The following is a 57,671-nucleotide window of genomic DNA, read 5'->3' on the forward strand; positions in this document are numbered from 1 at the left end:
AGAAAGAAGCTACTAATTTAGGTTATAATATTATTACATGTATTTCTAACGAATCTTTAGAAAAGGAAAAGGAGAGTTTGATGTTGCTTGCAAATGGTAGTGTAGATGGATTTATATTATCGGTAGCAGAAGAAACTCAAATTAAGAACGAAATAGATCATTTTAAGAAAACTATTAGCAGAGGTTTGCCTATTGTTATGTTTGATAGAGTGGCTCATGATGTGTTATGTGATAAAGTTATTGTAGATGATTTTGATGCCACTTATAATGCTACTAAAGATTTGCTTCTTGAAAACCGTAAAAATATAGCCTTTGTTAGTAATATTAATGATTTAAGCGTTGGTAAACTAAGAGAAAGAGGGTATGCTAAAGCGATATTAGAAGATAATAGTCAAGCCCCTTTAATTTTAAATATAAAAAAGAAAGATGATCATCAGAAAAAAATAAAATCTTTCCTCAAGAAGAATAAGATGGTTGATGCTATAATTGCTGCAGATAGTTCTTCGGGTATTATCGCTATCAATACAGCTGTTAACTTAGGGTTTAAAGTACCAAAAGACATGTCTGTAATTGGCTTTGCTAGTAAAGCAGATTCAAACCATTCTACACCAAGATTAACAACTATAAGACAACATGCCAAAGTTATTGGTGCTAATGCGGCTCAGATGCTTATAGATAGATTGCAGAAAATGCATTTAAATGAAGATGTAAAGACTAAAATAGTAAGAACAAGTTTTATAAAAAGTAAATCCACGCTTAAATAGTTTTTAACAAGTTATCAACATTTTTTTATTGCAAAATGCATTTTAACGATAAAATAATACATTTTGTCGAATATATTAGATTTAGAAATACAGTTTAACCTACTTTTACAGTGTCTTACAGAACGCCCCATAAACTCCCTTAGTTTTTGTCAAGACAATTAGTTCATTTTTTCCCTCTCATAAAATATTTTATAGAATCGCTTTACGGTATCTCGTATTCGATTTTAAGTTAATAGTCCATTTTTTCCCTCTAATTAAGATTTTTTAATCTAACAAACCTTTTTGTTTAAAAAAACAAAGAAAAAAAATAGTAATAACCTTAAAATTGAAATATTATGAAAGCCCTAAAAATTACATTATTTGTAGCAGTATTATTCGCAACATTAGTATCATGTACTAAACAAGACTTAAATGAAGATGATGTGTTGTTAAAAGCAAATAATACAGATATGCAAATTCCTTACACTGGAGGTGCTGTTAGTGAAGGAGATTGATAAATTATTACTAATTTATAAATTATTAATTGCCCTTTACTTATATATTACGTAGAGGGTAATTTTATTTATGCAAATTAAAAAATTATAGATACATTTGAAGGAATCCTTTAATTATTCCTTGAATTAGTTGAAATTAAAAGTATTATACATATTAGCTGTTGTTTGTTTAAATTTATCTTTTTCACAAACAGATGATAAAATTATTCTAGATTCTATTGATGTTTATAATCAGTTCTCAATTAGAAATAATGATTTTTCGATAGAAGAAAGATTAAAGTATGCAAATCGCGCTCGTCAACTTTCTATAGATTTAGAAAATGAATTAGTCATTCTAAAATCTAATAAAAACCTCTCTGAAATTTATTGGGATTATAAAAAATACAATTTGTATAAAAATGTGAATAAGAAAAATTTAGTTTTATCATTAAAGCTAAATGATTCGTTATCGTTTGCAGATGCTAACTCCAATCTTGGACGTTTTTATAGAATTAATCAAGTAACAGATAGTGCATACTATTATTATTTTAAAGCAGAAAAGTTATATAGGGAATTAAATGATAAATATAAAACAGCAATAACTCTTTTAAGAATTGCATTAATTCAAAGAGATGAAAAAGATTTTACAGGAAGTGAACTTACATCTATAGAAGCTATTTCTTTATTGGAAACATTGGAAAAAACAGATGATGTAAAGAAAAATAAATCATATATCTATAATAATTTAGGATTGGTTTTTGACCAATTGGAACAATTTGAAGAATCTATTGTATATCATGAAAAAGCTTTGCGTATAAAAAAAGGCTTGAAAGGAAATAATAAGACAACAATAGATAATTCTAAAAATAATTTAGCACTGTCTTATAAAAATTCAGGTTTAATAAATAAAAATGTAAAAGAATATAACAAGGCTCTAAAGTATTATATTGAAATTTTATCGAATAAAAATTTAATCAATGAACGCCCAGATTTTTATGCTTTAGTTTTAGATAATTATGCGCATACATTGTATTTGTCTAATAATCATAAACAGCTACCTGAACTGTATTTTAAAGCCTTAAAGATTACAGGTAGTGTTAATCCAGGAGGGTATAACTCGATTATTATTAACCAACATTTAGCAGAATATTATAATGATAAAAACAATAAAGACTCTGCAAAGTTTTATGCCTATAGAGCAAAAGAGATCTCAGAACAATATCATAATGATGATTTGTTAAAATCTCTTTTATTACTGTCAGAAGTTGAAGAAGGTAATTTGTCAGCAAAATATTTAAGAGAATATGTGAAAATTAACGATAGCTTGCAAAAGAATGAGCGTTCTATAAGAAATAAGTTTGCCAGAATTCGTTTTGAAACCAAGCAAATAGAACAAGAAAATGCTCAAATTGCGAAAGAGCGTATGTGGCTTTTAATAATTTCTGTAGTATTAATAATTTCGTCTTTTCTATTATATCTTGTAATCTCACAAATAAATAGAAATAAAGAATTAAAATTTATACAAAAGCAACAGGAAACGAATGAAGAGATTTACAACCTGATGTTGTCACAAAATGAAAGTATTGAAGAGGCAAGGACTTTAGAGAAAAAGCGTATTTCAGAAGAGTTGCATGATGGTGTTTTAGGGCGTTTATTTGGTACACGATTGAGCCTAGATAGTTTAAATATGAGTAATAGTGTAGAAGCGATAAAAACCAGAGAGCAATATATAGGAGAACTTAAAACAATTGAACAAGATATAAGAAAAGTATCCCATGAGTTAAATACCGATTTTGTTTCAGGTTCAGGGTTTATAGATATAATAAAAACACTGTTACAAACACAAACATTAGCTTACGAGCTTGATTATAAATTAGATCATGATGATACGATAAATTGGGACGGGGCATCTAATAAAAATAAAATTCACATATATAGAATTATTCAAGAATCACTCCATAATATATATAAACATGCAAATGCAACACGAGTAAATATTAGTTTTAAATTAAAAAATAATGTAATTTGCTTGATAATGAATGATGATGGTACTGGATTTGACGTTAACAAAGCGAAGTCTGGTATAGGATTAAAGAACATGAAATCAAGAGTAAGTGAAATAAACGGAAGTATAAAAATAACCTCAGAAATAGATGTCGGAACTACAGTAATTATTGAAGCCCCAAATTACCTAAAACAAAATTTATTATGAATGAAAAAATAAAAATATTAATGATTGATGACCACCCAATGATTATTGAGGGGTATCAAAACACGTTACTTTTTACTAAAAAAGAAAATCAAGAACTCGAAATTGATATTGCCAATAATTGTGATGAGGCTATCGCTTATATGGATAAATCAATTCAAAAAGAGCTCCCTTATGATGTGTTATTTGTTGATATTAGTTTACCACCTTCTGAAGATGGATTAATGAATTCTGGTGAAGACCTAGCGGAATATGCACGTCGGATTTTACCAAACACCAAAATTATTATATTGACTATGTTTAATGAATCATTTAGAATTCATAACATTATCAAAACCATAGATCCAGAAGGGTTTTTAATCAAAAGTGATCTAACTTCAAGTGAACTTGCTAGTGCATTTCAAGCTGTAATTAATAATCCGCCATTTTATAGTGGTACCGTAAATAGTCATATTAGAAAGACTATTACAAGTGATATTGTTGTTGACGATAAAAATAGAAAGATACTTCATTTATTATCTCAAGGTGTGAAAACTAAAAATTTAGCATCTCATTTAGATATTTCTTTAAGTGCGATAGAAAAAAGAAAAAAGCAGCTTAGAGATATTTTTGAAGTAAACGACGGACAAGATGAAACGTTATTAAACGAAGCAAGAAAAAAAGGTTTTGTTTAATATAGTTATTCATGTTAGTTTATTTTTTTTTGAAAAAAACTCGTTTTTTTTGTTTTTCAAATAATTGATTTTCAGTTAATTACGCTTTATCCGTAACGCGATTACGGGTTTCCCGCAGTTCAAAGACAATACTTATAATTATATTTACGTAATCAACACATCTAAAATTAATTAATCCCTCAATTTTTTTTGTTGATAATAGCAATTTACAGACCCTATGGAGGTGAGAGACCCATAGGGTTTCTTCTTTTTAAATTGTATGTAGCCTGAGTCTTTGAATCTAGTAATCTTTTGGTTTTTTAATATGACATTACATTAATGTTGTATTTAACTATCAATAAGGAATCCTATAAAAAAGCCTAAGTAAACAATAGCCGCAATAAATTTTATAAATGTAGATGCTATAAAACCAATAAAAGCTCCAAAAGCAGCCTTAGTAGCAGTTTTGGAATCACTTTTGCTTAAAAGTTCTCCTATTAATGCCCCAAAAAAGGGACCTATAATAATACCACCAGGAATAGGACTTAAAAGTCCCACTATAAGACCTATGGTAGTGCCTATCATGCCATATTTAGTACCCCCAAATCGTTTGGTGCCAATAGCAGGAATAATATAATCCAACACCCAAATAAGGATGGCAATTATTAATGTAATAATTATAAATGATTTACTTATCAAGATGGTATCTGTGAAATAAAGTATTAATAATCCAACCCAACTAGTTAATGGTCCTGGTAATACTGGTAAAAAGCTGCCTATGATACCTAAAACCATAAATAAAGCAGCAATAATAATTAAAATAATATCCATAAAAGTATTTGTATTCTAATAATTAGACGCGTACAAAGGATTAATGTTACATTTTTTGAACTAAAAAGTTAGTTTAAACTAACTTTTTAGTTATATTTGTTTAACTAAGCCTTTAGTTGAAAGAGGTGTAGGTTCTAATTATTATAAATAAGATACTATAAAATGAAACAACTTACAAAAGCAGAAGAGGACATTATGCAAATACTTTGGGAATTAAAAAAAGCCAATGTTAAAGCTATTATAGAACAGTTTTCTGAGCCAAAACCAGCTTATAATACAGTGTCGACTATAGTTAGGATTTTGGAAAATAAAGGGTTTGTAGATTACGAAAAAGAAGGAAAAGGGCATGTCTATTTTCCATTAGTAGCAAAACAAGATTACAGCAATCAGTCTATAAATAAATTAGTTGATGGCTATTTTCAAGGATCTTTTAAAAGTATGGTATCTTTTTTTGTAAAGAAAAATGATATGAATATTGAAGATTTAGAATCTGTTTTAAAGGAAATTAATAAGAAAGACTTGTAGTATGGTACATTATATTATTAATACGATAGCATTTCAATTATTCTTTCTAATCATTTATGATTTGTTTTTAAAGAAAGAAACTTTTTTTAATTGGAATCGCACTTATCTTCTTGTAACATCGATATTATCATTAATAATCCCTTTTATTAAAATAAACCGTTTTAAAGAGATACTTCCTCAGGAGTTTATAATAATGCCAGAAGTTATTATAGGCACTAATATTCCACAAACAGATGTTAATATGTTGCAATTAGACCCTGTTATAATCACTTCAGAATCGACATGGTCTTGGGAACTGCTTTTATATGCAGGCATGATATTAGCAACATTTTTATTTCTATTTAAGATAACTAAATTGATTATGTTATTCTTAAAAAACCCCAAAAGCAGAATGGGTAACTTGCTTGTAGTTAGATTGCTAAAAAGTTGTGCTGCTTTTTCATGTTTCCATTATATTTTTTTAGGAGAACAAATAAATAAAAAAGATAGAGTATCTATTTTAAAACACGAAATGGTGCATGTTAAGCAAAGGCATACGTTAGATTTATTATTTTTTGAAGTACTACGAATTCTATTTTGGTTTAATCCATTAATATATATGTATCAAAATAGAATCATGCAACTTCATGAATTTATAGCAGATAATAAAGCTTTGAAACACCAAAGCAAAAAAGACTATTATGAAAACTTACTATCACAGGTTTTTCAAACTGAAAATATATCATTCATCAATCCATTTTTCAAACAATCATTAATCAAAAAACGAATCGTTATGTTACAAAAATCAAAATCAAAACAAATTAGTTTAATAAAGTATGCTTTGTTAATTCCAGTGGTTTTAACAATGCTAATTTACACATCCTCTGAAGCTCATAATAAAGCTATGATTTCAAGTTCTATATGGGAAAATCAAGATTTAAACGATAAAGAATTAAAAGAAAAGTTATATAAAGAAATCTTAGAGATAGAAAAAGAAGGCACCTCTGCTTATGACATATTACAATATAATAAACTTGATCTTGAGAAATACATTGTTTCCAGAGTTGATTATTATAAAGATCAAATGACTAAAAAATATATGTTAGATAAAGGGGAAAAGCCTACCAAAGATTTAACAAAAGAACTGAATAGAACTTATAAAGAATATTTAGAGTTTAAAAAAACATATGAAGCTAAGAATATATGGGAAGGAAATGATACTTATGATGGTTCTTTAAGATTGGTTGTAAATGATTTTAACAACATGACAGTTGAAGAAAATGAAAAATATAATAAGAAGAAAGAGCAATTACATAAAAATAATTTTTTCACAAAATTGATTGTAACAGATGGTAAAGATTCTAAAACAATCACAGGGACAAGTATTACTAATCAAAATAGAACTAAAGATTCTAATGTTGAATTTGATATTCCTTTTTCAGACATAAACCAATCTCCAATATTTATAGGTTGTGAAATGATAGAGGATAAAGAAGCCCAAAAAAAATGTACTTCAGATGCCCTGGTAAAGTATATAGTTAGCAACTTTAATACTGAAAAAGCGTCTAAGTTGGGTGTAAAAGGAAAACAACGTATTAATGTTATATTTAAAATTGATAAAGAAGGAAATGTTACAGGAGTGCGATCAAGAGCGGCATATCCAGTTTTAGAAAAAGAGGCCGTTCGAGTTATTAATACATTACCAAAAATGATTCCAGGAAAACGTGATGGTAACAATATAGAAGTATCTTACACCTTGCCTATAATATTCCAAATTCGATATGATTCAGTTGATAAAGAAACAATAGTTTCAGACCAAAACCAGCAAGATGGTATAAATAGAAAGGATAAAACGAAACTATATAATGAAAATAATACACAAATGTTAGATGAAATTGCTATAGTGGGGTATTCTAAAAACAGATCGAATCTTGATATTCCTTTTTCGGTCGTAGACCAAATCCCTGTATTCTCAGGCTGCGAAGATTTATCTAAAGAAGAACAAAAAGATTGTACATCTCGTAATATTTCAAAGCATATAAACAAAAATTTTAATACAAAAATTGCAGATAGTTTAAATTTAAAAGGTAGACAACGTATTAATGTTATTTTTAAAATTAACAAAAAAGGGAACATTGTAGGTATTCGTTCTAGAGCACCGCATCCAGTATTGAAGGATGAAGCTATTCGTGTTATTAAAACACTTCCTAAAATGATACCAGGAGAGCATGATGGTAAAAAAGTAAATGTATCTTATTCATTACCTATTATATTTCAAGCTCAAGACACTGTTGAAAGCTTATCAATTAAAGAAGAAACCCATAGAGAGATGTCTGATGTTTTGTCTTTCTCTGTTGTAGACCAAATTCCTGTATTCACAGGGTGCGAAGGTTTATCTAAAGAGGAACAAAAAGAATGTACATCTCGTAATATTTCAGCATATGTAAATAAAAATTTCGACACAAAAATAGCAGACAATTTTGATTTGAAAGGAGGACAACGCATTAATGTTATTTTTAAAATTAATAAAGAAGGTAATATCGTGGATATCCGCCCTAGAGGATCGCATCAAGCATTGGAAGAAGAAGCTATTCGTGTCATTAATACACTTCCTAAAATGGTGCCAGGGGAACATGATGGTAAAAAAGTAAATGTACTTTATATGTTACCAATAATTTTTCAAGTAGCAGAGTAAATATGATTAGGCTCTCTCTTTTATTTCTATTAATAGTATTAAAAACAGAAGCGCAAACTTCGGTTTTAAATATAGCAGATAGTTTATATGCCAATGGCAATTATAGTAAAGCTATAGAGAATTATAAATCGTATAAGAATCAATATCAGGTTTATAGTAAAGTTGCTAAAGCATATATAGCCATTGGTAATTATGATGAAGCTTTAAAGAATTACGAAGCAAGTATACAAGGAAACCCTAATGATGCTTTAGTAAAATATAATTATGCTAAATTACTGGCTCAAACTAAAAAATATGAGAGAGCCTCTAAAAATTTTAATGATTTGCTCCATATAGATCATAAAAACCCCAATTACCATTACGAACTTGGTTTGGTCTTGGAAAAGTTAAAAGATTCCACTGCAATAGAGTGTTTTCGTTTTGCACATGAACTAGATCAAACACACCAAAAAGCTATTTACAAAATAGCAAAACATTATCTTCAAAAGAGAAAATATCAATTAGTAAACGAGTATATTGATAAGGGTTTAAAGACCTATGAAAATAATGTAAAGTTAATAAGTTTAAAAGCTCAAAGTTATTATTCGCAACATTACTATAGGAAAGCAGCTATCTGGTTCGAAAAGCTAATTGAACATGGCGAATCTTCTGAGTTTATTCATGAAAAACTTAGTCTTTGTTACTACTACCAGTATAAATTTAAAGAGGCTATCGAACAACGAAAACTTGTATTAAAATATAATAAGAATGATGCTACTTCTTTATACGTTATAGGAACGTATTACTATGAAATTAACGATTTTGTTAATGCAGAAAAGTATGTAAAACAATTTTTGACTATAGAAGATTTGCCTTTAGATACAGAATATTCAAAATTGGCTACCATATTAAATAGACAAAAAAAGTATAGTGAATCTATAGAAATACTAAAAAAGGCAATAAAAGAAAATCCTGATAATATAAATACACATTTTCTTTTATTAATAACGAAGGACACCTATTATGCAGATCTTGATACTAAAATTTTAATGTATAAAAACTTTAAAAAGAAATTCCCATCTGGCTTTCATATTGAATATATCGATAAGCGTGTTAGTGAGTTAAAGGAAGAAAAATTCATGAAGGAAGGTACAAAAGGTAATTAAAATATAAAAAAATTGTACATTTCGGTTTCAGTTTTAATCCATGAGACAGATTTGTGTATTTTTATTAGTGATATTACTTACTTCCTGTGAGTACTTTAATGTGAAAAAAACATCTTCTGAGGCTATTTTAAATGAAGAATTACAAACGTTTAATTGGAACGATGTCGATGAATACCCGACATTTGCTTCGTGTGATTCTGTATCAACTAAAGAAGAAAAACAACAATGCTTTACAAGTGTCTTAACAGGACATATATTTAAATATTTACAAGACGAAATTATTGTTGTAACTAAAGATGTTAATGACACGATAAATTTAAAACTTCAAGTGTCAGAAACGGGAATCATAATGTTATTGGAAGCAAAAGTTGATAGTCTTACAATACAAGAAATACCAAATATTAATAATTTGCTGGCTAAGAGCTTAGATGGGCTACCTAAAATTTTTCCCGCAATAAAACGGGGGCAACAAGTTACTACAGAGTTTAAATTACCAATAATTATTGGTGTGGACTAATTATTTTTTAAACGTTCTGCCTTTCCATTTATAGGTTTTTAAAAGTGATATAAAAGCGACATAAAAACTAAAAAAAGGATATATTATAAACCCGAAAATAAAAGGTCTTAAAATAGCTTTCTGGTTAAAAAAAGAGGCAGACTTATAAATTAAAAAGAAATCGATATTACATTTTATTATTAAAATATAAAACCAGATTTTAAAATTAAAAAGATTAAAGATTGAAAGTAATAAGGTTGAAATTACTAAAGCATTCATAAGTAAAACAATGAGCCCTGTAATTTTTCCAAACCAATTATTATAAGCACTCGTTTTTGCAGCCCAACGAATACGTTGCGATATTAAGTCTTTCCACGATGGTTGCGATTGTGTTTTTACTATAGCCTCTTCACTTTTTAAATAATGGAGACGTTCGGGATGCGTTTTAGCTACTTTTTCAAGTAAAAAAATATCATCACCACTTGCAATATCTGTATTGCCTTTAAAACCGTTTAATTCTTGAAATAATGCCTTTTCGTATCCAAAATTAGCACCATTACAGAGAAATGGTTTATTAATACCAAAACCACCAATAGTAGCCCCCTGTAAACTTAAAATGTCTAGTAATTGAAATTGATCTAAAAAGCGACTGGAATTAGTAAAAGTAATTGGGGCAGCAATACATTTTGTATTTGTTTGTTGAATAAATGTATCAAAGCTATCCAGCCAATATTTTGGTAGGATACAATCAGCATCAGTTGTGATGATCCATTTATTTTTTGAATGCTCAACAGCTGTAGCAATAGCATCTTTTTTGGGAGAATTAGAAATTCTGTTATTCTTAATCACCTTTATGTCACTTTGAACGTTAGCGAGAAACGTCATAATTAAGTCAGCTGAATGATCGTCAGATTCATCATCAATAAAAATAATTTCGAACAGATGATTTGGGTATTCTAATAAGGCTATAGATTCTAATAAATCAGGTAAATTTTCTGCTTCATTTCTAAAAGGAATAATAACAGAAAATGTGGTTTTTGAAGGCACTCTTTCTAATTTGAACAACTTGATTTTATCGAAGCCAAAAACGAAACCTCCTATTAAAACTAAATAGCCTATTGTAATGAAGATACTTATTAAAAGCATGATTAGTTGGTGTCTTTAGGGAAATTAAAATTAATAACATAGTAGCTTCCAAAAATGCTTGGCAAAACAAAATTTAACAACCACATGATGGTTATGGTGCTTAAAATAGTGATTTCATTAATGTCCATAATACCAAATAAATAAATAGCAACACTACCTTTTATTATAACATCAAATATAAAAATAGACGGAATTATTGATGCCAATAAATACATAGAAGTAATAACAGTCATAGCGTTAAAATAAGATATTTCAATTCCGAAAAACACTAATAAAAGGTAAAACTGAAAAGAAAAAATAACATAGCGTAGCATAGATAAAAACAAAGCTAGAGCCATTGTTTTTTTTGGATATCCTAGAATAAAATGTTTGATTTTTTTTAAAGAAAATCCTTTAATAGTGAATTTAGTTTTCCGTATTCCAAAAGCTATTAAAACAATAATAAGCAAGCCTATTAAAAGAAATTGAGCGAATTTATAATAATTAATATTAACTTGATATGTAGCTATAAAGAAGCTAAAACCAATAACTCCGAAAAGAGTAGTGACAAACATTTGAGATATATTTCCTAATAAATTAATTAGAACAATATGTTTCCTGTAATTAGAAGCGTAATAAATAGCTTTAGCGCCATACTCGCCAATTCTATTGGGTGTAAATAGTGATGCTGTTAAAGCCCCTAAACTTTGCTCGAGGGCATTTTTAAAACTTATTTTTCTTAAAGGGGAGACCAGTGTTTGCCATTTTATAATTTCAAGAAGCCAATTTAAAAATGTTAAAAAAAATAAAAAAAGAATATTTTTTGTTGAAAAAACATCTTTTTTTGACGAATACTTAATAAAACTATGGAAATCTAGTTTAGGATTATTTATAAGTTTTTGATATATAAAACAAAAAGCAGCAACGACAATACTTAATTTAATAAGCACAAAAAAGAATTGTTTAGTTTTGTATGGTAGTCTGTAAATCATATACGGAATGTATATGCAAATTAAATCATTATTACGTTATGGTCTCAAATTTTAAAAAATATAAAAAAAACTTTTACATCATAGTTTTTACTATGAGTAGTTTTGTGACCTTTTCTCAGGGAGATACCAGCACTTTTAAAGCGCAATTGGCATTAGGATTAAACAGTCCATTAAAAAATGGGTTTGTTAGTGGTTTTGAAGGGAAAACGTATAATTTCCCCACAGTGAATTTAGGAGTTCAATATATGTTTAAACCAGTTCTCGGTGCAAAATTAGACTTTAGTTTTAATAGAATATCGAACCAAAATAATACACAGGAATTTAAACTAAATTATACGCGTATCAATTTACAAGCAGTTTATAATGCCAATAAAATATTTAGCTCTTTACGGCAAAATAAAGGCGTGTTTGCTCATGCAGGACCTGGGATTTCAATGATTAAGCCTTTGGGGAATTTCGCTCAAAACAAAACATCGTTTCTTAATATGATGGCTGGTATAGAGTACCATCATGGAATTTCAAGTGACCTTTCTGTTTACGTAGATGTTTCATATATACACGGATTTGCAAAAGATTTTGCCCCCATATCGGATGGATTTGGAGCATTTAACGGAAACCTCTTAACACTAACTATAGGAGCTTCTATATCGCTTAGCGGTTGTTATTATTGTGAATAAAATGACTAAAGAAAGAATTATTTTAGGGATTGATCCTGGTACAACCATTATGGGTTTCGGACTTATAAAAGTAGTTGGAAAAACCATGCAGTTCTTACAACTTAATGAGCTCGATTTAAAAAAGTATGATGATCATTATTTAAAGCTAAAACTTATTTTTGAACGAACTATTGAGCTCATTGATACTCATAATCCAGACGAAATTGCTATTGAAGCACCCTTTTTTGGAAAAAACGTACAAAGTATGTTAAAACTTGGTAGAGCACAAGGTGTTGCTATGGCAGCAGGTTTGAGTAGAGAAATACCCATTACAGAGTACCTGCCTAAAAAGATTAAAATGGCAATAACTGGTAATGGAAGTGCGAGTAAAGAGCAGGTTGCTAAAATGTTGCAAAGTATGCTGGGATTAAAAACCTTGCCTAAAAATTTAGATGCAACAGACGGTTTAGCAGCGGCAGTTTGTCATTTTTATAACTCAGGTAAAACGAGTGTAGGTAAAAGTTATACAGGCTGGGGCGCTTTTGTTAAGCAAAACCCTAAAAAGATAGGTTAGTACTATCCAGTTTCAGTATCTCAGTATTCAAGAGGGCGTTTGCCTCCTTTACGAAATTCAATTAATGTTATTATTTTTTTTAGTATATGACAAAAATTAATAATATATCAGGTGTTAGTCTGAGATCTGTGTTAAAAATTTTAACTAACGGATGAAATGACGTAATTGAGGTGGCATTCAGGAGGTACGACTGAAGAATCTTTAGAGATTAATAATAAAGATTCTTCGCTGCGCTCTGAATGACAAACGATTGAAAATTAATCATTTATGAAATACGTCAATGATAGTGCAGTCGAAGACATTGAAAATATTACTTTTATAGCATTTCGACTGCGCTCAATGTAACATTTTCAATTTTGTCATGTAATTATTAAATTTTTATAAAATATTATAACTTAACTAAAAGTTTTTTTACTGAACACTGAACACTGAACACTGAACACTGAACACTGAACACTGAACACTGAACACTGAACACTGAACACTGAACACTGAATATTAAAGAATGTCAGGCATCTACATCCACATACCATTTTGTAAACAAGCATGTTTTTATTGCGACTTTCATTTTTCAACATCTCTAAAAAAGAAAGATGAACTAATTCAATCACTTGTAAAAGAACTAGAATTCAGAAAAACTGAGTTAAAAAACGAAACGGTAGAAACCATTTATTTTGGAGGAGGAACCCCGAGTTTATTAACGAATAATGAATTACAATTATTAATAGATTCGGTTTATAAAAACTATACGGTAATTGATAATCCAGAAATTACTTTAGAAGCCAATCCAGACGATTTATCTAATAATTTAATAGTTCAATTATCTAAAAGCCCAATAAACCGTTTGAGTATTGGTATTCAGTCTTTCTTTGAAGAAGATCTAAAAAGTATGAATCGGGCACATAATTCTGAAGAAGCTAAAATGTGTTTACAGCTTGCAAGCCAATATTTCGATAATATAACCATTGATCTTATTTACGGTATCCCTAATATGAGTATGGAAAAATGGAATAAGAACCTTGAAACAGCTTTTAGTTATGGCGTTAACCATATATCTAGTTATGCCCTAACCGTTGAGCCCAAAACGGCACTCGATGTATTTATAAAAAAGGGAACGTATCCTCGAATAGACGAAACATTGGCTTTAGAACATTTCAACCATTTAATGGATAAAACTAAAGAACAAGGTTTTGTACATTATGAGATCTCAAATTTTGGAAGGCCTAATTATTTTTCAAAACACAATACGAGCTATTGGCAAGGGAAGCCTTATTTAGGAATTGGTCCTTCCGCACATTCATTTTACGGTAACCAACGTAGTTGGAATATTTCGAATAATTCAAAATATATACAAGCCATTCAAAATAATACACTACCAAACACCATAGAAACGCTTTCTTTAAAAGATCAGTATAACGAATATGTTATGACAGGTTTACGAACCATTTGGGGAGTGTCTTTAAATAAAATAGAAAAAGATTTTGGAGGCGATTACCTTCAGTCTTTAAGAGCTTCCGCAGAGACGTTTATAGAAAATGGTTTGCTTGTTGTATCAAGTGATTTTGATAAGGATCAGGAGCCTATAGAGACCTTAAGAACCACACAAAAAGGAAAATTTTTAGTTGATGGTATCGCTTCAAAATTATTTATCCTGAACTAGTTTTAGAATTTTTAAAATTATTAGAGATGTCATTGAGGCACTGAGAGAAATTCGCTATTAAAAGATATTTTGCTGCAGAATGAGGGCTTAAGACGACAAAATAAACTAAAGGATAAAATTTAAACAGTTTCTAAATAACAAAACCCAGAATTAAAAAACTTATATTTGAAAATATAGTATCTTAATTAAAAGATGCTGATATAAATTCAGCATAAATGTTAGCAACAATTCAATACAATTCAAAAAAACTTCAAATAGATTTATCTCAACCCATAGATATTTCAATACCACTTAGCGCATCAAAAAGCAATGTAAATGCATGGTATATAGATGCTCCTGCAATCGAGCCAGCAAGAGATGGTGATAGGATCGCCAGTGTTTTAGAAGGCGCATGTATAAATTTTAACAATATATCCTTTAATCCGCATGCCCACGGAACACACACCGAATGTGTAGGACATATTACTGAAAAAGTACACTCTATAAATCAGAATTTAAAGCAATTTTTCTTTTTAGCTGAGGTTATAACTGTAGCGCCAGAAAAATTAAATAAAGATCTTGTTATTTCTAAAAAACAATTACAATTTGCTATAGGAAATAAAAAAAGAGATGCCATTGTTATAAGAACGATTCCTAATACTACAGAGAAATTAACAGCGCAATATTCAAATACAAATCCAACATATTTATTAGAAGATGCAGCTATATATTTGCGAGAAAAAGGCGTGAAACACTTATTAATTGATTTGCCTAGTGTTGATAAAGAAAAGGACGAATGTAAGTTGTTAGCTCATCATGCTTTTTGGAACACCAAAGGTGAACTACGCCTTGATGCCACGATAACAGAATTTATTTTTGTACCGAACACCGTTAAAGACGGTCCTCATTTTTTAAACCTTCAAATAGCACCATTTGAAAATGATGCATCCCCGAGTAAGCCTGTCTTATATAAAATTATAGATTAATGAAATAATCGTAATCAAGACAAAAAAATAGGAGATGAAAACATCATTAAAGATTGAAGAACTATTTATGTTTATTTTCGGAATATACCTTTTCTCTGGATTGAACTTTAGTTGGTGGTGGTTTGTTGTATTGATTTTAACTCCAGATATTGGGATGCTAGGTTATTTGTTGGGACCTAAAATAGGAGCCATTACATATAATCTTTGTCATCATAAAGCTATAGCGGTTAGTGTTTATTTTATTGGAATAATTGCTCAGAATGACATTGTGAAATTAATAGGAATCATACTGTTTTCTCATGCTTGTTTCGACAGAATTTTTGGTTATGGATTAAAGTATTTTGATAATTTTAAGCATACACATTTAGGACATATAGGTAAATAATATTTATGGAAGCATTTTTAGGAATTATAATAGGTGTTTTAGTTACTTTAGGTATAGTTACCTACTTTAAATCATTAAAGAAAAAGCAATTAGTTAAATCTCAATCGGTATTGCTTTTAGATAAAATAAAAACGGTTTGTAAATTTATAACGGTTGAAGGCGATTTTGCAGAAATATATCATTATGAAGATGTTAAAGAACGTTTCTTGAAATTAATTTCTAGTAAGAAGAAAGCCTTAGTTGTAATAAATGCCAAAGCATACGTTGGATACGATTTGTCAAAAATTGAATTGATGGCAAACAATGATAAAAAGACAATTTTATTGCAATACTTCCCGCAACCAGAAGTACTATCAATTGAAACAAATTTAAATTATTACGATAAATCCGATGGTTTATTTAATAAGTTTGAGGCGACCGATTTAACCGATTTGCATAACGAAGCAAAACAACATATTCAAGATAAAATTCCAGAAAGCGGTCTCATCCAAGTTGCTCAAAAAGAAGCTTTAGAAACTATTTTACTCATGGAAACTATTGTAGAAACGATAGGTTGGAAATTAGATTATTCAGCATTAAAAATAAAAGAGACACCTATTAAGAATCTTCAATAATGATTGGTTTTTTAGCGATAAGAATAAATTACAAAAGGAAGTGATTCATGAGTTTTTAACAACAACGTATTAGGCAAAAGGGAAGACTATTGATGAAGTGAAAACAACAAATGGATGACCTCTTTATCAAGGAATTTGTTTATAAAGGAAGTAAACGAAACTCCTTTTTCTTTACATGGAAATGAGGATTGCAATGCCTAAACTAAAACATTGAAAGATAGAAAGATTAAAAATATGCATATAGATCAACTTCGCGAATATTGTTTAAATAAAAAAGGCACCACAGAGGAGTTTCCTTTCGATGAAGAAACACTTGTCTTTAAAGTGCTTGGGAAAATGTTCGCTTTAACTTCTTTAAAGCGATGGGAAGGTGGTGAAGCCTCAATAAACTTAAAAGCAGATCCAGAATATTCAGAAGAACTTCGAGCAGAGTACAATAGTATTCGACCAGGATTTCATATGAGTAAAAAGCATTGGAACACCTTATACATTCATGAAGGTGAATTGCAACCCAAGCTAATTTTTCATCTTATAGATCACTCTTACGATATGGTTGTAAAAGGGATGACAAAAAAGATGAGAGATAGTTTGTCTAATATATAAAATATGGTAACATGTTAAACTGTTGCCTTTTTGTTGTATATTTAGATACTCTCAATCTCCATTATATTTATTAAGAACACATCATATAGGTTGTCCTAGATCTTTTTCTAGCCCCATAATCTTAAAGTTGTATTGACTAATTCAATTATATTAACTTTAAATTTTAACAGATTATGAAAACAACCAACCAATTTATTACAACTGTTTTAACAATGCTATTATTGTTAAGCCCCTCTGTTTTATTAGCACAAGAAGAAGCTCCAAAAGGCCCTGAATTTATTGCCGTAACCACCATGCATTGGAATATGGATATGGAAGATTTTGACATGAAAGAATGGAAAGCCATTGAAAAAGAGTTTTTAGACAAAGTAACCATGAAGAATGAATTTATAATGGGAGCGTCTACTTATTTGCATTTATTTACAGCAGACAATACAGAACTAATTTCTGTACAAACATTTGCCTCGTGGGAAGACATGGGGAAATTTGGAGATAGAAATGGAGAATTAATTAAAGAAGCATGGCCAGATGAAGCTGCTAGAGAAACCTTCATGAAGAAACGTATGGCTTATTATGCAAACGAGCATTCCGACGAAATTTATGCAACCATGCCTGGTGTTAAATTTATGACTGAAAAGCCAACGAAGGATATGGTAACCTACGTTAGAAAAAACCATTTTTCCTTTCCTGAAGATGGTACACAAAAAGAATTTATGGCATTAAAAAAAGAAGGGTTTGATGCCATTATTAGTAAAAACGAATATATTAAAGCGTATTATCCGCATGTTCACGCATGGGGGTCTGATAAAACAGAATATGTGGAAGCATTTTTCTTAGATTCTATGGCAGATATGGATAAGATGTACGATAGAAATACTGAACTTATGAAAGAAGCTTATCCAGATGAAGACGCAAGAAAAGCAAAAAGAAAAGCATGGAGTAATTATTTTACTGGGGTTCATGGAGATTATTTATTTACATGGGTACATGATCTCTCTAAATAGGTAATATTTAAAAAGAGGCTGTCTAAAAAATGTCATTCTGAATATTACCTAGAACCAAAATATATTTTGCTTCGAAGGTAGCAGCAAAGCTGTGAAGAATCTCAAAAAAAAAATTTTGGTTTTTAAATGAATACTATTTTTCGCTTTGTTCCGAATAACAAAGTTCATCATTTTTTAGACAGTCTCTTTTTTGTTTAATCTAAAAATTCTTCGACCCTTGGGTCGGGGTTTCCAATTAACCTCTCTCCTTTGGAGAGGTCAGAACTGCAAAAAAAAAGGCAGTTCTGGGTGAGGCAAAATAACAAAATTCGATTTTTGCCTCTATAAAGGCAAAATGAAACTGGCGAAATACCCCTATGGCTTGCCTCAGTTTCAAGAATTTTTTTATTGGAAAATCTAAATTTGTAGAACCTCATATTTAGGTGTATTATTGCAAAAATTAAATAGCCCATGAGCGTATTACAAACATTACAAGAAAGAAGCAATAATATTTGTGAATTATGTACTTCAAAAGACGATTTAAAACAATATACTATTCCACCATCATTAAATGAAAATGTGGCTAACGATGTTTTAGTTTGTAAGACTTGTTTAGATCAAATTGAAGGTGATGTAGACATGGATGCAAATCACTGGAGGTGTTTAAATGATAGTATGTGGAGCGAACATGTTGCCGTACAGATTATGGCTTGGAGAATGCTTCAAAGATTGCGTAACGAAGGGTGGCCTAAAGATCTATTAGATATGATGTATTTAGATGATGAGGCTCTGGCTTTAGCTCGCGCAACGGGCGAGCATGAAGATGAGGTCAACAAGATTATTCATAGAGATGTAAATGGCGTTATTTTAGAATCTGGTGACTCTGTAGTTTTAGTCAAAGATTTAAAGGTTAAAGGTTCTAGTATAGTAGCTAAACAAGGTACTGCTGTTAGGAATATTCGTTTAGATCGTGAGAATGCAGAATTTATTGAAGGTAAAGTTGGTGCGCAACAAATCGTAATTATTACTAAATACGTAAAGAAATTGTAATTTCCAGATTACTCTAAGTCTAAGTTTTCGATATCCAAGCGCATGTTAATCATGTGTTTCTTAAACCCTGTTTTTTCATAGGCTTTAATAGCGGGTATATTATCTTCATAAACATCCAGTCTAATTTCAAAAATGTTTCGTGCTTTACACCATTTTAATAAAGCATCAATAATCATTTTGTTAAGACGCTTGCCTCTATGTATTTCAGAAACAAACATAAAACCTAAATACCCTTGATAGGCATGTTTTAAATAATGTCTATCGGTTTTAATTTTAGCATACCCAGAAGCAACAATGTTATCATTAATTTCAGCAACAAATACATCCGAATTAGGGCTTGTTATTAATTCACTTATGTCATAATAATTAATATGACTTTCTTTAATTGTAGGATCAAAAGGACGTTCTGCAGTAATAAGACCCTGTTCAAATTCTAATAAAATAGGTAAATCATTTAATGTTGCTTTTCTAATAATTATAGACATAATTTAATTAGAGGTGTCGGCAATGATCTTCCACTTGCCATTAATTTTTTTTAAAATAATCATGAAAATACCGTCAGCATTTCCAACTTCACGCTTTAAATGATATTCTCCCATAACATAATAAGCACCTTCCGTTATTTTAGTAATGGCGTTTATTCTATAGTTCAATTTGCCTGTATGAGCCTTAGTAGGGTATGCTTTTTCGTAACGGTCAAAAGTGTTTTCCCAACCATAAGTTACGCCATTGCTGCCATAAAATTTAAGAGAATCATTTTTCCAATACCCTTCCATAAACGCTTCAATATTATTATCAGACCAAGCAAGGCGTTGTTTTTTTAATACTTTAAGAATCGCTTTTTTATCCTGTTCTTCAGAAGTTTGAGAATAACCAGTAAAAATAGATATGAAGCAAAGTAGTATTAGTAATTTTTTCATTGTTGATTAATTATAGCGTTTTATGAAGGTAAAAGTAACGAAATATTGATATTAATACGGTCACTTGTCGATGAAATTGACACAGAATATTTTTTCATCCAAAGTAGAGATTGGTTAATCGAAAAAATAGTACTTAAATGTTTTCTTTATTATACTTTTATTTCATAATTAGTTGATTAGTCTCCCTCAGATCTGTCAAATAACAATTTAAAATATTATAATTATGGACTTAAAAATTTCCAACTGCAATAATTTTTTTAAAATTAAAGGCATTCTAAATAGAAATAATTTAGAAGTGTTCCAAAATGAATTCAAAAACATTTTCGAAAAAGTAAATAATCTGACTATTAGTATTCAAGATATTGAGAGTATGGATCGTTACGGTGTTAATGCCTTTGTTTCACTTCATAATGAGGCCATTCAAAAAAACAAGAATTTATCGATTATAGGTATAGGTTGTAAAGAGTTATACAATCATTTTAAGGCGGAAAACGCTGCATAATAGAATTAGAAGGCGTCTTTTTGGTGTTTGAAAAAAGCATCAGCTTGAAGCTGCATAAGTTCTCTCGTTTTTTTACGCTTATATGTATATAATTCGTCTTCTTTTTCTATGTCATTATAAATACGGTCGTTAATAGCATAATCTGTTTTTAATAAAGCTTCTCTCTGGTTTTTATTTTGAAGTACGTTGGTTTTAATGGCTGTTTCTTGATCTTCTAATTTAAAGTCGTACGCGCTTTTTGAAGATAATAATTTAGCAAAAATAGGAGACGTTTCAATTGCTAAAAACAATAGAAATATAAAAAAGGAAGGTAACCAGGGTAATTTGCCTAATGCATTTACACGAGCCATTAAACCATCAAAATTATTGATGATGGGTTGCGTGGTTTCAATTTGATTCTCATAATCACTTTTAAGGGTTGCTATTTGAGTTTCTGTAGCGGTAATTTTAGCTTTGTTCTCTGCTTTTAATAGTTGTAATTCGGCTAATAAAGCATCATGCTTGTCTCGTTTTTCTTTATATACAGGGCCTTTCCCTAATAATTTGGAGCCAGCAGTTCCTTCAGCTTCGGCTATGTAAGTGTCGTATAATTGGTTTACTTCAGCTTCTTTGGTATCTATTTGTTGTTGTAACGTTGTAATGTCATTATTTAAACCTTCAATGTTAGGAGTGAATTGTTCTGCAATTTGATTTTTATTTGCCAGTGTTAGTTCGTTCTTTTGTTCTAATAGTACCTGATTAATTTCTTTCTCAAAAATCTTTAATTCTAATGGTTTAGAAATAACAATAGCAATAATGACGGCTAATATTATTCTGGGAGATGCTTGTAAAAGTTCGTCTGTTAGATGACCTGTTTTTTTAATAGTAGAAACAATATATCGATCTAAATTAAAGATGAGTAATCCCCAAACAACACCAAAACCAATGGCAATAAATAGATTGTCGAAAACTGTATAAAGAGCATAACTAGCAGCTATAAAGGCCATAACCGCAGTAAAAAAAACGGTAGCTCCAATACCTGCATATTTATTTTGTTCGCCTTTAGAACATGCTTCTAGAATATCGGTATCTGAGCCGGAGCAGATAATAAAAAATTGCTTTAACATGATGTGATTGATTTTGATTGATGACTATTAGAACGTTAAAGCTGATGTTTTGTTACACATTTTATATAAAAAAGACGAGTCAGTTTTTTAAAACCTGACTCGTCTGACTATTGAATTTTAATTTTTTGTTAGAGTAATTCTTTAATGAATCGTTCAAATTCATCTCCTGTACCAAGTTTAGTTACACCATTTTTTTTAAAGGTTGGAATACCGTACTTAATATGTTTAATTTCGCCGAGTTTGTTAATAAAAACATTTTTAGGATAAGAATAAAGACCAATTTCGTTAATATAATTACGAGCGCTTACTAGATGAACATAATTAAATTTATGCTTTTCTAAAAATAAAGTCACCGCCTTTTTACTCTCTGGCGTTATTGATATGAAATTAACTTTGTCCGAATATTTTTCGACTAATTTATTTAAAATTGGCATTTCTTCAACGCAGGGTTTACATCTTGTAAACCAAAAGTTTATAACAGTAGGCTTATTTTTTAAATCTGAAAAAGAAATATTTTCACCGTTAATAGTTTGCAGATTAAAATTAGGTAATTCTTTATTTAGATAATTATAGATTTTTTCTTTAGGACGTTTGATTCCTTTAGAGGAGGTTTTCTTAGTTCTAATTTCCAATTTATAAGTTTTTATAATTGAATCTTGAGACGTAAGACTATCTATTAACCTTTCATTAATAGTCACCTCATCATATTTATCATTAAGCTGACTCATTATATCTTCTTTATGTTTGTCATATTTGTTTTTGGTAAAAATTCTATTTGAATTACTAGTCTTATAATAAGTTTTCACTTGGGCTCCAGATATAGTGATCACAAAAAATAAAATTATTGATGTTAAAAGTATTTTATTCATAAGTTTTATTGTATTGTAAGTTTATCGAATTGTTTGTTTTTTCAAAGATGTATCTGGTTTAATCTTGTTTTTTAGCATTCTCTCTTTGTATGATTTTTGAATTGGGTAAGGTAAATTTGGGAAAATTTCTGAATTTGCCTTTTCGTCGGTGTTTAGTTGTTTGTAAAGTGAATATAAAAGGTCTATTTCTGGACGAGAATATCTTTGCCCTTTGGGATTTGGGTTGTTGAATTTTTTTGCCAAGGTATTATATTCCTCAAGTTTTTTAGAAACTTTTTTATCTTTAGGAGTGTTTGCTTTGTCTTTTGTTGGTAAAGGGAGGGCTTTAGGAGGATTAAATTCCTTGATTTCTTTATCTGAAAAATTAGCATACAAGTTGTCTAATTGAGTTTTTAGAATACGTAATTCTGAATTGTTTGAATGACTTGAATTTAAAAAACCTTCAATTTCGTTAACATACTTAATTATTAATCTATGATAATCATTAAAATTATGTTTTAGAATAATGTGTTTAAAGCCTTCATTTGTATATAACCTGCAACTATTTGGGGTGAATTTTTCATTTTTATTTTTGGGAAACCCATCAAAAGTTAACCTGAAAAAGACAATATCCGAAGGAGAGTAATTACTTAATTCTGTATTTTTTATTCGCGAAGCATCTAAAGTGATTGTTAGCTCTGTCGAATTTTTCCAAGAATCTAATTCAGATTGCGTGGGGTGTTTTAATTTTATTTTAGAGGGATTATGAGTGCTTAAAAATTTTTCAGGATATTTCTTTACAGTACCCCGCTGTGCATCTGTCATGAGGTCATAAATAGCAGCAGCTCTTTTTAGTTTATCATGATATACTCTTTTAGTGCTTTCATATTCGGTGATATAATCATTGTATTCTTTTATCATGCTTTTTGTGGCACCTTCTGTAGATTGTTTGTCCTGAAGACTTATTTCTTCAATAGTCTGAAGTTTTTCAACAGTAACTTTCTCACTAAAACTGTAGATTAATATGGCCAGTAACGGTAAAATAATAAAGATTCGTAACGATAATACTGTCTTCGATGTTTGTGTTTTCATAACAGTAAATCGCTTTTTAATTAATGAATAATTGATGGCATTTGCCAAATTATATTGTTTTGCATTTGATGAGAATGCTAATAAAATATTTTGATAATTTGAGGCGTCTAAACCAGATTTTAAAACAGTTTGGTCTGCTAAAAACTCATGATTTAGTTTAATGTCTTTTTTGATGAGATAAAGCAGAGGATTAAACCAAAATGCTATTTGAATAATTTCTATAAATAAAACATCTAATGTGTGTTTTTGTTTTGCATGCGTTTGCTCATGCAATAAGATTTCTGCAGGAATAGCATTTTGCTCAAAGTTTGTTTTATTAATGAAAATGTAATTAAAAAAAGTGTGTGGTATTACCAGATCTTGTAGTAACACATTAACAAAATTTTTATGTTTATATTTTGGATTATGTTTAATTTTCTTGATCAATAGATACAAGTTCTTAAAGAATCTAAATGAGAACAGAATAACACCAAGACTATAAATAAACCATAAAACAAAGATTAAATAATCATAGGATGCTTTGGTATCTTCAATCTCATAATTTAGTATGTTTGTGTAATTTAATAGTACAGGTGTATCTACTCGTATTGGTTGTATTTCAATGTAATTTGTAAAAGTGATAAAAGGGATACCAATAGAAATTAGAATAGTACTAATTAAATAATAACGTTTAAAGATGTGAGCACTTGTTTGTTCTAAACATAATTTATAAAACAGTATAAAAACGGCTAAACAAACGCTAGATTTTAATAGTATTAAAAGCATAACTATTTATTTTTAATCTCGCTATCAATTAATTTTCTTAAATCTTCCAGCTCTTCTTTTGTAAGATTGGTTTCTTTGGTGAAGAAAGATGCAAACTGAGAAGCGCTATCATTAAAAAAGTTTTTTATGAGTCCGTTTACATGTTTAGAAAAATAATCTTTCTTTTTAATCAAAGGATAATACTCGCGAGATTTCCCAAATAAATTATAAGCAATAAAACCTTTGTCGGTCATACGCTTTAAAAGCGTTGCTACTGTTGTTGTAGCTGGTTTTGGATCTGGATAGGCATTTAGTAAATCTTTCATAAAAGCTTTTTCCAGCTTCCATAAATAATTCATCAAATCTTCTTCGGTTTTTGATAATTGCATGCTCTACAAGTTTAGAATTAACTCTACAAATGTAGAGTAAATATTTTAATTCTACAAATGTAGAGTTGATGAGTTATGCTTTTTTGGAACGTATGCTTTCAATTACCACTGTAGAAAGGATAATAAGTCCTCCAAAAAAAGTATTCCAGGTAGGAATCTCTTTTAAAAATAAAAAAGCAATTATAATTCCTAAAATGGGTTGTACACTACCTATTATACTAGCAGTACTTGCTGTAAAATGTTTTAAGCTATTTACTAGCATGGTATGCCCAATAGCTGTGGTAAGTGTAGCTAAAAGAATAATATAGGGGTATTGTGTTTTAATTCCCGATGTATCCATAAAAAATAAAACAGGCGTTAATATAATAGTAATAATAAATAGTTGGTAAAACATTATTGAAGTCGGATTGTAATGTACTACTACTAGTTTTTTCGATAGAATATTACGTAAAGCGTAGCAGAAGGCAGAAAATAATCCAAACAAAATCCCTTTTGCATGTGTGTTCTCCATGTTAAATTCTGGAACTAGAATATACATGCCAAACAGCACCATAACACTTAGTAGTATATATATGGGATCAAATTTTATTTTTGTAAATAAAGGCTCTAATAAAGCTGTGATTATAGGAAATGTAAATAAAGAAAGCATGCCAATAGCTACGTTTGAAAGTTTTAAAGCATAAAAGTAAGTAACCCAATGCGCTGCCATAAATAAGGCGCTAGTTATTACTTGAATGGCATTTTTTTTTGATTTAATTTTTAGACTAATTTTTTTATACCTGGAAAACCCGTATAATAAACCCATTGCTAAAATAGAACGCCACCAAATTATAACAGGTGTAGGCATATCTATAAATTTACCTAAGGCACCAGAGGTACTAATAAATAGAGTTGCCAATAATAGTAACAAAAGGTGATTGGTATGGTTGTTAGACATATTATTTACTTATGCGTTAGAGATTAGAGCTTAGATTATACGTCTTAGATAATGTATTCTTTTGTTTTTTGAAAAAGATTGCAACACCCAAATTATTTAGATAATTCAGTGAAATATTTATAAAATAAAGGAATAGTTTCAATACCTTTTAAATAATTAAAAACTCCAAAATGCTCGTTTGGTGAGTGAATAGCATCACTATCTAAACCAAAGCCCATGAGAATGGTTTTACTTTTTAGTTCTTGTTCAAAAAGAGACACAATAGGAATACTACCACCACTACGTTGTGGAATAGGCGTTTTGCCAAAAGTATCTTGGTATGCTTTACTTGCTGCTTTATAACCAAGACTGTTTATAGGCGTTACATAACCTTGACCGCCATGATGAGGAGTTACTTTTACAGTAACACCTTTAGGAGCTATACTTTCGAAATGACTTGTGAATAATTGAGTGATCTCTTCCCAATCCTGATGCGGTACTAAACGCATGGATATTTTAGCATACGCTTTACTCGCGATTACGGTTTTAGCACCTTCGCCAGTATAACCACCCCAAATACCATTAACATCTAAAGTAGGGCGGATGGCATTACGTTCGTTGGTCGTATATCCAGTTTCACCATAGACATCGTTTATATCCAAGGCTTTTTTATAATCATCTAAACTAAACGGTGCTTTTGCCATTTCGGCACGTTCTTCCTTAGATAACACTTCTACTTTATCGTAAAATCCAGGAATAGTAATATGATTGTTTTCGTCATGCAGTGATGCGATCATTTTAGTTAAAACGTTTATTGGATTTGCTACAGCGCCTCCATACAAGCCAGAATGCAGATCGCGGTTTGGTCCTGTAACTTCTACTTCTACATAGCTTAATCCGCGTAAACCTGTGGTAATAGAAGGTACATCCTGTGCGATCATACCAGTATCAGAAATAAGAATGACATCATTTTTTAGTTTTTCCTGATTTTCTTTTACAAAAATAGCCAGATTAGAGCTGCCTACTTCTTCTTCACCTTCAATCATAAACTTTACATTGCACGGTAGTTGGTCTGTAGAGGTCATAAACTCCATAGCTTTAACATGCATATACATTTGACCTTTGTCATCACACGCACCACGGGCAAAAATGGCGCCCTCAGGATGTAATGCCGTTTTTTTAATTACAGGCTCAAAAGGTGGTGAATTCCAAAGATCTAATGGATCTGGAGGTTGCACATCGTAATGTCCGTAAACCAATACAGTAGGTAGGTTTTTGTCAATAATCTTTTCGCCATAAACAATAGGGTATCCGTCTGTTGTACATATCTCAACTGTATCGCATCCAGCTTTTTCCAAGCTAAGTTTTATAGCTTCTGCTGTTTTTAAAACATCATTTCTATAAGCAGAATCGGCACTTATAGATGGTATTTTAAGGAGTTCTATTAATTCATTTAGAAACCGATCTTTATTTTCTTTTATATAAGATTGAATATGAGTCATGAAGAGCTAGTTGTTAGTATTTATTGTTTTTCAATGGATATAATTCGATCACAATCTAAATGTTTAATACGCATGTGATCATTCTTTAGTGTATAAAAACTTTTACAATGAAATAGTTTCGGTCAAAAATATAAAAAAAGAATGTTTTTAATGGTTAATATCAATTTGATTATAAAATACCTATAGATAACAAGTTGTTTTTTTATTAAATAACGCTATGCATGACATAATAATGGAAGTTATGAATGAAAAATAAAAGGGTATGAATAAATTTATTTTATAATTAATTTTGTGTTCGAGTTTGCAATTTAAAAATGTTGTTTATATTTGCAGTCCTTTAGCGGGCGTGGTGGAATTGGTAGACACGCTAGACTTAGGATCTAGTGCCTCGCGGTGTGGGAGTTCGAGTCTCCCCGCCCGCACATTTTAAACTACTTGAATGTAGTTAAAAGCTTCTCAGAAATGAGAAGCTTTTTTTGTACAGGTGCAATATAGGTACAACATTTCTCTTTTTTTATTAATATATTATTTTTAGAATCAAACAGTATCATTTAGTTTGTTATAAAATCATATTTCAAATAAAAACCAGTTGTTAAAAACAATTAGTTTTGTAAATTTGTTTTTCACATAGATTAGATAACTAATGAAAAACCTACTTAGAATTCACCTATTTACCTTAATCGCAATACTTTTTAGTTGTAAGTCAAACGATGATTTAAAAGAAGTTTCAGAAAGTTCATATTATGATTTAGGAAACCTCCCAAGTATTGTTAATGATGTTGAATGGCCACTTGAACCAAAAATCACAGAACAGAGGGAGGTGACGACCAACGCCGAATTCCAAGAGGTTAGTTCTATCAACGGTATATCTGCAAAAATAGCTTCGGGAATTTATAACGGTGTCAATATTTCTTGTGATGATTGTGAGTTTATCTTAGAAGGTGGAGCAGAAATTCAAGGTAGTTTAACCTTTACTGGTACCCGAATAAAGTGGCAAGGTGGTCTTGTCACCACGGGATCAGTTGTTATGAATAGTAATGGAGATATACTTATAGATAATTTACACTCCATAACAAATGGAGGCGAATTAAATAACTTCTCGGGTCCAGTTACAGGATGGAATCGAGTAGCCTTAATAAACTCAACTCTAGAAGTTGTTAATGGAGATTTTAGTGGTGATTGGGCATTATTTATTCAGGGAAAGAATGGAACTGACTTTAGAGGCAGGAATTTTATTCTGGCCAATGTTCGTTTGGAGTCCAACGCACAAAATAATAGATTTCAATCCATTCAAAATTTGGTAGTTGTTGACTCATATTTTAATTCCAATATAAATGCTAAAAACGGATTACGGATTCATCAAGGCTGTGAAGACGTTTATATGAGAAATGTAATTATTGTTGGAGCTAACACCAATTCAGGTGAAGAGACCCAAATCACCAATGGTGTATTTGAGCGAGTTACCAGATATAACGATGTAAACAATCATTTTTCAAACGGAATAGGTTTTAATACAGTCAATGTCACCATAAATGACTCACAATGTTATACGACATCTCTAAATGATTTAGGGGTGCAACCAGCACTTGGGGTAGCAACTGGTAGTAATCCAAATATGATGGCTTGGGATGGTACGACTGTGCCTGATGCTTCAAATGTGGGAGCGAATCATTGATAACCTGAAAGAAAATTAAAAACAACAAAAATTGATTCATAAAAAAATAATGAAAAACTACAGATTGAATTGCGAGAATTGAACGGTAGCAGAAATTTAACACTTTCAGTGAAACCTTAAGAAAAAACTAAGAGTATTTTACAAGCAGTTTCATTATTATTGTTTCATATGTAACAAAATGTTAGATAATTAAAAAACCTGTATTGTCTGATGGATAACCTATGTAATTCATTTAGTATAGGTTTGTTTGTGTTTAAGTATATCTATCAAAAAAATATTAGGAGTGAATTTAATTTTAGATTTTATTTTAATTAGTGGTATCACAGTAATAGGCATTATTTTGTTTTTATTGATAAAATCAAAGCAGAAACAATTATCACAAAAAATATTAATTATCTTCTTTGTATTTCTTTTATTCACTTCTGTTTTTACTTATGCTAGTTTTCACAACATAATCTGGCTATTTCGCACAACCTTTGTTCCAAATGATGTTACCACTTTAATGATTGGACCACTATTGTATTTGTATATAAAATCGTTATTCTTGGAGCAAAAAAATCTAGTAAAAAATACACTAAAACATTTTGTTCCAGCAGTAATATCATTAATATTTATTGCAATACCTACATTAGTATTTAGTATGTCTAAGTTAGATGTACTGTCGTATGTGATTTCGGAATTCATTGTTGTTATCATCAAATTAGAAGATGTTTATTTAATACTATATCTCATTCTTTCATTACAATTATTGTCAAAATATAGAAATGCATTAAAAGATAACTATTCAAACTTGTCTAAGTATGATTATAAATGGATAAAAATAATGTTGACAGGTGCATTATTCATTATTAGTGTTGATTCTATTATTAGAATATATGAGCTTTTATATGATGACTCTATTTGGTATCAAGAATATTTAATTATTGCGGCAATGCTTATTCTCGTTATTTATTTGGGATACTATGGCATAAATCAGTCAAAAGTTTTATTGCCGGATTTCTTGTTGAATAAGAATAAACCAATTATTCACAAATCAAAAGAAATCTCTTTATCCAATACTAAAAAGGAGGAATTTGAACAATTACAGCAGCAGCTGGAATTCATTTTAACAACCAATAAACCATATTTGGATGAAGATTTGACATTAGGCAAATTAGCAAAACAACTTTCCACAACGGATAAAAAACTTTCCATAGTATTAAATCAGTATATACATACTTCATTTTTTGATTTAATAAATAAACACCGTGTGGAAGCTATAAAGGAAAGAATCAAGTTAGACACTTGTAAAAAATACACTCTTTTTGGTATTGCCTGCGAATGTGGTTTTAAGTCAAGAACAAGTTTTAATAGAATCTTTAAAAAGGAAACAGGTTTTTCTCCTTCAGAATACAAAAAAAAGCATTTATAGTTTTTTTACGCATAGAATTGCACCAATGCTTCCATTGGTCAATTTAAATGGTTTAAAATCGATTGTTTTGCAAGTCATCACAATCAATTAAAAAACATATGTCTGAAAACTTAAGAACCTACAAAAACAATCAAAAAAAACTTCTATTTTACTTGTTATTCTTACTTATAAGCCCTGTGCTAACAGCACAAACGTATACGTTAAGTGGTTCTATCACTGACAAGAGCAATGGTGAATCTTTATTTGGTGCTTCAATTTTTTTAAAAGGAACAACCATTGGCGTTGTAACTAATGAGTATGGGTTTTATTCTTTATCGGCACCTTCGGGAGAGTATACCTTGGTTGTTTCTTACATGGGGTATACTGAAATCAATAAGGAACTATCTCTTACAGAAAACCAAAAAATAGACTTTGAAATTGTTGAACTAACTGCTCAATTAGATGAAGTTATAGTGATGGCAGAAGAACCAGAACGTACAAATCTTCGAAAACCAGAAATGAGTGTATCAAAAGTCAATATAAAGACAGTTAAAAAAATGCCTGTAGTCTTGGGTGAGGTAGACGTTATTAAGTCTCTACAAACACTTCCTGGAGTGACCAATAATGGAGAGGGTTCTGCTGGATTTAATATTAGAGGTGGTGCTGCTGACCAAAATTTAGTCTTATTGGATGAGGCTATTATTTACAACACTTCTCATCTATTGGGGTATTTTTCCATTTTTAATGCAGATGCCATAAAAGACATGAAGCTGTACAAAGGAGGAATTCCAGCACGATTTGGAGGTAGGACTTCCTCTGTTTTAAATGTACGTCAAAAAGAAGGTAACACTAAAAAAATTGCCCTCACAGGTGGAATTGGTGTCATTTCTGGAAGGCTGGCTGCAGAAGGACCTGTTTTTGCAGATAGAGGCTCGTTTTTAATAGCTGGAAGGTCATCTTACGCTCATCTTTTTTTGAATACTGAAGCAGGAGAAAATAGTGCTAATTTTTATGACCTTAATCTTAAAACAAATTATAAGTTAAATAAAAACAATAAACTGTTTTTATCAGGATATTTTGGTCGAGATGCATTTAATTTTGGGTCTAGCTTTAAAAGTAGTTATGGAAACTTATCTGGTAATTTGCGATGGAATCATATTTTTAATAATAAGCTATTTTCTAACCTATCCATTATATATAGCAAATATGATTATGATATTAGAGTCGTCAGTAACCAACTTGATTGGGTTTCCTCAATTAATAATTACAACCTAAAGTATGATTTCAAATACTATTTAAATAATCAGTATAAGTTAGATTTTGGTGTAAGTGGTATCTACTATGATTTTGACCCAGGTCAGATACGACCCACTTCCGAGACTTCAGCAGTTAATCCATTGTCACTAGACCAAAAAAGAGCTTTTGAAAGAGCATTTTATGTTGGAATCGAACACAAATTAACGAATAGATTAACGGCACTTTATGGCTTAAGATATAGTTTCTTTAGTAGGTTGGGTGGGCAAGCTTTGGTTAATTATGCCAACAACCAGCCAGTGGTTTACAATGATGAATTAGAGGTATACCAGAACGGAACTACCATTGGAGAGACCAACTATAATAACGACGAAACGATAGAGAGCTATGGCAACCTAGAACCTAGACTGGCATTGGCTTATCAACTAAATGAGTCTTCATCGGTTAAAGCAGGTTATTCACGTACAGCCCAATACATTCATCTATTATCCAATACAGTTTCTATATCTCCATTAGATGTTTGGGCGCCAAGTGGCAAATACATAAAGCCACAATTATCGAATCAGTTTGCCTTTGGTTATTTTAAGAATTTCAAAGATAAAATTTACTCTCTCGAGGTAGAGACATATTATAAAACTACTGAAAATAGAATGGATTTCATTGATGGTTCAAATATTATTGGACAGAATACCATTGAAACAGAAATATTGAATGGAGAATCCCGAGCTTACGGGCTAGAGTTTTTACTACGTAAAAACGAAGGTGATTTTACAGGGTGGTTTGCCTATACCTTGTCTAAGTCAGAACAGCGAACACAGGGTAGAAATGCCAGAGAACCTGGAATAAATAATGGAAACTGGTATAATACTCCACATGATAGAACTCATGATTTTTCCCTAACAGGAGCATACAAACTAAATGAAAAGTGGAGTTTTGGAGGTAATCTGATATTTCAAACCGGCCGCCCTGTAACCTATCCTAATGAGCAATATTCATATGAAGGGCAATCCATTGCAAATTACTCCGATAGAAACTCAGATAGATTGACACCCTATCATAGACTAGATATTTCAGCTACTTACAGACCAAACGAAAAGAGAAACAGGCAATGGAAAGGAGAATGGGTCTTTGGTATATATAATGTCTATAATCGTAAAAATGCAGCTGCAATTTCTTTTGGACAAAATATTGAAACAGGAGTAAACGAAGCCACAAGAACCGCAGTTTTTGGCATAATACCATCAGTAACCTACAACTTTAAATTTTAAGAAAATGAATACCTATATAAAAACGATACTCCTTTTTACTTTTCTTGTATTAACTTCATGTGAAGATGTAATTGAAATTGAATTGCAAAGTGTTCCTCCAAAATTGGTAATTGAGGCCTCTTTGGATTGGGAGAAAAATACTTTGGGCAATGAACAAATGATAAGATTAAGCACATCTACTCCATATTTTGATACAGCTACGAATACATTTGTTACTGGTGCTTCAGTAAAAGTTATTAATAATAGCAACAACACTGAATTTATTTTTGAAGACCAGAATAATGGCGATTACTTGACTTCTGATTTTGTTCCAATCATTAATCAGTCTTATACCCTTGAAATTATATATAATGGAGAGTATTATTCAGCTACCGAAACCTTAATCCCCGTTGTTGATATTTCTGGAATTACACAATCAAGAAATAGAGGGTTTGATGAAGAAGTACTTGAAGTGAATGTTAATTTCAATGATCCAGTTGAAAAAGGTAATTATTATCTTTTTCGATATTGGGAAGATGGAGATTTACTGGTTAGGCTTGATGGTCTAAAGGATGAATTTACAAACGGAAATCCTTTTAGTTGGTATTTTGAAAAAATTGAGGACGAGGATAATGGTGTCGAGGAATTTGTATCTGGAGATCTGGTTTTTATAGATTTCTTCGGGATTTCTAAAGGATATTATAACTATATAAACGTATTAACACAGCAAACAGGTGGGGTTAGCCTTTTTGGAACTATACCTGTTCCATTAAAAGGGAATTGTATTAACTTGGACAATCCAGATAACGATGCGTATGGGTATTTTAGACTGACCCAAGTTATTAGGAGTGCCTATACCTTTCAATAAAATAGTTATGAAGAATGGATGTTATTTAGGATTAAAAACAAGATGCAATCTCTTTGTGATTAGAACGATTTTTTTATGTTTAATTCTTTTTTCAGTAGTTAGAATAGATGCCCAAGAAGAAAAGGTTGATAGAAATGATATTGCCATACCTGAATCCAAGTTGACACTTCATGATTTTGCATATCCTATAGATTTATTTAACAAGGAACAGCATTCAAATTTTGTATTCCGTTATAAAATAAAATCAAAGATTTTAGCGGGCTAAAAGCAATCACAGGTATTAGTTGTTTTTTTAGCATTTCTTTAACAATTATTTAAACCCATTATTGATTTTATTTAATAATTTTAACAATTAATGAAAACAAGTCGCATTAAGCATTGTCTTACTTATTTGCTCCTTGTCATTTTTCTTATAATGAAAATGGCAGGGCTTCATGCCTTGTTACATACAGACGATAAAGATCATGCGCTACATTGTGTTGTTTGCGACCATGCCCTCGCAGATACCTTAACTCCAGCAATTACTCCTAGTCTACAAGATTTTAAAATTGAAAATACTGAACCAATAGTTCAGAGAGAGATAATTAAAAACTACAATTTTATTATCTCAAGCACTATTGCTACAAATCAGCTCTTTTCCCGTCCTCCTCCTTTTTTACTATAAGAGTTTCAATTACATTTTAGTCCTATTAAAGTAAAGAGTTTTCGGACTCAACAAAGTCTCATTTAGAATACTGACTCTAAATGAACACGCATAATGTAAATGAGGAATTTGCATCTTGTCTTTGCTCTATAAATAAGAGAAAGAGGATGTGAATTTCAAAACTCTTCCCATACTTCAATTCTATTTTGATGATCTAATTTGCTTTTACGACGATAAACGCAAAATAAGATAATAATCAAATATGGACATTCAAAGAATCCCTATGGAGTTCGTTTAAATTTTCTCAATTAACTAAATGTTTTTTTGAAAATTTTAGATGATATCTATTATTAGGTATACATATCCTAATATATAAATGTTTTTACATGCTTAAAAATGTTGCAACGAAAGGGGAAACCGAAAACCTTGTAAATAGAGTAGGTGTAACTTTAAAATACTGTAGTTATGAAAACTAAGGAATCTATGATTTCAGAAATTCTGACTAATAAGGCAAAGCAACCTAGCGGAAGTACGCATTGTAGCAATTGCGGGCACTGCTCCAGCACCTTATAGTACCAGAATTATAGCGGTAGGATTTAATCCTACCGCTATTTAAAACATAATATAAAACAGTAAAAACCGCCCAGAATATGAACCAAATTATTGAAGACCAATTGGTCAAGCTCTTATCCTTTACAGATGAGAATGTTATATCAAGGTTTATGGATATGTATGATGTCCCAGAAACCGAAGCCCAAGATATCCTTTTGGAAACCCTGAAGTTTTTGTATATAAGTCAAATCCCAGGGATTTTCATTCCAGATGACCTATTAATCGTGGACGAGATGTGGCACAACCTCATTTTGTTTACTCCCCTTTACCATAAATTCAGCATGGAATATTTTAACACTCCCTACTTCCATCATCTTCCTGCCACAAAAGCGGAAAAAAAACAAAGAAAAGAGGATATGAGAATCGATCCCGATAAGGCCAAAAAAAAGTATCTCAAAAAACTGGAATTTCTCTTGTCCACTACTTACGATTATTTCGGAGCGGAAACAGTTGAGAAATGGTTCAAAGTATATCCAGAAAAATACAGTAAAGAAAATATTAAAAAATTGAGAACATAAGAATGAGCATTTTCCCTAAAAGAACCATCCCAGGCAAAACAATAACTATACACTGGAATTTCAACACATCACATTTAAATGGTACTCACTTATACCCATTGGTAAAAATCGGAGTAAAAGATCCCAAAGGCAATGTTACTATGCTCTTTGAAGAGCATGTTATCGCTTTTCCAGACCAAAAGGAAAGTAAGAAGGAATCGCTTCAAAAGTTAAAATATTTGAACAAGAATATTCCACTGTTAGTACTAGCGGATTATCTTGAAGGATCTTGTAAGCGGGAAAAATTAGTTGAAATTTTGACCAATATTCAAGCTGGTCGTCATTATTATTTCACTTATACCATTCCCTTTGATGGACCATTGGGTAAATACTCTCTAATTTCAGAAGTTCATAATAATGGAAATGTAAAATATTCCAAGACTCGTCTCGACGATCATTTTTGGGTAGAAAAAATTTCGCTTGTCAATGTAACAGGAAAAGGAAAAAACAGAACTGCCGTAATCTGTAACCACTCAGAAGAACGGACTCCAATAAAAATAGTTAGATGTTCTATTGATTTCAATAGTCATATGGAAACCGAAATAGAGGCTTTTGAAATAAATTCAAAGGAAACCAAAACTATTTCAATTTCTGAAGAAAAAGTCTTTTTACTCTACAATGAAGAACGAGAAATAGTGGCTTTGACAGAAGAGATGCCTGTTTATCTAATAAGAAATCATGAAATATTATCCATCAGTAAGAAAAACGGATTGGACTGCCTTATGGAAAAGGATCGTGATGGAGCCTATTGGCTTTCCCCAGAAGCCAAAAATCTATGGGATAAAGCAGATGGATTACTCAATAAAAATAGCTTATCCGAAAAAGAAAAAGATGTATTAAAAGAAATGGAGGAACAGGGGCTCATAAAGCAAACTAGACTATAATGTTTAAAATCAATACAAAATAATGCATCCATATTCTATAAAGAAACTAAATATCAGAAGCTCTATAAAAATCGCATATGCATGCTTTTTAAGTTTATTCGCGAGCTGCTTCCTTTATTCTCAAAATGGAGAAATCTTAGGGGTGGTAACAGATGAGCAAGAAGCTCCCTTACTTGGGGCTCATATTCAAATAATTGAACTAAATAAAAGAACCATTACGAATGAAAAGGGGACTTTCAGTTTCGATAAACTTTCCGATGGAAAATACAACTTAGAGGTTTCCTATATAGGCTTCGAAACAATTTATTACACCATTGATATTTCAATAAAAAAGCCTAAGATTCAAATTAATATCAGTTTGAAACCTCAACAGAGTCAACTTGACGAAGTAACGCTCGTGGGAAAATCAAAAACCCAGCGGCTAAGAGAAAGTACGGCCAATGTATCGGTATTGCAAATGGAAAAGTTTCGTGATAGAAATACAAATACTAGTGACATCGTGAAACAGATTTCGGGTGTAAATGTTCGCCAAACAGGTGGTTTTGGGAGTAGTACTGAAATTTATGTGAACGGAATGACTGGAAAGTCTATCCCCTTTTTTTTAGATGGGATTCCACTATCCTATTTTGGTTCAGGACTAGGGTTGAACGTATTACCAGCTAACTTAATAGAGCAGATCGAGGTTTACAAAGGAGTTGTACCTGTAGATCTAGGTGCAGATGCTCTTGGAGGAGGCGTTAATGTTATTACTAGAAAATCTTATTCAGACTACTTAGACATTTCCTATTCTGGAGGATCATTCAATAGCCATAAAGCAAACCTAAACACACAATGGATAAACCCCGATAACCATTGGCTGTTCGGGATGCATTCATTTTTCAATCATTCCGATAATAATTATAAGGTAGATATTGAGATCCCCGATGAATTCGGAAATCCAATTCCAACGACTGTCAAACGTTTTCATGATAAATTTTCTAACTATCTCGTTAATTTTTACACAGGAGTTTATGACAAAGATTATGCTGATCGTTTAGTTTTTAGCGCACGTTATTCAGGTCTTGAAGATGATGTTCAGCACAATGCTATTATGGCTCAGCCTTACGGGCAAGTAACCTATGATGAATCAACTCTAGGAGCCTCTTTAGAATATGAAAAAAAGAAGGTTCTAAAGAAAATGGATGTAAAATGGTACAGTGCCTATAATCGTACCCGAAGTCATTTTATCGATACCACACTAAATGTATACACTTGGGATGGTAAAATATATGATAGACGTACAGATGGTGGAGAGATTTCCACCTCTCGTAATCTTTTAGAGCTTACCTCTCAGAATGCCTTGAATCGGGTTAACCTAAACTACCATCTCTGGGAGAAAGGAAAATTCACCTTGAACATTTTTACCGCATGGTTCAGAAGGATAGGAGAAGATCCTGTTGCGTCCGAATTTTATGGAGAGGATTTTTTCGCCAACCCAACCCGCCTTTTTAAGAATGCTATTGGGCTTTCCTATAAACATAGTTTTTCACAGAATTTAACAAGCTATACAGCCGTTAAGCATTTTTGGTTGGATGCAGATGGATACGCTATACAAAATCTTGAATTTGTTCCCAACCAACAAGAAGCATTCAATTTTGGTTTTCTCCAGTCGTTACGTTATCGTATTACAAACTTTTTTCTATTAAAATCTTCCTATGAATATGCAACCAGACTTCCTGATGAAATTGAGCTTTTTGGGGATTTTACATTAGTAAGACCTAACCCGTTCTTGGAGCCAGAACAAAGTCACAATTTCAATTTTGAATTTCAACTAAATACCCAAAAGTTCAACTGGGACACCAATCTTTTTTACCGTGATACAGATAATGTTATCTGGTTGCGAACCTCCCAGTTTTATGCCCAATACCAAAATCTATTAAGGTCACGTACTCTTGGTGTGGATATGGAATTGCGCTATCGCCCATTCAATTTTCTGGATATAAAGGCAAATGCTACTTATCAAGATTTGAGAAACCGTTCACCCAAAAACATTACAGGAGCTGTAGATGATCGCTACTTCAACGCAAGACTTCCCAATATCCCTTATTTTTTTGGGAATGGTGAAATACGCTATCACAAAAGCGAATTCCTAAATACAAAAAACAGTATTTCGGCTTGGTGGTCTGCAAATTATGTCAATGAATTTTATCTTTTTTGGGCTGTGGACGGGAACAAAGACTTCAAAAACACAATCCCATCTCAATTTATCCAAAATGTGGGGGCTACTTTTTCTCATCCAAAAAACCGATGGGCTATTACCGCAGAGATTACTAATATGCTTAACAAAAAAGTTTTTGACAACTTTAACGTTCAACGGCCAGGCCAGGCTTTTTACATAACTATTAGAACTTTTATTAATTAAAATACTAACATTAAATACACTAAAGAAAAATGAAAAGACAATTTTTAAAAAAAATTACAGCACTATTTTTTTATACTTTTTTAATGCTTGCCATAATGGGATGCAGCGATAATGATAGTCCAAATCCAGAAAACGAAACCGATCCAGTGGCAATAAATTTTGGACTTACAACAGTAAGCGGTGCATGGCCCAACCAGACTTCGTACATTCAAGGTGTAACGGATTTGGACTTTTCAACCATAGGAAACGAAAAGGCATTGGAATTGACTGGAAGTGCAGGTACGGTCTCATACAAAGGCGCATTGTATGCATCACCTTTTGGTGCACCCGCAACCCTAGTAAAATATTCGTTTAACGATGATGAAGATACTGTTGAGGAAGAACGGATTGTAGTACCTGGAGCGAATACCTTTTCCACCATTTATTTTGAAAGTGAAACCGTAGCCTATGGGTCTCTTGCAGGCGGTATTTCTAAACTTATCATTTTTAACCCAACTACAATGCGCATTACTGATGAAGTTTCGTTAACATCTGTTACAAGCAGATTTCCTGAAGCTACACGAACGTATTATCTGGATATGATGGAACGTGATGAAAAATTATTTATGGGCGTACACTACGAGAACAACTTCGTTCCCGTAAACGATTCAGCCTATGTTGCAGTAATCGATTTAAATAATCGAGCTGTAGAAAAAGTAATCGCTGACCATAGAACTGGAATGGTATTCGGTGGTCAGGCAGCAAATGCAGGAATGATTAAAGCATCTAATGGTGATATTTATGTCCAAGGCTTGGGGACTACTATGAATGATGGTAACAGCCCAAGTGGTTTATTGAAAATACCTAATGGACAGACTTCTTTTGACCCCGATTATTTTATGGATATGCAAGATACTACAGGCAATGTATGTTATGGAATCTATCAAATGCCAAATGGCAGAGCCTTTACCTCAAGAGTTGAGGATGCTTCCGACTTTTATGAATTTGCTACCGGACAACCACAATTCAAATATTTTGAGATAGATATAGAAAACAAATCAAGTTTGGGAGCGGTTCCAGGGCTTCCCACTACCTATGGATCCCGTAGAATGATAATTCTTCCTTATACAGATCAAAAACTACTGTTTACAACCGCTACCAATGATGAAAATGCTGTATTCAGTTTTGATATCGCTTCTAATACATCCAGTAAACTATTCACTTCTACGGGAGGATATATAACTGGATTGGAAGACCTAAATCCATAATCCTTAACAATATGTTGGAAGCTAAAGACCTCACAAAAAAGTACGGTGATTTTACTGCACTAAACACCTTGAACCTAAGCATCCGGGCTGGCGATATTTTTTGCCTGCTCGGAGCAAACGGGGCTGGAAAATCAACGACCATCAACTTGTTTTTGAACTTTATAGAACCCTCTTCAGGAAAGGCTTTCGTCAATGGTTTGGATGTGGAAAAGAATCCTCAAAAAACAAAGCAATGGCTATCTTATATTCCTGAAAATCTACAATTGTACCAAAACATGACAGGGCTTGAAAACCTTCGCTTTTTTTGTGGTCTTCAAGGAGGTAATCAAGATAAGGAAGAATTGGAAGCTTTATTAATACAATCGGGCTTGCAAAAAGATTTTGTTCTAAAAAGGGTGAGTAGCTATTCTAAAGGAATGCGACAAAAAGTAGGTATTGCTTTGGCAAGGGCAAGGGGGGCTAAAATATTGCTTTTAGATGAGCCTACATCTGGGTTAGATCCCAAAGCAAGCAATGAATTTTCCGAACTTTTACTCGAAATGAAAGAACAAAAAGTAGCTACTTTAATGGCTACCCATGACCTTTTTAGAGCCAAGGATACAGGAACACATATAGGGATTATGAAAGAAGGGGTCTTGGTTGATAAGATGGAATCGGGTCAAGTTTCTTTTCATGATTTAGAACAAAAATATCTAAGACACATGCACACATAGTATGAAACGTCAAGTTTTTTTAATTGCAGGAAAGGAACTTAAAGGTATGGCAAGACAAAACTCTTTAAAAATTTTGTTTGTCATCATTATAATGCTCCTAGGATTTGCACTCTATGCTGGGTATATTGCTTACAAACAGCAAAGAATCATGGTAGACACAGCTCAAAAAGAAAGAAGAGCTGAATGGTTAGATCAAGGAAATAAACACCCTCATATTGCCGCACACTATGGTACTTATGTTTTTAAACCGAAGACGCTTCTTAGTCTTTTTGATTTTGGATTGGACACCTATACAGGGACATCTATTTACTTAGAGGCACATTATCCCCATGAATTTATGTTCAGACCTGTACAAGGATACGGCAATATGATTCGTTTCGGGGAATTAAGTGCTGCCTTAGTACTTCAATTGTTATTGCCGCTTCTCATCATATTCATTACTTTTCAAACTTTTACTAAGGAAAAGGAAACAGGAACCCTGAAATTATTGGTCAGTCAAGGAGTTTCAATAAGATCTATTTATTTGGGTAAGGTCTTGGCTTATACCCTAATTGTTTTTACCATAATGGTTCCGTTCTTTACAGGTTTATATATAGTGGGAGTGATTGAAAAAACTAGTTCTGTGATAAGTAATATGGGATTACGCATCTTACTTCTCTTTTCTGTATACATTGGATATTTGTGGGCTTTTACAAATTTTTCAGTTTGGATATCCCTTAAGTCTTCGAGTGCAAGAAACGCTCTTTTAACTTTATTGATATTCTGGATTACAACTGGAATTATTATACCAAAAACTTCTGCCAATCTTGGCGAAACCTTACACCCCTTGCCATCCACGAAAACATATAAGGAAAGTATACAGCATGATATTGAAAATGGCATGAGTCCTAATGATACCAAGGAAAAAAGAATGGCAAGGCTAAAAAAAGATTATTTACAAGAGTATGGGGTTGATTCTCTTAATCAACTGCCTTTGAATTTTGGAGGAATACAGATGCAGGAAGGAGAAGAATATGCCAATAAAGTGTATGATTTCCATGATGCAGCCCTTTACGAAAAATTCGAACTTCAAAACAGAGCGGGAAGCTTAATGGGATTTATTGCGCCTTATATAGCTGTAAGGAACCTTTCCATGGCATTTGCAGCAACTGATTGGTATAGTTTTAATGATTTTCAAGAAAAGACTAACACCTATCGACGTCATCTCATACGTACCATGAACAATGATATGGCTAAGAACTCACGGTATGGGGAATTTTATGAATATAAAGCAGGAAGGAACTTATGGGAAACCATATCAGATTTCAAGTACCTAACACCTAAAGTGACCATGATCTTCAAATACTATTGGATGGAACTTGCTTCATTGTCCCTTTGGGTTTTGATAATGTTCATTCTAATTCCTTCTTCCTCAAAAACAAATTAATATGAAATTGATTTTATTATTATGGCAACGCGAAGGTATCTCGATTGTTAGAAATACTTTTCAAATGATAATGTTGGTCACCATTTTTTTATTAGGTATGTATGCCATCTATTATGGGTATTCCAAAATAACAGATCAACATAAGACAATCAAGAACGTCGAACATATTGAGAGGAATGAATTTGAACGCTATAAAAATAGTTTTTATAGTGACCATACGACAGTTAAGGAGAAACAACTATTCGATATAGCTTCAAATCCCGCTTATGCATGGTATCGGCATGGGTATCATGCCATCTTACACCCTCATAGCTTGGCTCACATGTCTTTAGGTCAAAGAGATATAGAGCCTTATTACTACAAATTGACTGGAACGAGCCTGTACTACCAGTTATTTCAAAGTGAGTTGGCCAATCCCCTAAAACTCTATGTTGGAAATTTTGATATGTCCTTTGTACTTATTTACTTGTTTCCCTTGCTTATAATAGCCTTTACCTATGGATTATATACAGAAGAAAAGGAAAATGGAATGCTGCCTCTACTAAGGTTGCAAACCATAGGGTTAAGAAAAATACTCTTGATCAGAATTGCTTTTTATTATATCTTGATTGTCGGGTTGGGAATTCTTTTGTCTTCAATTGGCTTTTTTGTTTCTTCAGAAGTGGACATTTTGACCATCTCCTTATGGCTATCAGTCGTTTTATGCTATCTCAGTTTTTGGTTTGCTTTGATGTTCTTCTTAATCAGTCTTAAAAAAAATTCTTCTTTGACCGCTATTAGTGCTGCTAGCCTATGGCTACTTTTTCTAATTGTTCTACCAGCTGTGTTGAATGTATATGCAAACATTATGTATCCTATAGACAACACATCACTGGCCGATGTTACCCGAAGAAGAAGTCTTGAAAACGAAGAGGACTTGGACGAAGCCAAAGCAGTAGTACTTGAATACTTACAGAATCGTAACGACTTAAAGGGTGTAGATTCGCTTCTTAACGTAAATATCATGGCCAAAGCCTACGCTGCTTTTACGGCACTAAATGATAACCATCATAGAAAAGAAGTGTCGGACTATTTTAACCAAATTATGCTAAGGCAAAAGAGGATTTCATTATTTCGTTGGGCAAATCCAGCAGTAAATACGCAAGAAATTCTTAATGAAATTGTTGAATCAGATTCTGAAATTTTTCAATCCTTTTACCTATCAATTGAGAGCTTTCACAAGGATATTACCAGCTTTTATGTTGATAAACTGTTTTTGAACAAAGAAATAACAAGTAAGGACTACGAAACGCTTCCTAAATTCAATTTAAAAACCGATAGCCAAGATAGAAACCAAAAAATCAGGAATGGTTTAATAGAAGTTATGGTCACCACTTTTTTGCTTTTTAGTTTATCATGGATTCTTTTCAACAAAACTACTTTCTGAAAGGATATTTAAAATTTGATATATAAATGCATTCCTATAAAATTTACAATACGAAAACTTGAAAAAAAAGCCAGACTTCATTAATGACAACCTTTGGAAACTTTTATTGAAGCTTTCTGTGCCCAGCATTTTAGGAATGATGGTGATATCAATCAATGGACTCGTTGATATATTTTACACAAGTTATTTTATAGGAAGGGAAGCTTTTACGGGAATATCCATGTTGTTTCCCTTAATGTTGGTTGTTACCAGTGTCACCGTTTTGGTAGCAGCGGGTTCTGCATCTGTCCTTAGTAGAGCCATAGGTTCAAATCAGGTCGAAGTCCAGAAAAAAATCATCCCCAATATGATGGCTCTATCTCTTATCGGAGCAACTGTTGTCACTATCCCAGGAATCATTTTTTCCAAAGAAATAGTTTCTGTATTGGGAATCTCAGGAGAATTATTCACCTACGCTTTGGAGTATTATAAGATATACATTTTGGGAGCACTATTCAGCATTTATGGATTATCGGCCAACGGTTTGATACGGGCTGAGGGTAAAATAGAACAGGCTATGCGTTTTACGTTGGTTTCTGTAATTCTAAACCTTCTGCTAACACCTATATTCATTGGTGTTTTGCATATGGGTGTCGCAGGTGCTGCATGGAGTAGTATCGCAGCTATGTTCCTATACAGCTTATTGACATCCTTATATTTTATATTAGGAAAAGCAACATTTAATACGGGGCGTTTCCGAATAAGGCTGGAATACACAATCCTCAAAAATGTTTTAAGCATTGGGTTTTCTGCTTTTTCAATGCAATTGTCCAATTTATTCAGGCAATTTCTACTGTTCAGATTAGTGGTTTTATATGGAACTCTCGAGGCTATGGCCTTTTTTAATGCTGCTTTTAGATTGTTCACTTTTTTGGCTATTCCTCTTTTAGGACTTTACCAATCCATGCAACCGATTATTGGAATCAATTATGGCGCTAATAAATCACATAGATGCCTAAAAGGAGTGTATATCTATAGATTAGTAGGGATTGCGCTTGGTATAGTATTGATAATTCCTATACTGGCTTTCCCAGAGACTATTATCAATATTATATTGCCAAATAAAGCGCTTAATGAAACTGAAATTTTTAATATAAGGATGATAATGGGAATCTTACTGGTTATTCCAATATCTTCTAGTAGCATAATTCTATTTCAATCAATAGGGGAAGCAAAATTGGCTACTTTGTTACCCATTGGGCGTCAACTGTTCCTATTTGTGCCTATTGTATTGATTCTAACCAAATATTTCGGCATTGAAGGTATATACTATGGCCTTGCTTTAGAAAATGTGCTTTATGCATTCGTTCTATGGATTATATCCAGAAAAATACTTCAACGGATAGCATTAAAAGCGGGGCTTTAAATACAATGATTTTCTCTTGCTATTTTGTAGAATGGTATTTTTTTGCAACAACGTGAAAAACATGCCAAAACTTTTCTTTACCAGACAAGGTCTTCCCATTTTTTACAGTTTCCTCGAAATATAATAATTCAAAACCTTTAAATAACCTTTTTACGGCTTGCAGATTATGGAAGGTCATATCGCTATTAGAACTCCATGAATCTTTTGGCCCAAAAAAGTGTCCACAAAAAAAACCTTCGGGATTGATGCAACCTACGATATTAGACCAAAGTCTTTCAAATTGATGCGGAAGACAAAAAGGCAAGGAAAAAGAAGCGTTGACCAAATCAACAGAAGAGAGTTCGTCTAAACTTTCGAAAGACGAATTTTGAAAATTTAATCGTTCTAGGTAGTTAGAATTTATATTCTTTTGTAGATGTTGAAAAGAGTTAGGATCCTTGTCTATCGCCAGTACATTAAACCCTTTTTCTAACATAGCTAAAGTGTCTATACCGTTACCACATCCCAAATCAATGGCCTTAAATTTCTTTAAACTATCTTTACTAGATATGAAGTTTAAAGTTTGACTCAATGTATAAGCAGGAGGATGTTTTTCTTTATTTATTTTATCATAATGTGTTTTCCACATCTCTCAATTCTTCTAATGAGAAACAAAGATAATGAAGTAATCCCTTTTAATGTAATTCTATGAACTGTTCTAGAACACTACATTTTTGAATCTTTAAGATATTTGCCCTCATTCATAACTCTACCAGACTAGCTAGAGTTTATTTAGAAAAAAACTCCTCATGAAATTCTATATAAACCCGATTAGTAGTAGTTTTTTCAAATTCCTAAAATTGCTTTTTTATCTATTGTACATGCATTTACTTCTGCTGTACCGCGATAAAACACAACAAAGTATCCAACAACATAAAAGCAAGTATTAATAGTTTTTATTCAGATTATATTAACATAATTTTTATGTTTATTTTAGTAAGTTTGTGTTAGTGAAAAATGGTCGGTTAAAAAATAATATTACTTATCTGTTCCTTGTCCTTTTCCTTTCAATGAAAATGATAGGGCTTCATGCGTTATTACATATAGATGATAAGGACCATGCTATACATTGTAGTGTTTGTGACTATACCATTGTATATAACTTAACCCCCAAACTCACTCCCGATTCTCAGGATTTTACAATTGAAAACCCTGAATTTTCTACTCGAAGAGAAAGTATAAAAAACTACAATTTTATTGCCTCAAGTAACCTTGCTTCTGGTCAGTTTTTTTCTCGTCCCCCACCTTCTTTACTATAAGTTTCCTTTTCAACTTTAATAAGTAAAGAAAAAGTTACATTCCATATTTTTTACTTTGTGTTAGTCTTTAAGAGGGCAATGTGCCTCATTAAATACAAATCTGCGATTTATATAATATCGGATTTTAATAACTTATATGTTCATGATTGTACTTCTGTATATCTATGGACACGGGATTCTATTAGTGTTTTAAATTTTCTAAAAGCAGAACTTATTTCAAGGTTTGTTTTAGAAATAATCCTGTGTGAACTTTTGTGATTCAAAAGGTCTTACATCTCTTTGCTTTTGATTTAAAATGCATACTGTTAATAGAAAGCTGTAAACATAATGTTTGCTCCATAAATAATAATAACAAAATAAATGAAAAAACTACCTGTAACCGTTTTAAGTGGCTTTTTAGGTGCTGGAAAAACCACGTTGCTAAACCATATACTACACAACAAAGAAGGATTAAAAGTAGCTGTAATCGTCAATGACATGAGTGAGGTGAATATTGATGCTCAGTTCATTGAAAATGAAAATACACTCTCTAGAACTGAAGAAAAGTTAGTTGAAATGTCTAACGGTTGTATTTGCTGTACCCTTCGGGAAGATCTTATGATTGAAGTGGAAAAACTAGCTACCCAAAACAAATTCGATTACTTATTAATAGAAAGTACAGGGATTAGCGAACCTATTCCTGTTGCTCAGACCTTTACTTTTGAAAGTGAAGATGAGGGCATCGATTTAAGTCGCTTTAGTTATATAGACACCATGGTAACTGTTGTAGATGCTTTAAATTTTTTAAAAGATTTTTCCAGTCTGGACTATCTTACTACACGAGCTCTTACAAACCTGGAAGGTGACAATAGAACCATTGTTAATTTACTAACCGATCAAATTGAATTTGCCAACGTTATCATCATCAATAAAATTGACTTAGTAACTGGGGAACAGCTTAAGGAACTTCAGACCATTATTCAAAAACTAAATCCCGAAGCTCGTATTATTCCAGCCAACGAATCAAAGGTTGAACTAAAAAGTGTCATCAATACAGGGGTATTCGATTACGAAACAGTCGAGGCTTCTGCTGGCTGGATAAAAGAACTTGAAAATGAGCACACCCCTGAAACCGAAGAATATGGTATAAACTCTTTTGTTTTCAGGAGTAAAAAACCTTTTCATCCCGATCGTTTTTTAAAATACCTAGATACAGGTTTTCCTCAAAATATTATTAGGAGCAAGGGTTTATTTTGGTTGGCATCAAGATCAGATCAAGCTTTGGTATGGAGCACGGCAGGAGGTTCTTTCAAAGCTGATAATGCTGGAGTTTGGTGGGCATCCATGTCTTATGGTGAGCGAATTAATTACGCTGCCTTCAATGAAAATAAAAACCAAATTGAATCAGGATGGGATGCTTTATACGGAGACCGAAAAATTGAACTGGTCTTTATTGGACAATACCTGGAAAAAGAAAAAGTCATAACCCAATTGAATGATTGTTTGCTTACAGACAACGAAGCACAGCTATGGAAAAAACAATTATTCCCTCAAGAAGATCAATGGCCAATAGAGCAATAACATATGGAATTCTACAAAATTTAAGATGATACAAACAGATAATCTCACATTTCATTATAAAAAAAGGGAACCTACTTTCTGCTTCTCTAATAATTATATCCTGACAGGATGTACAGGCCAACTTATTAATTTAAAAAACTTGTAACACAAGATTAAAATGAACAGAAGAAAATTTTTTAAAAACGGATCGCTACTCACTCTAGGAACAACTTTATTACATCCTTTCAGTGGTATGGCCAACACTATTCAATATGATACTGAAGGTAAAAACAAAAAAGCAAAGAACATTATCATGATTGTAAGCGATGGCATGAGTACTGGCACCTTAAACATGACCGATCTTCACCTTTCAAGAAAGACAGGCAAATGCTCTAACTGGTTACAACTATACAAAGATAATAGAGTAAACAGAGCCTTAATGGATATGGCTTCTGCAAGTTCTATTGTCACAGACTCTGCCGCAGCAAGTTCTTCTTGGGGAGGCGGAGTGCGTATTAATAACGGTTCCTTGAATGTAAGTGAAAATGGAGAAGAACATCTTCCTATTTGGCAAAAATTTAAAAAAGTAGGTAAAAAGGCAGGTTGCGTTACTACAGTTCCCATCACCCATGCTACTCCAGCTGGTTTTTGTATAAACTCCAAGTCCAGAAATGCCCAAGAAGAAATAGCCGAAAAGTATTTAGAACAAAAATTTGATGTTATGATGGGTGGTGGGAATAATTACTTTTCTCCAGAAAAGAGAAAAGATAAAAAAGATATGTACAAAGCGTTTGCATCAAACGGATATGAAGTGGTCAAGACAAGAAACGACATGTTTTCTGCTTCAATTGATAAACCCATTTTAGGTGTATTTGAAGATAAAGGCCTTCCTTATTCGATTGATAGAGAAAATAACAAAGAATTACTTCAAAAAGTTCCCTCGCTTGCCGAAATGACCAAAAAAGCTATTGAAGCTATGAAAGATCACCCTATGGGTTTTGTGTTACAGGTAGAGGCAGGAAAAGTAGACTGGGCTGCACATGGTAACGATATAACGGGGCTTATTTATGACCAAGTAGCTCACGACGAAGCTATACAAGTAGCCATGGATTTTGCAAATCAAGACGGGCAAACACTAATCATAATGGCTACAGATCATGGCAATGCGAACCCAGGGATTATTTATGGAAAAGAAGCAAATGATAATTTTGATTCCATTCAAGGATATAGCCACAGCAATGAATGGATTTTAAATGGTATTGGAAAAGAAACGTCCATATCTCAAATAAAAGAAAGGGTACACTATGCCAATAATTTTGCACTTACTGATGAAGAATGTAAGCAATTATTAAACTATTATACCAATCTACAAACAGAAAAAGGTCTTTACAATCCGAAGCATCTTCCTTTTAAGATTTTGGCCGAAATCCAGAAACAGTATAATTCCGTGGGTTGGATAAGCATGCACCATTCTGCCGATTATGTGGAATTGGCTCTATACGGTTCAGGAAGTCATCTCCTAAAACCCTTCATTAAAAATACCGATTTACATTACCTCATGCTTGAAGCGGCTGAAATAGAAAACAAATTTTAAAAACATTCATCTATAGTTATGGCATCTCATATAAAAACATTCCTATTGTTCTTTTTAGTTTCTTTTCCTTGTTTTATTTTTTCACAGGAATTAGAAATTCAAGGAGTAGTTACCGATATTGAAAATCAAGCTTTATCTGGTGTAACTATTTTTATAAAAGGAACCAACCAAGGGACGCTTACCGATTTGGATGGTAGATATTCTATAAAAGCCTTTGCAGGAAGTGTTTTGGTATTTTCCTATATTGGAATGACAACTGAAGAAAAAGAAATAAAAGGCCAAACAAAATTAAATATAACGCTAAAGGAAGCCGTCCAATCATTGGACGAAGTGGTTCTTACCTTTAAAGAACCCTTTGTAGAAGCTGAAAAAGGAAAACTAACCTTCAATCTTAAAAATTCGGCACTAACAACAGGACAGACAGCTCTTGGTATAATTAAAAAATTACCAGGCGTAAGCGTAGGGCAAAACGATAATATTTTATTTAGGGGAGCAGCTGGTATCAATGTAATGATTGATGGAAAGATGACGTATTTATCTGGAAACCAATTATCCAACTTGCTGAATGGAATGAGTGCAGAAGATATCAATAAGATAGAACTAATCACATCACCTACGGCTGAATTTGATGCAGCTGGTAATACAGGAATCATCAATATTATACCTATAAAAAATCTAAAAAAAGGCTATGCTGTAAATTTGCGTGCCGCTGTTTCAAAAGGAAAATATTGGATGACCAACGAAAACATATCGGCAAGCGTTCGTACCAAAAAAATAAATCTGTATGGTTCCTTTGACTACAATACACCACATAGGTTTACTCAAAATAAAAGTGAGAACACTATAAATGAAGAAGAAAACACTTTACGACTCCACCGGGAAAATGAAAAAGCTTTTAAAATTAAATATTATACTTGGCGGCTTGGAACCGAGTGGCAATTTTTGCCAAAACACAATATAGGAATAAGCTATCATGGTTATCTTGATGATTTTAAAGGCTTAAATAATTCTAGAGTAAACAAGGTTAATAATTCAGGTGATTTACAATCTTTTATCCTTTCAGGTAACAATATTATCGAACCTTATCACTACGATGCAATAAGCACGCGTTATACATTTGATATAGATTCTCTGGGTAAAAAAATAACTGCCGATGCTAATTATACATCCTACCGAAATTATTCGGATGGGTTGCTGAAAACCGATAATTATGATGCAAACCAAAACAAACAAAACACAGAGGTACTTAAGTCCCATCAACCTGGATCCGTCAAAATTATTTCTGCTCAAGCTGATGCCGATTTGCCCTTTAAAAAGTATTCCATTAAAACGGGTATTAAATATGCCGAAGTAGAAAATGATAATCAATACCGTTTTGATTCATTGCAGTTGGGAAATTATGTTGAAATAGAAGATTTAAGTAACCATTTTAAATATAAAGAACGTATTGCCGCAGCTTATTTGTCGGGCTCAAAAAAAATCAACAAAACTACAATTGATGCTGGCTTACGTTTGGAATATACTCGTGCTGAAGGTTATACCGTAAAACAGGACATTTCCAACAAATGGCAATATACTAAGCTGTTCCCCTCGCTTTCAATAGGGCAAATCATCAATGAAGACAATAAAATGGATTTTTCGCTCAGCAGACGTATCAACCGCCCTTCCTATACTGATCTAAATCCAGTACGGTGGTATAATGACCAATATTTCTATTATTCTGGAAACCCTGATTTAATTCCTGAATTGGTTTGGATTTACTCACTTGCCTATAGTCTAAAAAACAAGTATATTTTTTCTGTTATTTATAACCAAAGCCTCAATTTCATAAACCGAAGGCTGTCAATAGATGATAATGGGATAACCATTAAAAGTCAAAGTGATAATTTTGGTAATCGCCATCGTTTTGATTTTACAGTATCAACACCGTTTAAAGTGTTCCCTTTTTGGGATATACTTTTCTTTTCGGACATTAGTTATACCAAGTACCCCATATCAGAGTTTTCAGGTGAAAAACAGCTATCAAAATGGGCGACAACATTGATGTTACGACAAGATATTTCTTTGCCAAAAGAATATAAAATCAATCTTTCCGCCCATTGGTTTTCCTCCGAACTACTTGGCATCTATAGTTCACATCCTACAGGTTATGTTGATTTCGGTATTAAAAAATCATTCTTCAAAAAGAAACTAGTCACTCAGCTAACCTTAAGCGACATTTTCAATACCAACCGTTACCAGGCGCATTCGCTAAGTGAGATTATCGATTATAGCTACAACGATAAACCTGATTCAAGAAGAGTTGGATTCACTTTACTTTATCATTTAGGAGGGAATCTTGTAAAAGAAAAAAGTCGTGAAACAGACGAACAAAAGCGATTATGATTTTTTTATTTCAGCTTTAGCAGCAATGGATTTTAGTCGGTCATTGAACTTTTTATTTGCAGTTTCGAGCTTATTATATAGATCCCAATATCATTAAATAAAGGTGATTTATGTCTGTTCGAGTGTAATCGAGAACTCATCATTCTAACAAATAAAGAGGTTGCGACAGCGCTCAACCAGACGGTTGAGATGGAAAAACCTTAACTCACATATAACGTATCTTAAAAAAAGGCACAAATATTCCTATTAATTCTTTTAGGAATTAAAATTAAGCAGCAAAATATGAGTTAATCTTTTAATTTAAAGCAACAGCCAAATCCTGTTTGCTTATTCCTAGTTTTTTTATAGATTTAATAGTTTTGTTAATTTGAATTTGTTTAAACCGTTCGCTTTCTTTCTTTGAATATTCATAACAAAAGTCTTTCTGATTTTCCAACATCTTGTAAATAATCACGGCAATTTTCCGAGCCGTTGCAATTACGGCAACAATTCGTCCTTTCCTATAAGCTATCCTTCTAAAAAAGTCTCCTAATTTTCCTTTGCTATTACCAGCTGCATTTGCTGCATCTCGTATTGCTTTTGATAAAGGATTTTTTACTTTTGGTGTATTTGAAGATATTGTTTTTCCGCCAGTAATCTTTCTGTTGGGGGCAAAACCCAACCATGAACTGAAGTGCTTTGCGCTATGGAAATCTGATTTTAAATCAAATCCCGTTTCTGACATGAGTGCCATTAGAGTCCCGACTCCAACACCGTCAATTAGGGTAAGATCTATCCCATTTGTCATTTGATGGGCATACCTGGCAACATCAAAATTAGGATCGTTTTTTTGCCGTGCTTTACGTTTTACATAAGGTTTAATTTTGGATTCTTTACCTCCATCTCCTTTCTTTTTTAAAAGGGTTTCAATTTGATTATCGGTTTCCTTGATCTTTGTCCATGTAAATTGATGTAGGGAATAATTTTGTTCCAATTCAAATAAATGTTCTTCACGCCAATTCCCTTCTAACGCTTTTTCAATATCTTTTCTTGATGCTTTGACATTTTTACCCACGTTTTTGGCTAACCGAACTGAGTTCCTTTCTCCTTCTAAAATGGCTCTTATCACTTTTAAACCAGACTCCCCTGTAAGGTCTCGAAGGACTGTTTTTAACTGAATGTTCATCAACACCAATGATTTATTCATTTTTGATATATACCTACTACTCGTTTCTATCAGGGATTTACGATGGCGAACATATTGGCGTAGTTCTTTTGTGAAAATATCTGGCTGAAAACTGTTGGATAAAAGTCCAATACTGTGTAACAACTGTAACCATTTACTATCCACAACATCCGTTTTATGTCCTTTTACGTTTTTGACATGTCTGGCATTTACTAAGATTATTTCAAATCCATAACTTTGAAGTAATGTGAATAATTGTTGCCAATAAAATCCTGTGGATTCTAAGGCTACTGTTTTGATTCCATGAAATGTCAAATGCTTTGCGATCTCGTGAAGGTCTGTTGTAAAACTCGTAAATTCTTTTACATTGTCTTGCGATACACATACATAATGGCTACGACTACCAATATCTACCCCTGCTGCATGGGGATTTACAACTGGCATTTTTATCATTTTGATTGGTGCTTTTTTCCTCTTTTTTGCCATCTTAAATATAATTTAGTTAAAATGTACTCGACCAAATGTTTGTTGCTGTTAATTCTCACATGCGGGATTGGTTTAAGACAAACAAACCATCTCCAATAATTTTCTCAAGACATTTGGCTGCCATGCTTAATGACGGGTTTTTACAAACTCCATGTTAATAACGGCTTACCTCCAAGTACTTGCACTAAGTTATATATTTTTTTATTTCCAAAGGTAAACGTGGCTTAATGACATTGATCTTATGGTACTTTAAAATAAAACCTATCCAGGCTTTATCGCAGGATAGACGATTTAGTTTATTCGATGGCTCCAAATCATTTAGATGCTCTTAATCTATTTCGAAGGAAATAGCATTGCTGCAAGAGAAATATATCTCTTTCTTAATTTGGTTTGCGGGGCATCCTTGTTTTTAGATTGTAAAGTTATAAGTGCTTTGTTTGCTTCGGAAAGTTTTTGAGAAAATAAACTATTTAGATTGTTTGAATTGTAATTTGACTTTTTTACACGAATATTTTTTTCATTCCAATCCTCAAGTTCAATATAATGACCGATATATTATATTGATACGTCGAGCGACGATCTTTAGTAATGCGAATTACGAGAGGATACAAGCTTTTTTATTAGGCTTTTTACGAAGAACTGTATAACATCTATACATCTATAAATCATGGAATTTATTCCAAAATATCAAACTGTTAAATGTGGTATTCCGAATTTTCCTTTACAATAACATGTATCGGAGATATGTATTTACTTTTTAAATCGGTGTTATGTGCTAAATGATCAAACATTAATTTTACACTATTGTAGCCTTGGTTAAAAGGCTCTTGGCCAATGAGAAAAGTAATCACTCCAGATTTTAAATATTTTAGATTATCAATAGTTAAGTCATAACCAACAACAGTATCCATTTCTATTTCAAATTCATCTAAATATTCTGCAACAATATTGATTTTTATAGATGGAACAAATATGCCTTTTATATCATTATTCGTAATGAGCTTTTTAGTCAAGTCCTTAGTAATGTTTTCTCCAAACTTAGGAATCTCTAAAGTTTCAATTTTCAGGAGAGAAGAAGGTTTTTCCTCAAAGTACTTTCTAAAACCTTTAATTCTACTATCTAATATATGGTAATTTTCTATTTCTTGAAGCGCCGTTATTATTAGTATAGTAGATTCTTTTGTTTGTGAAATATCGAAGAGCTTAGCAGATAAATAACCGCTTTTAAACGAATCTTGACCTACAAAAGAGGCGTAGTTAAACCCATCTAAATCAGTATTAACAAAAATGTAAGGGACTTTTAGTTTTTTGAAAAGGTTTTTATGTTTGATCGATTCTTTTACAAAATGTGGAGAAATTATAAATCCGTCAACACCTTTAAGTGATAATACAGCAATAAGCTCTTTTTCAAAGGATTCAGGATTATATTGATCGAAATAGTGCACATCCACTTTAGCTCCAAAATGGGACACTTCTTTAATTGCTTTTTCTATTCCCTGTTTTGGGAATATCCAAAAAGGGCTATCCTCATTAGAAAAGGGAATAAGGACTACCAGATTATATTCCTTATTAAGTTTCAGATTTCTACCAATCAGGTTAGGCTCAAATCCCGAATCTTTAATAATCTGATTAACTAATTTCTTTGTTTTTTCAGAAACCCCACCTCTGTTATGAAGGACTCTATCTACCGTTCCTGCAGAAATATTGGCTAGTTTGGCAATATCCTTAATAGTTTTCAAATCTTTTTTTTTTACAATTTACTAAATAAAATAAAATTTAGAACAATTAGGCTTTATAAGTTTTTAAACAAAAACGTTATCGAACACTATTTGACTTTTCGAATTTACGATTTTTTCATTAAAAAGCACCTGTTTTTATCTATTTGTTAATATTTTGTCAACATTTTTTTGGTATATTGAAAATAAATATTATATTCGTGTTCGAACACTATTCAAACACTAGACATGAAAAACAAACTAATCTTGATAAAAACGTCAATAAGGAAATTGGCTTTTATCGCATTATTACTAGGAAGCAGCGCTACTGCCTTCGCTCAAAACGAAGCAGAAATCTCAGGAACCGTAAAAGATATTCAGGACAATGAACCTATTACAGGAGCAAACATTATAGCAGTGAATAGCTCAACAGGCTTTAAGGCTGGAGCTATAACAGATTTTGATGGTAATTTTGTAATACGTGACCTTCAACTAGGTGGTCCCTATACTATTACTGTTAGTTATATTGGTTATCAAACCATTACAAAAAAAGGATACCAGCTTAATTTAGGTGATAAGTTAAAGTTACCTTTTAATTTGACTTCAGGAGAAGCTTTAGATGAATTGGTGATTGTTGCCGATGCGTCTCGTTTTCAGAATAGCGACCGATTAGGAGCTGCTCTTTCTGTAGTTGGTAAAACACTGGAAAAAATTCCAACTACAACCAGAAACTACGAAGATTTAGCAAATCTATCTCCATTATCAACTCCTAATATAGGACTTAATGAAGGGAGTTCCTTTGGTGGAATTAGCGTAGCAGGATCCAATGGCGGTAGTACAGGAATAACCCTGGACGGTGTGAATAATAGACGTAATGTTTTTGGAGGAACAGTTGATGGTCCTGCATTTTCAATATCATTAGAGGCTATACGAGAATTTGAAATTGTAACTAACGAATATGATGTATCTGGACCTAGAGGTTCTGGTGGTTCAATTAAAGCGGTTACAAAAAGTGGTTCAAACGACTGGAGTGGTGCCGTATGGTACTATGGTTCTGGTGGTAGTTTAAGTGGAGATAAAAATTTTGATGGCAGTTCTAAATTGGTCGATTTTAATAATAATCAATTCGGAGCTAGAGTATCTGGACCAATTATTAAAGATAAACTTAACTTTATTGCTGTTTACGATCAATTTACACAAGAAAGTCCAGTGGGGGCAGGTAGTAATTCTGCAGGGTTTATTAATTTTAATTCAGGGCAAACCTACCCTTTTGTTGAAAGTGATGTTCAGAATTATGTAGACGAACTTGTAAATTTAGGAGTCTTAGAAAATAATGATTTATCCACTCAAATAGGAGAACTAGGTGAAGAAAAAGTTACAAAGAATATATTTTTGAGAATGGATTGGAATATCAATGATAATAATAATTTATCATTACGATATAACGATTTAGACTATACAGAAGGCTTTCAAGCGGGATCTGATGGTTTTGATAATGTAACCTTATTTTCTAGAGGATATCCATTTCTAACTAAAGATAAAAAGGTTATTGCTAGTTTGAAATCGCGCCATAAATCAGGTTCAAATGATCTAAGAGTGTCTTATTCAAGAGGAGAAAGAGTAAACGAATTAGCTCCTGGTGTAACGCGTACCCCTAGAATTTCTGTTGGATCAATAAATAATGGCCCTCAATTTAGAGTAGGATCTGGTTTAGCGACCTGGGTTCCTGAAGAAGTCTATTTTGATAGCTTTCAATTTATTGATGTGCTTACTAAACAAATAGGAAATGATACCTATACATTTGGAACAGACATTTTAATTACAATGTCTGATGAAAACATACCTCATAATATAGCATCCAGCTTTAGGTATGATACGCTTGAAGATTTACAAAACGGAACACCTTTTTTCTTTAACAAAAAGTTTGCTAATGATCCAAATGATGATGGTCGATTAAAATACACAGCTTCTGAATTAGCATTGTTTGCACAAGGAGAATATAATTTAACAGATGACCTAGAGCTAAAAGTAGGAATTCGTTGGGATGGAACTATTTTTAATCCAGAAATAGACCCTACCAATCCAAATTTAAATAGCATCGTTTTTAGAGGTGAAAACATTGTGAATAATAGTGAATTGAGAGATTTTAATAATATTCAACCTCGAGTTAGTATTACATGGGATAAAAAAGGTGAAGGAAAAGAAATTTTTAAATTTGGGATGGGTTTCTTTGCATCTCAGTTCACAACACAACCTTATACTTCTACTTTAGCGAACAGTGGTTCACGTTTCACTACGGTTAGTACGACCGATCCAACCGCATTAGCAACTATTCATCAGAATTT

The 57,671-nt window shown here is 32.0% G+C and carries 52 protein-coding genes and 1 tRNA gene (2 of these 53 cut by a window edge); 38 read left to right on the plus strand and 15 right to left on the minus strand.

Annotated elements, in window-relative coordinates:
- The 4 genes from Q4Q40_RS02775 to Q4Q40_RS02790 all read left to right on the plus strand — a co-directional run.
- Positions 1 to 764: the 3' portion of a LacI family DNA-binding transcriptional regulator gene (locus Q4Q40_RS02775; protein ID WP_303300159.1), read on the plus strand. Its footprint begins 244 nt before the window's first position; the window shows 764 of its 1,008 coding nt (coding positions 245-1,008); its start codon lies off the left edge, out of view; it ends in the stop codon at positions 762 to 764.
- Positions 765 to 1,099: 335 nt separating this feature from the next.
- A complete protein-coding gene (locus Q4Q40_RS02780) occupies positions 1,100 to 1,258 on the plus strand; it encodes a hypothetical protein (protein ID WP_303300160.1) in 159 nt (52 codons plus the stop codon).
- Between the two features lie 130 nt (positions 1,259 to 1,388).
- Positions 1,389 to 3,449, plus strand: a complete 2,061-nt coding sequence (locus Q4Q40_RS02785) for a tetratricopeptide repeat-containing sensor histidine kinase (protein WP_303300161.1) — start codon at positions 1,389 to 1,391, stop codon at positions 3,447 to 3,449.
- A complete protein-coding gene (locus Q4Q40_RS02790; RefSeq protein WP_303300162.1) occupies positions 3,446 to 4,120 on the plus strand; it encodes a response regulator in 675 nt (224 codons plus the stop codon). Before Q4Q40_RS02785 ends, Q4Q40_RS02790 begins: the two co-directional genes overlap by 4 nt.
- A 327-nt stretch (positions 4,121 to 4,447) precedes the next feature.
- Here Q4Q40_RS02790 and Q4Q40_RS02795 read toward each other — a convergent pair whose 3' ends face one another.
- Entirely contained in the window at positions 4,448 to 4,930 is a 483-nt protein-coding gene (locus Q4Q40_RS02795) for a DUF456 domain-containing protein (protein ID WP_303300163.1), read from the minus strand.
- 162 nt (positions 4,931 to 5,092) lie between these two features.
- On the opposite strand from Q4Q40_RS02795, the gene Q4Q40_RS02800 reads away from it, so the two are divergent.
- Genes Q4Q40_RS02800 through Q4Q40_RS02815 form a run of 4 tightly spaced genes read left to right on the plus strand, consistent with a single transcriptional unit; the run spans position 5,093 to position 9,791 of the window.
- Positions 5,093 to 5,455 carry a BlaI/MecI/CopY family transcriptional regulator gene (locus tag Q4Q40_RS02800; RefSeq protein WP_303300164.1) on the plus strand — a complete coding sequence of 121 codons (363 nt, stop codon included), beginning with the start codon at positions 5,093 to 5,095 and terminating at the stop codon, positions 5,453 to 5,455.
- A gap of 1 nt (position 5,456) precedes the next feature.
- Positions 5,457 to 8,129 (plus strand): M56 family metallopeptidase, encoded by a 2,673-nt coding sequence (locus tag Q4Q40_RS02805; protein WP_303300165.1) that lies wholly within the window; start codon positions 5,457 to 5,459, stop codon positions 8,127 to 8,129.
- Between the two features lie 2 nt (positions 8,130 to 8,131).
- Positions 8,132 to 9,274 carry a tetratricopeptide repeat protein gene (locus tag Q4Q40_RS02810; protein WP_303300166.1) on the plus strand — a complete coding sequence of 381 codons (1,143 nt, stop codon included), beginning with the start codon at positions 8,132 to 8,134 and terminating at the stop codon, positions 9,272 to 9,274.
- 40 nt (positions 9,275 to 9,314) lie between these two features.
- The gene (locus Q4Q40_RS02815; RefSeq protein WP_303300167.1) at positions 9,315 to 9,791 is read left to right on the plus strand and encodes a hypothetical protein; all 477 of its coding nucleotides are present in this window, start codon (positions 9,315 to 9,317) and stop codon (positions 9,789 to 9,791) included.
- On the opposite strand, the gene Q4Q40_RS02820 is transcribed toward Q4Q40_RS02815, so the two are convergent.
- Together Q4Q40_RS02820 and Q4Q40_RS02825 are read right to left on the minus strand one after the other, a co-directional pair.
- Positions 9,792 to 10,916 carry a glycosyltransferase family 2 protein gene (locus Q4Q40_RS02820; protein ID WP_303300168.1) on the minus strand — a complete coding sequence of 375 codons (1,125 nt, stop codon included), beginning with the start codon at positions 10,914 to 10,916 and terminating at the stop codon, positions 9,792 to 9,794. It lies immediately after the preceding gene.
- 2 nt (positions 10,917 to 10,918) lie between these two features.
- Entirely contained in the window at positions 10,919 to 11,887 is a 969-nt protein-coding gene (locus tag Q4Q40_RS02825; RefSeq protein WP_303300169.1) for a lysylphosphatidylglycerol synthase domain-containing protein, read from the minus strand.
- Between the two features lie 92 nt (positions 11,888 to 11,979).
- Between Q4Q40_RS02825 and Q4Q40_RS02830 the strand changes: the two genes are divergently transcribed.
- The 9 genes from Q4Q40_RS02830 to Q4Q40_RS02870 all read left to right on the plus strand — a co-directional run bounded on the left by Q4Q40_RS02830 (position 11,980) and on the right by Q4Q40_RS02870 (position 19,377).
- Entirely contained in the window at positions 11,980 to 12,564 is a 585-nt protein-coding gene (locus Q4Q40_RS02830; RefSeq protein WP_303300170.1) for an outer membrane beta-barrel protein, read from the plus strand.
- A gap of 1 nt (position 12,565) precedes the next feature.
- Positions 12,566 to 13,117, plus strand: coding sequence for a crossover junction endodeoxyribonuclease RuvC (ruvC, locus tag Q4Q40_RS02835; protein ID WP_303300171.1), 552 nt, complete (start codon positions 12,566 to 12,568; stop codon positions 13,115 to 13,117).
- Positions 13,118 to 13,622: 505 nt separating this feature from the next.
- On the plus strand, positions 13,623 to 14,777 hold the full coding sequence (gene hemW / locus Q4Q40_RS02840; RefSeq protein ID WP_303300172.1) for a radical SAM family heme chaperone HemW: 1,155 nt from the start codon (positions 13,623 to 13,625) through the stop codon (positions 14,775 to 14,777).
- A 215-nt stretch (positions 14,778 to 14,992) separates the two neighbouring features.
- A complete protein-coding gene (locus Q4Q40_RS02845; protein ID WP_303300173.1) occupies positions 14,993 to 15,742 on the plus strand; it encodes a cyclase family protein in 750 nt (249 codons plus the stop codon).
- A gap of 34 nt (positions 15,743 to 15,776) precedes the next feature.
- Positions 15,777 to 16,127 (plus strand): DUF4260 domain-containing protein, encoded by a 351-nt coding sequence (locus Q4Q40_RS02850; RefSeq protein ID WP_303300174.1) that lies wholly within the window; start codon positions 15,777 to 15,779, stop codon positions 16,125 to 16,127.
- A 5-nt stretch (positions 16,128 to 16,132) separates the two neighbouring features.
- A complete protein-coding gene (locus tag Q4Q40_RS02855; protein WP_303300175.1) occupies positions 16,133 to 16,741 on the plus strand; it encodes a DUF4230 domain-containing protein in 609 nt (202 codons plus the stop codon).
- A gap of 234 nt (positions 16,742 to 16,975) precedes the next feature.
- Positions 16,976 to 17,344 carry an MmcQ/YjbR family DNA-binding protein gene (locus Q4Q40_RS02860; RefSeq protein WP_303300710.1) on the plus strand — a complete coding sequence of 123 codons (369 nt, stop codon included), beginning with the start codon at positions 16,976 to 16,978 and terminating at the stop codon, positions 17,342 to 17,344.
- Positions 17,345 to 17,517: 173 nt separating this feature from the next.
- Positions 17,518 to 18,348, plus strand: coding sequence for a hypothetical protein (locus Q4Q40_RS02865; RefSeq protein ID WP_303300176.1), 831 nt, complete (start codon positions 17,518 to 17,520; stop codon positions 18,346 to 18,348).
- A 450-nt stretch (positions 18,349 to 18,798) separates the two neighbouring features.
- Entirely contained in the window at positions 18,799 to 19,377 is a 579-nt protein-coding gene (locus Q4Q40_RS02870) for a PhnA domain-containing protein (RefSeq protein ID WP_303300177.1), read from the plus strand.
- Between the two features lie 8 nt (positions 19,378 to 19,385).
- Here Q4Q40_RS02870 and Q4Q40_RS02875 read toward each other — a convergent pair whose 3' ends face one another.
- Positions 19,386 to 19,862 (minus strand): GNAT family N-acetyltransferase, encoded by a 477-nt coding sequence (locus Q4Q40_RS02875; RefSeq protein ID WP_303300179.1) that lies wholly within the window; start codon positions 19,860 to 19,862, stop codon positions 19,386 to 19,388.
- A 3-nt stretch (positions 19,863 to 19,865) separates the two neighbouring features.
- Positions 19,866 to 20,297 (minus strand): YybH family protein, encoded by a 432-nt coding sequence (locus tag Q4Q40_RS02880; protein WP_303300180.1) that lies wholly within the window; start codon positions 20,295 to 20,297, stop codon positions 19,866 to 19,868.
- A gap of 223 nt (positions 20,298 to 20,520) precedes the next feature.
- On the opposite strand from Q4Q40_RS02880, the gene Q4Q40_RS02885 reads away from it, so the two are divergent.
- Positions 20,521 to 20,799 carry an STAS domain-containing protein gene (locus Q4Q40_RS02885; protein WP_303300181.1) on the plus strand — a complete coding sequence of 93 codons (279 nt, stop codon included), beginning with the start codon at positions 20,521 to 20,523 and terminating at the stop codon, positions 20,797 to 20,799.
- Positions 20,800 to 20,804: 5 nt separating this feature from the next.
- Here the strand turns inward: Q4Q40_RS02885 and Q4Q40_RS02890 are convergent, their stop codons facing one another.
- From Q4Q40_RS02890 to Q4Q40_RS02915, 6 genes are all read right to left on the minus strand, one after another.
- Positions 20,805 to 21,905: a DUF4407 domain-containing protein gene (locus Q4Q40_RS02890; protein ID WP_303300182.1), complete on the minus strand. Its 1,101-nt coding sequence runs from the start codon at positions 21,903 to 21,905 to the stop codon at positions 20,805 to 20,807.
- 128 nt (positions 21,906 to 22,033) lie between these two features.
- Positions 22,034 to 22,774, minus strand: coding sequence for a TlpA family protein disulfide reductase (locus Q4Q40_RS02895; RefSeq protein ID WP_303300183.1), 741 nt, complete (start codon positions 22,772 to 22,774; stop codon positions 22,034 to 22,036).
- Between the two features lie 21 nt (positions 22,775 to 22,795).
- Positions 22,796 to 24,610, minus strand: coding sequence for a M56 family metallopeptidase (locus Q4Q40_RS02900; RefSeq protein ID WP_303300184.1), 1,815 nt, complete (start codon positions 24,608 to 24,610; stop codon positions 22,796 to 22,798).
- A 2-nt stretch (positions 24,611 to 24,612) separates the two neighbouring features.
- Positions 24,613 to 24,978 carry a BlaI/MecI/CopY family transcriptional regulator gene (locus tag Q4Q40_RS02905; RefSeq protein WP_303300185.1) on the minus strand — a complete coding sequence of 122 codons (366 nt, stop codon included), beginning with the start codon at positions 24,976 to 24,978 and terminating at the stop codon, positions 24,613 to 24,615.
- A gap of 73 nt (positions 24,979 to 25,051) precedes the next feature.
- On the minus strand, positions 25,052 to 25,915 hold the full coding sequence (locus Q4Q40_RS02910) for a DMT family transporter (RefSeq protein WP_303300186.1): 864 nt from the start codon (positions 25,913 to 25,915) through the stop codon (positions 25,052 to 25,054).
- Positions 25,916 to 26,007: 92 nt separating this feature from the next.
- Complete coding sequence (locus Q4Q40_RS02915; protein ID WP_303300188.1) at positions 26,008 to 27,396, minus strand: dipeptidase; 1,389 nt, start codon at positions 27,394 to 27,396, stop codon at positions 26,008 to 26,010.
- Positions 27,397 to 27,736: 340 nt separating this feature from the next.
- On the opposite strand from Q4Q40_RS02915, the gene Q4Q40_RS02920 reads away from it, so the two are divergent.
- The 15 genes from Q4Q40_RS02920 (at position 27,737) to Q4Q40_RS02990 (ending at position 45,144) form a co-directional block, all read left to right on the plus strand.
- Positions 27,737 to 27,818 (plus strand) — tRNA-Leu (locus tag Q4Q40_RS02920).
- Between the two features lie 221 nt (positions 27,819 to 28,039).
- Positions 28,040 to 29,071 (plus strand): hypothetical protein, encoded by a 1,032-nt coding sequence (locus Q4Q40_RS02925; RefSeq protein WP_303300191.1) that lies wholly within the window; start codon positions 28,040 to 28,042, stop codon positions 29,069 to 29,071.
- 283 nt (positions 29,072 to 29,354) lie between these two features.
- Positions 29,355 to 30,482 carry a helix-turn-helix domain-containing protein gene (locus Q4Q40_RS02930; protein WP_303300192.1) on the plus strand — a complete coding sequence of 376 codons (1,128 nt, stop codon included), beginning with the start codon at positions 29,355 to 29,357 and terminating at the stop codon, positions 30,480 to 30,482.
- A 98-nt stretch (positions 30,483 to 30,580) separates the two neighbouring features.
- Positions 30,581 to 32,983, plus strand: coding sequence for a TonB-dependent receptor (locus Q4Q40_RS02935; RefSeq protein ID WP_303300194.1), 2,403 nt, complete (start codon positions 30,581 to 30,583; stop codon positions 32,981 to 32,983).
- Positions 32,984 to 32,987: 4 nt separating this feature from the next.
- Positions 32,988 to 33,830 (plus strand): DUF4249 domain-containing protein, encoded by an 843-nt coding sequence (locus Q4Q40_RS02940; protein WP_303300195.1) that lies wholly within the window; start codon positions 32,988 to 32,990, stop codon positions 33,828 to 33,830.
- 7 nt (positions 33,831 to 33,837) lie between these two features.
- Positions 33,838 to 34,095, plus strand: coding sequence for a hypothetical protein (locus Q4Q40_RS02945; protein ID WP_303300196.1), 258 nt, complete (start codon positions 33,838 to 33,840; stop codon positions 34,093 to 34,095).
- Between the two features lie 90 nt (positions 34,096 to 34,185).
- Positions 34,186 to 34,494 carry a hypothetical protein gene (locus Q4Q40_RS02950; RefSeq protein ID WP_303300197.1) on the plus strand — a complete coding sequence of 103 codons (309 nt, stop codon included), beginning with the start codon at positions 34,186 to 34,188 and terminating at the stop codon, positions 34,492 to 34,494.
- Between the two features lie 629 nt (positions 34,495 to 35,123).
- Positions 35,124 to 35,603, plus strand: a complete 480-nt coding sequence (locus Q4Q40_RS02955; RefSeq protein ID WP_303300198.1) for a UCP032817 domain-containing protein — start codon at positions 35,124 to 35,126, stop codon at positions 35,601 to 35,603.
- A 2-nt stretch (positions 35,604 to 35,605) separates the two neighbouring features.
- Positions 35,606 to 36,526 carry a hypothetical protein gene (locus tag Q4Q40_RS02960; protein ID WP_303300199.1) on the plus strand — a complete coding sequence of 307 codons (921 nt, stop codon included), beginning with the start codon at positions 35,606 to 35,608 and terminating at the stop codon, positions 36,524 to 36,526.
- 22 nt (positions 36,527 to 36,548) lie between these two features.
- On the plus strand, positions 36,549 to 38,927 hold the full coding sequence (locus Q4Q40_RS02965; protein ID WP_303300200.1) for a TonB-dependent receptor: 2,379 nt from the start codon (positions 36,549 to 36,551) through the stop codon (positions 38,925 to 38,927).
- 29 nt (positions 38,928 to 38,956) lie between these two features.
- Positions 38,957 to 40,174 carry a DUF4374 domain-containing protein gene (locus Q4Q40_RS02970; RefSeq protein WP_303300201.1) on the plus strand — a complete coding sequence of 406 codons (1,218 nt, stop codon included), beginning with the start codon at positions 38,957 to 38,959 and terminating at the stop codon, positions 40,172 to 40,174.
- An 11-nt stretch (positions 40,175 to 40,185) separates the two neighbouring features.
- Positions 40,186 to 40,887, plus strand: a complete 702-nt coding sequence (locus Q4Q40_RS02975) for an ABC transporter ATP-binding protein (protein ID WP_303300202.1) — start codon at positions 40,186 to 40,188, stop codon at positions 40,885 to 40,887.
- 1 nt (position 40,888) lies between these two features.
- On the plus strand, positions 40,889 to 42,313 hold the full coding sequence (locus Q4Q40_RS02980) for an ABC transporter permease (RefSeq protein WP_303300203.1): 1,425 nt from the start codon (positions 40,889 to 40,891) through the stop codon (positions 42,311 to 42,313).
- Between the two features lies 1 nt (position 42,314).
- The gene (locus tag Q4Q40_RS02985) at positions 42,315 to 43,739 is read left to right on the plus strand and encodes a DUF3526 domain-containing protein (protein ID WP_303300205.1); all 1,425 of its coding nucleotides are present in this window, start codon (positions 42,315 to 42,317) and stop codon (positions 43,737 to 43,739) included.
- A 58-nt stretch (positions 43,740 to 43,797) separates the two neighbouring features.
- Complete coding sequence (locus Q4Q40_RS02990; protein WP_303300206.1) at positions 43,798 to 45,144, plus strand: MATE family efflux transporter; 1,347 nt, start codon at positions 43,798 to 43,800, stop codon at positions 45,142 to 45,144.
- A gap of 19 nt (positions 45,145 to 45,163) precedes the next feature.
- On the opposite strand, the gene Q4Q40_RS02995 is transcribed toward Q4Q40_RS02990, so the two are convergent.
- Complete coding sequence (locus Q4Q40_RS02995) at positions 45,164 to 45,772, minus strand: class I SAM-dependent methyltransferase (RefSeq protein ID WP_303300207.1); 609 nt, start codon at positions 45,770 to 45,772, stop codon at positions 45,164 to 45,166.
- Positions 45,773 to 46,199: 427 nt separating this feature from the next.
- Here Q4Q40_RS02995 and Q4Q40_RS03000 point away from each other — a divergent pair, with 427 nt between their 5' ends.
- The 4 genes from Q4Q40_RS03000 (at position 46,200) to Q4Q40_RS03015 (ending at position 51,960) form a co-directional block, all read left to right on the plus strand.
- A complete protein-coding gene (locus Q4Q40_RS03000) occupies positions 46,200 to 46,442 on the plus strand; it encodes a hypothetical protein (protein WP_303300208.1) in 243 nt (80 codons plus the stop codon).
- A 360-nt stretch (positions 46,443 to 46,802) separates the two neighbouring features.
- On the plus strand, positions 46,803 to 48,002 hold the full coding sequence (locus tag Q4Q40_RS03005; RefSeq protein ID WP_303300209.1) for a GTP-binding protein: 1,200 nt from the start codon (positions 46,803 to 46,805) through the stop codon (positions 48,000 to 48,002).
- Between the two features lie 157 nt (positions 48,003 to 48,159).
- Positions 48,160 to 49,575 (plus strand): alkaline phosphatase, encoded by a 1,416-nt coding sequence (locus Q4Q40_RS03010; protein ID WP_303300210.1) that lies wholly within the window; start codon positions 48,160 to 48,162, stop codon positions 49,573 to 49,575.
- 18 nt (positions 49,576 to 49,593) lie between these two features.
- Positions 49,594 to 51,960 (plus strand): outer membrane beta-barrel family protein, encoded by a 2,367-nt coding sequence (locus Q4Q40_RS03015; protein WP_303300211.1) that lies wholly within the window; start codon positions 49,594 to 49,596, stop codon positions 51,958 to 51,960.
- Positions 51,961 to 52,255: 295 nt separating this feature from the next.
- Here Q4Q40_RS03015 and Q4Q40_RS03020 read toward each other — a convergent pair whose 3' ends face one another.
- From Q4Q40_RS03020 to Q4Q40_RS03030, 3 genes are all read right to left on the minus strand, one after another.
- Positions 52,256 to 53,611: an IS110 family RNA-guided transposase gene (locus Q4Q40_RS03020; protein WP_303300212.1), complete on the minus strand. Its 1,356-nt coding sequence runs from the start codon at positions 53,609 to 53,611 to the stop codon at positions 52,256 to 52,258.
- A gap of 333 nt (positions 53,612 to 53,944) precedes the next feature.
- The gene (locus tag Q4Q40_RS03025) at positions 53,945 to 54,163 is read right to left on the minus strand and encodes a hypothetical protein (RefSeq protein WP_345027284.1); all 219 of its coding nucleotides are present in this window, start codon (positions 54,161 to 54,163) and stop codon (positions 53,945 to 53,947) included.
- Positions 54,164 to 54,306: 143 nt separating this feature from the next.
- Positions 54,307 to 55,350 (minus strand): LacI family DNA-binding transcriptional regulator, encoded by a 1,044-nt coding sequence (locus Q4Q40_RS03030; protein ID WP_303300213.1) that lies wholly within the window; start codon positions 55,348 to 55,350, stop codon positions 54,307 to 54,309.
- Between the two features lie 225 nt (positions 55,351 to 55,575).
- On the opposite strand from Q4Q40_RS03030, the gene Q4Q40_RS03035 reads away from it, so the two are divergent.
- A protein-coding gene (locus Q4Q40_RS03035; RefSeq protein WP_303300214.1) for a TonB-dependent receptor crosses the window boundary here: on the plus strand, positions 55,576 to 57,671 show its 5' portion. It continues 1,126 nt past the right edge of the window; only the first 2,096 of its 3,222 coding nucleotides appear in the window; it begins with the start codon at positions 55,576 to 55,578; the stop codon falls past the right edge of the window.

This window comes from Flavivirga jejuensis, assembly GCF_030540765.1.
GTDB classification, from domain to species: Bacteria; Bacteroidota; Bacteroidia; order Flavobacteriales; family Flavobacteriaceae; genus Flavivirga; species Flavivirga jejuensis.

Coding starts and splice junctions, on each gene's coding strand:
- Q4Q40_RS02815 (WP_303300167.1), top strand. CDS start 9,315: ATGAGACAGATTTGTGTATTTTTATTAGTGATATTACTTACTTCCTGT.
- Q4Q40_RS02870 (WP_303300177.1), top strand. CDS start 18,799: ATGAGCGTATTACAAACATTACAAGAAAGAAGCAATAATATTTGTGAA.
- Q4Q40_RS02965 (WP_303300200.1), top strand. CDS start 36,549: ATGCATCCATATTCTATAAAGAAACTAAATATCAGAAGCTCTATAAAA.
- Q4Q40_RS02970 (WP_303300201.1), top strand. CDS start 38,957: ATGAAAAGACAATTTTTAAAAAAAATTACAGCACTATTTTTTTATACT.
- Q4Q40_RS03000 (WP_303300208.1), top strand. CDS start 46,200: ATGATAGGGCTTCATGCGTTATTACATATAGATGATAAGGACCATGCT.
- Q4Q40_RS02830 (WP_303300170.1), top strand. CDS start 11,980: ATGAGTAGTTTTGTGACCTTTTCTCAGGGAGATACCAGCACTTTTAAA.
- Q4Q40_RS02850 (WP_303300174.1), top strand. CDS start 15,777: ATGAAAACATCATTAAAGATTGAAGAACTATTTATGTTTATTTTCGGA.
- Q4Q40_RS02890 (WP_303300182.1), bottom strand. CDS start 21,905: ATGTTAAAGCAATTTTTTATTATCTGCTCCGGCTCAGATACCGATATT.
- Q4Q40_RS02980 (WP_303300203.1), top strand. CDS start 40,889: ATGAAACGTCAAGTTTTTTTAATTGCAGGAAAGGAACTTAAAGGTATG.
- Q4Q40_RS02820 (WP_303300168.1), bottom strand. CDS start 10,916: ATGCTTTTAATAAGTATCTTCATTACAATAGGCTATTTAGTTTTAATA.
- Q4Q40_RS02875 (WP_303300179.1), bottom strand. CDS start 19,862: ATGTCTATAATTATTAGAAAAGCAACATTAAATGATTTACCTATTTTA.
- Q4Q40_RS02995 (WP_303300207.1), bottom strand. CDS start 45,772: ATGTGGAAAACACATTATGATAAAATAAATAAAGAAAAACATCCTCCT.
- Q4Q40_RS02915 (WP_303300188.1), bottom strand. CDS start 27,396: ATGACTCATATTCAATCTTATATAAAAGAAAATAAAGATCGGTTTCTA.
- Q4Q40_RS02810 (WP_303300166.1), top strand. CDS start 8,132: ATGATTAGGCTCTCTCTTTTATTTCTATTAATAGTATTAAAAACAGAA.
- Q4Q40_RS03005 (WP_303300209.1), top strand. CDS start 46,803: ATGAAAAAACTACCTGTAACCGTTTTAAGTGGCTTTTTAGGTGCTGGA.
- Q4Q40_RS02955 (WP_303300198.1), top strand. CDS start 35,124: ATGAACCAAATTATTGAAGACCAATTGGTCAAGCTCTTATCCTTTACA.
- Q4Q40_RS02935 (WP_303300194.1), top strand. CDS start 30,581: ATGTCTGAAAACTTAAGAACCTACAAAAACAATCAAAAAAAACTTCTA.
- Q4Q40_RS02940 (WP_303300195.1), top strand. CDS start 32,988: ATGAATACCTATATAAAAACGATACTCCTTTTTACTTTTCTTGTATTA.
- Q4Q40_RS02985 (WP_303300205.1), top strand. CDS start 42,315: ATGAAATTGATTTTATTATTATGGCAACGCGAAGGTATCTCGATTGTT.
- Q4Q40_RS02790 (WP_303300162.1), top strand. CDS start 3,446: ATGAATGAAAAAATAAAAATATTAATGATTGATGACCACCCAATGATT.
- Q4Q40_RS02905 (WP_303300185.1), bottom strand. CDS start 24,978: ATGCAATTATCAAAAACCGAAGAAGATTTGATGAATTATTTATGGAAG.
- Q4Q40_RS02825 (WP_303300169.1), bottom strand. CDS start 11,887: ATGATTTACAGACTACCATACAAAACTAAACAATTCTTTTTTGTGCTT.
- Q4Q40_RS02800 (WP_303300164.1), top strand. CDS start 5,093: ATGAAACAACTTACAAAAGCAGAAGAGGACATTATGCAAATACTTTGG.
- Q4Q40_RS02780 (WP_303300160.1), top strand. CDS start 1,100: ATGAAAGCCCTAAAAATTACATTATTTGTAGCAGTATTATTCGCAACA.
- Q4Q40_RS02865 (WP_303300176.1), top strand. CDS start 17,518: ATGAAAACAACCAACCAATTTATTACAACTGTTTTAACAATGCTATTA.
- Q4Q40_RS02855 (WP_303300175.1), top strand. CDS start 16,133: ATGGAAGCATTTTTAGGAATTATAATAGGTGTTTTAGTTACTTTAGGT.
- Q4Q40_RS03020 (WP_303300212.1), bottom strand. CDS start 53,611: ATGGCAAAAAAGAGGAAAAAAGCACCAATCAAAATGATAAAAATGCCA.
- ruvC (WP_303300171.1), top strand. CDS start 12,566: ATGACTAAAGAAAGAATTATTTTAGGGATTGATCCTGGTACAACCATT.
- Q4Q40_RS02885 (WP_303300181.1), top strand. CDS start 20,521: ATGGACTTAAAAATTTCCAACTGCAATAATTTTTTTAAAATTAAAGGC.
- Q4Q40_RS02950 (WP_303300197.1), top strand. CDS start 34,186: ATGAAAACAAGTCGCATTAAGCATTGTCTTACTTATTTGCTCCTTGTC.
- Q4Q40_RS02925 (WP_303300191.1), top strand. CDS start 28,040: ATGAAAAACCTACTTAGAATTCACCTATTTACCTTAATCGCAATACTT.
- Q4Q40_RS02805 (WP_303300165.1), top strand. CDS start 5,457: ATGGTACATTATATTATTAATACGATAGCATTTCAATTATTCTTTCTA.
- Q4Q40_RS02945 (WP_303300196.1), top strand. CDS start 33,838: ATGAAGAATGGATGTTATTTAGGATTAAAAACAAGATGCAATCTCTTT.
- Q4Q40_RS02975 (WP_303300202.1), top strand. CDS start 40,186: ATGTTGGAAGCTAAAGACCTCACAAAAAAGTACGGTGATTTTACTGCA.
- Q4Q40_RS02900 (WP_303300184.1), bottom strand. CDS start 24,610: ATGCTTTTAATACTATTAAAATCTAGCGTTTGTTTAGCCGTTTTTATA.
- Q4Q40_RS02960 (WP_303300199.1), top strand. CDS start 35,606: ATGAGCATTTTCCCTAAAAGAACCATCCCAGGCAAAACAATAACTATA.
- hemW (WP_303300172.1), top strand. CDS start 13,623: ATGTCAGGCATCTACATCCACATACCATTTTGTAAACAAGCATGTTTT.
- Q4Q40_RS02880 (WP_303300180.1), bottom strand. CDS start 20,297: ATGAAAAAATTACTAATACTACTTTGCTTCATATCTATTTTTACTGGT.
- Q4Q40_RS03010 (WP_303300210.1), top strand. CDS start 48,160: ATGAACAGAAGAAAATTTTTTAAAAACGGATCGCTACTCACTCTAGGA.
- Q4Q40_RS02845 (WP_303300173.1), top strand. CDS start 14,993: ATGTTAGCAACAATTCAATACAATTCAAAAAAACTTCAAATAGATTTA.
- Q4Q40_RS02860 (WP_303300710.1), top strand. CDS start 16,976: ATGCATATAGATCAACTTCGCGAATATTGTTTAAATAAAAAAGGCACC.
- Q4Q40_RS02795 (WP_303300163.1), bottom strand. CDS start 4,930: ATGGATATTATTTTAATTATTATTGCTGCTTTATTTATGGTTTTAGGT.
- Q4Q40_RS02895 (WP_303300183.1), bottom strand. CDS start 22,774: ATGAATAAAATACTTTTAACATCAATAATTTTATTTTTTGTGATCACT.
- Q4Q40_RS02910 (WP_303300186.1), bottom strand. CDS start 25,915: ATGTCTAACAACCATACCAATCACCTTTTGTTACTATTATTGGCAACT.
- Q4Q40_RS03015 (WP_303300211.1), top strand. CDS start 49,594: ATGGCATCTCATATAAAAACATTCCTATTGTTCTTTTTAGTTTCTTTT.